Raw genomic sequence first — 57,671 nt, forward strand, 5'->3', positions numbered from 1 at the left:
TGCTGATAATCTTGTTGACTATCAGTCTGACTCCACAAGCACCCACACGAATTGCTTGATTCAATTGTTAAAGAGCGGTTGGTCAGCTTTCGCTGTACCGAGGCGCGCATTCTACAGCAGCCTCTGTATCTGTCAAGCGGTTATTTTAAGATGTTTTCAAAGTTTCCTCTGTAACATCAACCACTTGCGCTTTCGATCTCTCGTTAGCGGGAGGCGAATTCTACAGCGTTACACGCTGCTGTCAACACCTCATTTCCTGCTTCGATGACTTGAAGCTGACACCGCCGAAAACCATCCAACTCATTGAAACTCAAGGAGTTTTCCGTTTCGACTGCGCCGGAAGTGGGGAGAATTATAGACAGTTACAATTTCGAGTCAAGCATTAATCGAAACTATTGATCTGTAAGCGCCTATAGCGTGAAAAACGCCAGAAGTTGCGCACTATATTGCACATTCTCAATCAGTTAAGCATCATGCCTGCCTTAAAGCCCCTCAAACCCAGGCACACTCCGTAATGACAAAGCTCCCCCGCAACCTGATGGCGACGCTTTTCCCTGTTGGCTTGCTGCTTATTGCCATGGCTTCGATCCAATCGGGTGCATCGCTGGCTAAAAGCATGTTCCCCATCATTGGCGCCCAAGGAACAACCAGTCTGCGCCTGGCATTCGCCAGCATTATCATGTTTCTGATACTGCGCCCCTGGAGAGCCAGGCTCAGCGCAAAATCCTTAAAAACCGTGATTGTTTACGGGATAGCGCTGGGGGGGATGAATTTCCTCTTCTATATGTCATTGCGCAGCGTTCCGCTGGGTATTGCTGTGGCCCTTGAGTTCACGGGACCTTTGGCCGTGGCTATTTACACCTCCCGCCGGCCGATCGACTTCATATGGATAGGTCTGGCAATCACCGGACTGCTGCTACTCATACCTTTTGGTGAAAGCACGCAAGGAATCGACCCTCTCGGCGCGGGTTACGCGTTGAGCGCCGGGGTCTGCTGGGCACTGTACATTCTTTATGGGCAACGGGCCGGAGCGGATAATGGCGTGCAGACCGCTGCTTTAGGCGTAATTATTGCAGCACTTTTTTTCGCACCTATAGGTGTGTACCACGCTGGCGCCGCATTATTGACTCCAGGCCTGATTCCCATAGCCATTGGCGTAGCCCTTATGTCCACCGCTCTGCCCTACACACTTGAGATGATCGCCCTGACACGCATGCCAACTCGAACATTTGGCACACTGATGAGCATAGAACCCGCCTTCGGAGCACTGTCGGGCCTGTTGTTTCTGAATGAGATCTTGTCATTTACGCAATGGATGGCCATTTCCTGCATCATCATGGCTTCGATCGGGGCGACTTTAACCATGCGCAACCATTCCACACCTGTTGCTACTGACAAAAAAGACGCCAGTTGACACAGTTATTGTAATTGACTCTCATTTAAGGGATGTTTGTCACTCCAGATTCATCAGGCCGATTCAGGATACGGACATCTACAGGGGCCACGGACAGGCAGCCTCACACATGCGTATCCCGTAAACCCGATGCAAACGCTTAAGGACAGGAATGAAACGTATTTTGGTAGCTTTAGCCGTACTTGCTTTAACCGGCTGCGCTGCAACCTCCGAAACCTCCGTCAAGCATGGCAAGCGAGGCCTGCATATCAATTGTTCGGGATTGTCCTCCTCGTGGAACAAATGCTATGCCGAAGCCGACAAGTCTTGCGGAACCAAGGGATACCGGGTGATTGCCAAATCGGGTGATGCGGCCGAAGAGCCAGGGGACTACCCGTTCGGCCTTAACCCCGCGGGTTATACCAGTCGCAGCATGATTGTCATCTGCAGGTAGTAACACCTGTTGCCATGCTGTCGACCCGACCGGCAGCATGGCATCAAGATCAGCGCTTGATCGCGACGGGTGCCGTACGAACCTGCAACCACTCCAGAGCGGCGCCTGCAAGCAGCGGACTCAAACGCTCGAGAACCTGGGCGTGGTAGCCATCAAGCCACTCGACCTCCTCACGCGTCAGCAATGATGGTTCCAGACAGCGAGTGTCAATCGGACATAGCGTCAGGGTTTCAAACTTCAGAAACACTCCAAACTCCGAATCACCCGCTTCCCGGTTCAACACCAGGTTTTCGATGCGCACCCCCCAACGACCCGGACGGTATGTCCCCGGCTCGATCGAGGTAATCATCCCCGGCTGCATTGCCGTGTGCGGCGCCGGTGCAGCCTGATAGGCGATAACCTGTGGCCCTTCGTGCACGTTCAGGAAGTAACCGACGCCATGCCCAGTGCCGTGCCCATAATCGACGTTTTCAGCCCAGATCGGTGCCCTGGCAATCGAGTCCAGCAAAGGCGAGAGGATGCCCTTTGGAAAGCGAGCACGAGACAAAGCGATCACGCCTTTTAGTACACGGGTGCAGTCACGTTTTTGCTCATCGGTCGGCGTGCCGACGGGAACCATGCGCGTGATATCGGTCGTGCCCCCCAGGTACTGCCCGCCCGAGTCAATCAACAGCAAGCCGTCACCTTCAATGACTGCATGTTCTTGTTCGGTGGCATGGTAATGGGGCATTGCGCCATTGGCATTAAACGCAGCGATGGTGTTGAAACTCAGTGATACAAACCCGGGACGACGGGCACGGGCCGCAGTCAGCTGTTCATCAATCGTCAGTTCGGTAATGCGCTCACGCCCAAAAGCCGTTTCCAGCCAGGCAAAAAACTCACACAGTGCAGCACCATCCTGCTCCATGGCCTGGCGAATATGAACGGCGTCATCAAGACTCTTTTGCGACTTGGACAAAGTCGTAGGGTTCAAACCCTCAACCAGCTTCACTTCAGGCTTCAGGTGGCCGATCAGCCCACAGGTCACGCGGGCAGGGTCTACCAGCAACCGGGTAGTGGCCGGCAAGGACGCCAGCGCCGCATTGATCCCGGTGTAGTCGCACAGCTCTATGCCTTCGCGGGCCAGGGTGCCACGCAGTTCGGCACTGACCTTGTGCAGATCGACAAACAAGGTAGCCCGGGCCTCCTCGATTAATGCAAACGACACGAATACAGGGTTGAAAGAGACATCCGAGCCACGCAAGTTGAACAACCAGGCAATGTCATCCAGGGTTGCAATGAAATGCGCGTCTGCTTTGCGCTGCTTGAGTGTTTCGCGCAACTGCTGGAGCTTGTCGACCCGACTGACCGTCGCTTGTGGTGGCAAGTGCTCATACACCGGCTGCACCGGCAGTGTTGGCCGATCCTGCCAGACAAGGCCAAGCAAATCGATATCCGTGCGCAAGGTTGCACCGCGCTCCTTGAGCCGGCTTTCAAGGGTTCGTGCTGAAGCCAGGGCAAGAACGGCGCCATCAACGCTAACCGTTGCACCTTCTGGCGTTTGTTCAGCCAGCCACTCCAGAGGACCCGGCTGCCCGGGCAACAGTTTGACCAGTTCAATGGTGCTGCCACTGAGCTCTTTACCCGCTTGCTCCCAGTAACGGCTGTCAGCCCACACGCCGGCGAAGGTCGGCGTGACAATCAATGTGCCCACTGAACCGTAAAAGCCTGACAGCCACTGACGGCCCTGCCAGTAGGCAGGCAAGTACTCCGAAAGATGGGGATCGGCCGAAGGCACGAGAAGCGCATGGATCCCGTGCTGGCTCATCACTGCCCGGGTGCGTTTCAAACGCTCCACAACAGACCCCGAATTCAACACCTGAGTACTCATTTATTCTCCTGCCAGTAACTGGTAATTATTATTCGTCGCTGATGATGGATCAGCCATCAAGGTTGGGCAACCGCCCAAAAAGGTGCGGGCGCTGCTACGCAAGCCTTGATTGCCTTTGCAGCTACATCGATGTCCTGCTCGCGGGTGAAGCGGCCAAGGCTCAGGCGGATGGTACGCCCGGCCTGGCGTGCATCATGCCCCAGCGCCAGCAGCACATAGGAAGGCGCATTGCTGGCCGAGTTGCATGCCGACGTTGCCGAGTACGCCAACTCGCTACTCAAGGCAGCGCTGTTAAAGTGTCCCTCGCTGAAGGTCAGGCTCAAGGTATGAGGAATACGTTGGGTCGGACAACCATTGCATTGCAGGCCCGGCACATCGGCCAGTTGTACAAGCAAACGCTGACGCAATTCACGAATATGCTCCAGCTCTTCGGCAAACGACTGGTTGGCCAATGCAAAAGCTGCGCCCATACCGGCAATTTGATGCGTCGCCAGCGTTCCAGAGCGCAAACCGGACTCATGCCCACCACCGTGAATCTGCGCCTGCAAGCGATCCTGTGCCCGCGAGCCCACATACAACGCGCCGATACCTTTGGGGCCATAAATCTTGTGCCCCGAAAACGACATCAGATCGACGGCCCACTCATTCAGGTCGATGGCTACTTTGCCTGCACCTTGCGCAGCATCTACGTGAAACAACGCACCATGCTCGCGCACGCGACGGCCAATCTCCGGGATGTCATTCACCGTCCCCAGTTCATTGTTGACCAGCATCAGCGACACCAGCAGCGTATCTGCCCGCAGGGCGGCGCTGACCTGATCGGCGCTGACAAGCCCGTTGGCATCAGGTGCCAGGTAGGTCACGTCAAAGCCTGCATCCTGTAAAAAACGCGCGGTATCCAGCACCGCTTTGTGCTCGATCTGGCTGGTGATGATATGCCCGCGCAACTGGCCACCGGCCTGTGCCACACCTTTCAGGGCCAGGTTGTTGGACTCGGTAGCGCCCGAGGTCCAGATGATCTGCTCCGGCCTGGCATTGATCAGTTGCGCGACCTGCTCTCGGGCCAGTTCTACCGAATGCCGGGCTTGCTGACCAAAGACGTGGGAGCCGGAAGCTGGATTGCCAAAGTTGCCTTCAAAGCCCAGGCATTCGACCATCACCTGGATGACACGAGCGTCCACGGGAGTGGTGGCCGCGTAATCGAAATAAAGAGGTCGCTTGTTCATTGTTCAAATCCACTGAGCGCTTTCCTGAATCAGGGCGTCCCTGATTGAGGATTAATGAGACCACTTGAAAATGCGGCCGTTAGAAATAACTGATTGAGCCGGGTGAAAACAGGTAAATAAGAGAAAACCCTCCCAGGCTCAATCCTAAATTAAGGAGGCCTGGAAAGCAGTGTCTTATAAAGCGCTAAAAACACGTCGCGATGCAAGTCCGATATGCAATATCGATATATAAATATGGAATTAGGTTAGTTTACGGAATAACAAAATAACTTTATAAAGCTGCCTCCGGCTTTCCTTTTGTGGGCAGAGCCCCTGTTAAAAGGAGCTGTCAATGCAGCTTTTAACATTACCTGCCACCCCGGCACTGGCCACGTCCATACGCGCCACGGCCCAAGTATTTGAAGACCCAGCGTCCAAAGCGCTGTTGACGCACTTGCAACAAATTGCCCCCAGTGATGCCAGTGTGCTGATCATTGGAGAAACCGGCACCGGCAAGGAGCTCGTTGCACGCCATATCCATCAGCTCAGCCACCGGCACCAGCAGCCATTCGTGGCGGTCAACTGCGGGGCGTTTGCCGAGTCACTGGTTGAGGCTGAGTTGTTCGGCCATGAAAAAGGTGCTTTCACGGGCGCCCTGAGTGCAAAATCCGGCTGGTTTGAAGAGGCCGATGGCGGCACGTTGTTTCTGGATGAAATCGGCGACTTGCCGCTGGCCATCCAGGTCAAGCTGTTGCGCGTCCTGCAAGAACAAGAGGTTGTGCGGCTGGGTTCGCGCAAAAGCACCCCGATCAACGTTCGGGTGCTGGCTGCCACCAACGTCAACCTGGAGCAGGCCATCGATGCCGGACATTTCCGCGAGGATCTCTACTACCGCCTGAATGTTGTCAGCCTTGCGTTGCTGCCCTTGCGCGAGCGACCTGGAGATATTCTGCCGCTGGCCCGCCACTTCCTGAAAACCTATCGCCAACGCCTGCCCCACGGGCCAACGGCCCTGAGCGAGTGCGCCGAGCAAGTCCTGGTGCATCACCCCTGGCAGGGCAATATTCGCGAGCTGGAAAACGTCGTGCACCACAGCCTGCTGCTGTGCCGCAACCAGACCATCACGGTGCAGGACCTGCGCCTGTCCCAGTCACGCAGCAGGCGCCAGGACTTGCCGACGCAACAACCGGTTCAACACACTACCCGGGATCTGTTGCAGCGCGCATTTCGCAAGCTTTTCGAAGAAGAACCGGGAGCCCTGCATGAAACCGTCGAAGACGCCCTGCTGCGCAGCGCTTATGAATTTTGCCATCACAACCAGGTGCACACGGCCAAATTGCTGGGCTTGAGTCGCAACGTCACCCGCACCCGGCTGATCAAGCTCGGTGCACTATCAGTCAACGTCCGGCGGATGGATGCCGACGCTCTCGTCTATTAAAAGATCGCCCGCTGACGCAATTGCCTGACCGTAGCGCCAAACGATCCCCATGATCGTTCATGGCGCCGTCGGGCAATCACAAAAGCCCTATCGCCGCTGTTCTCGCTTATCGGTAAGATGACGTCCTTCCCGCGCGCCTGCGCTGTACGTCCCGCCGAATTAAGTCGATCCCATGCCTTTTGAACTCAGCGTAGATTTGACCACCCTCGCCATTCTGGCCGCCGTTGCTTTTGTTGCCGGTTTTATCGATGCCATCGCAGGTGGTGGCGGCTTGCTCACCACCCCTGCCCTGCTCACCGCAGGCTTGCCGCCACATCTTGTGCTGGGGACCAACAAACTCAGTTCGACCTTCGGCGCAGCCACGGCGAGCCTTACATTCTACCGTCGCAAACTGTTCCATCCCCGCGAGTGGAAACTGGCCATTTTCGGCACCTTGGTCGGCAGCCTGATTGGCGCAACTGCCGCCCATTACATGCCCGCAGAATGGCTCAACAAGATGCTGCCGGTGATTGTCTTCGGTTGCGGGATTTACCTGTTGTTTGGCGGCACCCCAAAAACACCCGTCGACAACGACGCGCCGATCAAAAAGAAATGGCAATTGCCGCAGGGTCTGGGCCTGGGGTTCTATGATGGCGTGGCCGGCCCGGGCACCGGTGCGTTCTGGACTGTCAGCAGCATGCTGATGTACCCCATCGATCTGGTGAAGGCCAGCGGTGTGGCCCGCAGCATGAACTTCGTCAGCAACATTGCAGCGCTGTCGGTGTTTATCTTTTCCGGGCATGTGGACTGGATAATCGGCCTGACCATGGGCTTTGCAGTGATGGTCGGCGCTTACTTTGGCGCCCGCAGCGCGATCAGCGGCGGCGCCAAGTTTATTCGTCCGGTATTTATTACCGTGGTCCTGGGCCTGACCGTGCGCCTAGCCTGGCAGCACTGGTTCGGCATGGCCTAAGCGACGCGCCACATACAGGTCGATAAGATAGCGCGCAATCGAGCGCGACGCCGGCAACGGCGGTAATTGATGCACATTGAACCACTGCGCATCTTCTATCTCATCGGCCTGGGGCACAATCTCGCCCCCGGCATATTCCGCGTGAAACCCCAGCATCATCGAGTGCGGGAACGGCCAGCACTGGCTGCCCACATACTGGATGTTCCTGACCTCCAGCTGCACTTCTTCGCGCACTTCACGAATCAGGCAATCCTCGGCCGACTCGCCTGGCTCGGCGAAGCCCGCCAGGGTGCTGTAAACCCCCGGCACAAAGCGCGGCGAACGGGCCAGCAGCACTTCATCACCACGGGTAATCAACACGATCATACTCGGCGATATGCGCGGGTAACTGCGCAAGTCACAGGCAGCGCAGTACATCGCCCGCTCCCTTGACACCTGCGTCATGGCCTGCCCGCAACTGCCGCAAAAACGATGTTCACGAGCCCAGGTGCCGATTTGCGCGGCATAACCCAGCACTTTATAAAGCGTGTGGTCGTCGCCCAGCATAAAGGCGCGCAAGCCCTGCCAATGGCAGCCCTCTACCTGAGCGGCGCCCTTGAGCTCCAGCAAATATACCGGCTCGCCGTCGAGGTGGCCGATGCCATGCTCGGCCAGTACCGGCAAGTTCTGGCGTTTGAGCCATTCGCGAGGGAACAGCGGGCCATTGTCATCATTCAGAAAACCGTCGGGGCCGCGCGCCACGGCCCAGCCGCCAGTCAGGTCTGTATCCAGTACTGCCGTGATCCAACGCGGTGTCATCAAGTGATCCTTGTTCAGGTTACAAAGCCTTCAATCGAGAAATTCGGGTTTCTGCTTGGTCATATGCGCCGTCATTGCCAGGCGCAGATCGCTGGATTGCAGCATCGCAGCATTCCACGTCGCAACATATTCCAGGCCATCCTCCACTCGGTGATCGCGCATATAGCCGATCATCTGCTTGGTGCCAGCAATGGCAATCGGCGATTTACTGGCGATTTCCTGGGCAATCGCCATAACGCCCTCAAGCAACGCCTGTTGATCACTGTAGACCCGGTTTACCAGGCCGATGGCGCGAGCTTCATCTGCCGCGACCATACGCCCGGTGTAGGCCAGCTCGCGGAGCATGCCATCACCGATGATACGCGGCAGGCGTTGCAGTGTCCCGACATCGGCGGCCATGCCCATATCGATTTCCTTGATCGAGAACTGTGCATCTTCAGCGGCGTAGCGCATGTCGCAGGCGGCAATCAGGTCTATCGCCCCGCCAATGCAGTAACCCTGAACCGCTGCCAGAACTGGCTTGCGGCACTGGTCAACGGCAGTAAACGAGGCCTGCATTTGCAGGATTTTTCGTCGCAGCATGCGGGCGTTGCGCCCCACATCCTTGCCCATTTCATTGGCCACCGACGCCAGCAGCATCAGGTCGATGCCGGCCGAAAAATGCTTGCCCGCCCCACTGAGCACCACCACACGCACCGCGTCAGTTTCATCAATCCACTGGAAGATATCGATGATTTCGGACCAGAACGCAGCATTCATCGCATTGACCTTTTCAGGTCGATTGATCTGTACATGGGCGATATTGCCGTTCAACTCAACCTGAAAAGCCTGGTAATCGGACATAACCTGAATCCTTTGCGGGGCGCCGTCGCCGGCCGATAAGCGGCGGACTATAACAAGGCTTGCAGGCTGCAGGCAGGCCGCGATCACGCCAAAATACGGACAAAACGACCTGTCACAGCCCCCTTCAGCGCGTCAGGATAAACCGCTCGATCGCCTGGGCAACGCCATCTTCAGTATTGCTGCCGGTGACATGCATCGCCTGCTCGCGAATAGGCGCATCGGCCTGGCCCATGGCAATCGACAGCCCGGCACGCTGGAACATGGCCGGATCATTGCCGCCATCTCCTATCGCCACCGTGCGCTCAAGAGGCACACCCAGGTGTTCGGCCAGCGTGGCAAGGGCATCGCCTTTATTGGCCCTGAGCGCGGTGATATCAAGATAACGGGCCTGGGAGCGGCTGGCAGAGGCCTCCCCATGCAGTAACTTCTGCAAACGCTGCTCCAGCTCGACCAACAAGGGTGCATTGCCGGTAGTGGCCACTATCTTGTCCACCCGGTGCAGGTAGGGTTCAAAACTCTCGACTACCAGCGGGGCATAACCCAGGCCCTGCTGCTCGTGGGCAACCATCGGCCCCGTCGGGTCGCGCAACAGCCACTCATCGTCGGCAAACACCCAGACCTCAACGTCATGCCCGGCCAAAAACTCGAGTGTCTTGAGTACGGCCTGGTACGGCACATGGTGGGACTGCAGCACGCTGCCATCGGCGTTGACCAGCACCCCGCCATTGAACCCGGCAGTCGGCAGCTCAACCCCCAACTGCCGGATATAATCGCGCATGGCCCGTGGCGGGCGGCCGGTAGCCAGGGTGAAATGAATGCCGGCGGCCTGCAGCGCCTTGACTGCCGCCAGGTTGCGCGGGCTGATGCTGTGATCAGGTAAAAGCAGGGTGCCATCCATGTCACACAACACCAGCTCAATCGGGTTTTGCTTCACGTCTCTCATCCTATGTTGAGCCAGACACGCCCATCGCGACCCAGCAATTCTTTAGCGGCCTCAGGACCGTCTTCACCGGCCTTGTACGGTTGCACGTCCGTTTGTTCCTGCCACGCGTCCAGAAAAGGTTGCACACCCCGCCAGCCGTTTTCAATGTTGTCCGCACGTTGAAACAAGGTCTGGTCGCCAGTAAGGCAGTCGTAGATCAAGGTCTCGTAGCCTGTTGAAGGCTGCATTTGGAAAAAGTCCTTGTACGCAAAACCCAACTCGATATTGGCCATTTTCAGCCCCGGTCCGGGTTGCTTGGCCTGCAGGTCAAACCACATGCCTTCATTGGGCTGGATCTGGATCCGCAAATAGTTGGGCTGCAACCGTTCAACGTCGGTGTCACGGAATTGCGCATAAGGCGCAGGCTTGAAGCAGATGGCGATTTCAGTGTCCCGCGCACTCATGCGCTTGCCGGTGCGCAGATAAAACGGCACGCCCACCCAGCGCCAGTTGTCGATCATCACCTTGAGCGCAACGAAGGTTTCGGTGCTGCTGTCGGCCGCCACGTTGTTTTCCTGGCGATAACCCACCACCGGCTTGCCGCCGGACTCACCCTGAGTGTACTGCCCGCGCACCGAGTTCTTCAGCGCATCCTCTTTGGACCAGGGGCGGATTGCGCCAATCACCTTGGCCTTTTCACCGCGCACCGCATCGGCACCAAAGGCCGCAGGGGGCTCCATCGCGACCATCGCCAGCAGTTGAAACAGATGGTTGGGCAGCATGTCGCGCAAGGCGCCGGTGTGTTCGTAAAAACTGCCACGTGTCTCAACCCCGACGGTTTCTGCCGCCGTGATCTGCACATGGTCAATGTAATGATTGTTCCAGAAAGCTTCGAAAAGCCCGTTGGAGAAACGGCTGACCAAAATGTTCTGGACGGTTTCCTTGCCCAGGTAATGGTCAATCCGGTAGATCTGCTTCTCGCTCATGACGCTCAGCAGGCATTCGTTCAATGCCTGGGCTGTTTGCACGTCAGAGCCAAAAGGTTTTTCAATGACTACCCGGCGAAAAGCCTCCGGGGTTTCCTTGAGCAACCCGCTGGCGCCCAGCCGCTGCACGACTTCGCTGAAAAAGCGCGGTGCAGTAGCCAGATAGAACACCGCATTGGCGGTGCCACTGGCGAAAATCTTCTGTTCCAGCGCCGCGTAGGTACTGTCATCGAGAAAATCGCCCTGCACATAGCTGATGTTCTTCGCCAGCGAGGCCCATAGAGCGGCATTCAAGCCCTCGCCGTCAGGATGATCCACTTTGCTGGACGCTTCATTGCGAATGAAGTCTTCCAGCTTTTTGGCAAATCCCTCATCACTGATCGCATTGTGGTCGACGCCCACAATGCGCAGGCCACCGTCCAGTAAACCATCACGACTCAAGTTGTACAGCGCCGGCATCAGCAAGCGCTTGACCAGATCACCGTGGGCACCAAACAAAAACAGAGTGGTGGGCGGCGCAGGCTTGGCATCAGGTTTACTGGACAGATCGGTCATTTTTTAGGCGTCTCCACGTGGCCGCCGAAACCAAAGCGCATGGCTGACAACAATTTGTCGCCATAGAGGCTTTGCTGGCGTGAACTGTAGCGGGCAAACAGGGCTTGCGACAACACTGGCACCGGGGTCGACTGCTCCATTGCGGCCTCGATGGTCCAGCGGCCTTCGCCACTGTCTGCGACGGCGCCCGAGTAGCCATCCAGCGGCTCATCAGTGGCCAGAGCATCGGCGGTCAAATCCAGCAACCAGGAAGACACCACGCTGCCACGACGCCAGACTTCAGCGATATCACCCAGGTTCAGGTCAAAACGCTGCTCTTCAGGCAGGTTTTCACCACCTTTCATCTTCATCAGGTTGAAACCTTCGGCGTACGCCTGCATCAAGCCGTACTCGATACCGTTGTGCACCATTTTGACGAAATGGCCAGCGCCAGCCGGGCCAGCATGGATGTAACCACGCTCGGCACGGTCATCGTCAGAGGTGCGATCCTTGGTCCGCGCAATATCGCCCATGCCTGGCGCCAGCGCTGCAAACAGCGGGTCCAGATGTTTCACGACAGCGCTGTCTCCGCCGATCATCATGCAATAACCGCGCTCCAGGCCCCACACGCCGCCCGATGTACCCACGTCAACGTACTGGATGCCTTTCTCGGCCAGCGACTGAGAACGACGAATGTCATCCTTGTAGAAGGTGTTGCCGCCATCAATGATGATGTCATCGGCGTCCAGCAACTCGCTCAAAGTCTCGATGGTGTCTTCGGTCGGCGCACCGGAAGGCAGCATGACCCAGACAGCACGGGGTTTGGCCAGGCCTGCGACCAGCGCTGGCAAATCGGCAACGGCGGTGGCGCCTTCCTGTTCCAGAGCGCTGACAAAGTCGGTATTGCGGTCAAAAACCACGGTTGTATGCCCATTGAGCATCAGACGCCGCGCGATATTCCCGCCCATACGGCCCAATCCAATAATTCCCAACTGCATGTACTGTTGCTCCCAACGACAAATAAATAGGTGTACAGCACCTCGGTGCAGCATTGCCCAAGGTGCCCGATCAGGATCAGCCCTGACACATGCTGCATAGTTTCGCACAAGCTGGAGGGCAGATTCCCGATTCAATACACTCAACAGACGGACGAAGCAGTAAAGACTGCAAAAAACGTAAAATTTTCAAGGTGCGACAAGACCGATCCATGTCTACCAGCCCGATCATGGGTGACAAAGTTTTCACATCCCCTTGGCGATACTTAAACACTTTGTGACTGCCCACTCTTGAGGCAGTACTCATGTGCTGTGCCTGGCTACATGGCACTGACCATTCAAGTAGTTATCAGCTGGAGCGCTGTATGGGGATGTTTAAACGCAGTAATACATCTGCGAAGGGATTCGATTGGGCAGGCCTTGGCTGGCTGTTCCTGTTCTTTTGGTATTTTTCCGGCATTACCCAACTGCTTATCCAGCTGACTGGCACTTCCGGGTTCTCAGGCTTTCGCCAAGCCTTTGTGATGAGTGCCATCTGGCTGGCCCCGATGCTGATGTTTCCCAGGCACACCCGGGCAATGGCGGCGGTCATTGGTGTCGTGCTGTGGGCCTGTTCGATGGCCAGCCTGGGCTACTTCTTTATCTATCAACAGGAATTCTCGCAAAGCGTCATCTTCATCATGTTCGAGTCGAACATCTCTGAAGCTGGCGAATACATGACCCAGTACTTTGCCTGGTGGATGGTGCTGGCATTCCTGGCACATACCGCCTTTGCGGTGTTTCTGTGGACCCGCCTGCGCCCGGTGTATTTGCCGCGCATGCAGGCCTGGGCTGCAGCGGTGGCCATATTGGTGGCGGTTATCGGCTACCCGCTGGTCAAACAGACGATCAAGCACGACAACCTGGCCACGGCCATGGAAAGCTTCGAAAGCCGTGTTGAACCTGCAGTACCGTGGCAGATGTTAGTAGCTTATCGCCGCTACCTGGAGCAACTGGACAACATGCAGGGCATGCTCGCCAGCGTCAGCAAGATCCCGCCACTGACCAACCTCAAGGACAACGAGGCCGGCAAGCCGACTACCCTGGTACTGGTCATTGGCGAGTCCACCAACCGCCAGCGCATGAGCCTGTATGGTTATCAGCGCGAAACCACGCCAAACCTCGACAAGTTGCGCGATCAACTGGCCATTTTCGACAACGTGGTGACACCGCGGCCCTACACCATTGAAGCGCTGCAACAAGTGCTGACCTTTGCCGACGAAGAAAACCCCGACCTGTACCTGAGCACCCCGTCACTGGTCAGCGTGATGAAGCAAGCCGGTTACAAAACCTTCTGGGTCACCAACCAGCAAACCATGACCAAGCGCAACACCATGCTCACGACCTTCTCCGAGCAGGCTGACCAGCAGGTTTACCTCAACAACAACCGCAACCAGAACGCCCGCCAGTATGATGGCGACGTGATTGAGCCCTTCAACAAGATCCTGGCCGACAGCGCCCCGCGCAAGCTGATCGTGATTCACCTGCTCGGTACGCATATGAGCTACCAGTACCGTTATCCACCGACCTTTGACAAATTTGTCGACCGTAGTGGCGTACCCGCCGGTTTGAGCGATGCACAAGTACCCACCTACAACAGCTACGACAATGCCGTTCTGTACAACGATTTTGTTGTATCGAGCCTGATCAAGGACTTTGCCAAGACCGACCCCAATGGTTTCCTGCTGTACCTGTCGGACCACGGTGAAGACGTGTTCGACTCGGTCGGCCACGCGACGCTGGGCCGCAACGAGGCCAAGCCGACAGCCCCGATGTACACCATTCCGTTTATGGCCTGGGCCTCGCCCAAGTGGCGTGAAAACCATGCCTGGAATTTTGCTGCCGACCTCGGGCGACCTTACAGCAGCTCGCAGTTTATCCACACCTGGGCAGACCTGGCGGGCCTCAGTGCCGACGAACTGGACGACAAAAAAAGCCTGGTCAGCGACACGTTTGTCGCCCGCCCGCAGCTGATTGGCGACCCCTACTCGCGCCCACAAAAGGCCTTGATCGACTTCAGCCTGATCAAGCCCAAACAGCCCGCCCCTGCCAACGTGGTCCAGCAATAATCAACGTGCGGGGCGCACGGCGCGCCCCGCAGGTTTCCGACACTTCTTTACAAATAATTCTCTTTTCGCCTAACTCCGCGCCTTGTCATTCGTTTGAAGCACTGAACAACTTCATAACAACGACAAGGAGTCGGCAGCGATGTTCGCGCCAATCACCCGTTCCATGACCCTCACCCTCGGCCTCATCAGCAGCGCCGCATGCCCGCAATTACTGGCGGATACCGAGCAGGAAGAGGTCAAGAAAACGACCCGCTCACTGGAGCTGGGCACCACCAGCGTCACAGCCCAGGGCCTGGGTGCCACCACAGAAAATACCGGTTCCTACACCACGGGCTCGACCAGTACCGCGACCAAACTCAACTTGAGCATTCGCGAAACTCCGCAGTCGATCTCGGTCGTCACCCGTCAGGAAATGGACGACTTCGACCTCAACACCCTGACCGAAGCCATGCGCCATACCACAGGCATTGTGGTACAGCACAACGACTCGGACCGGGTCAGCTACTCGTCCCGCGGCTACACCATCAATAACTTCCAGATTGACGGCATGCTCAACACCTTCAGTTTTATGAAGACCGATGCCGACACCATTATCTACGACCGTATTGAAGTAGTGCGCGGCGCCACCGGCCTGACCACCGGCGCGGGCGACCCGTCGGGCACCATCAACATGATCCGCAAACGCCCCACCCACCAGTTGCAGGCCAAGGCCGGTGCTTCGGGCGGCAGCTACGACAACTATTACAGCTATGTCGATGTGGGCGGCCCGCTGGCCTTCGACGGCCGCCTGCGCGGGCGCACGGTGCTGGCCTATCGCGATAGCAAATCGTTTCGCGATATCTACGCCCTCAAGCGCGAAGTGGCTTACGGCATTCTGGAAGCCGACCTGAGCGACAGCACCGTTCTGGCCGTGGGTTACGACTACCAGGACAAGCAGGTAAAGGGTTCTTCCTGGGGCACCACACCTTACTGGACCGGCTCGGGCGACAAAGCCAATTTCGGGCGCTCGACCAACCTGGCGACTTCCTGGAGTTCATGGCCGATGAAGGACAAAACCGCCTTCGCCACCCTCGACCAGCAATTGGTCAATGACTGGCGCCTCAAAGCAGCCTACACCCATCGCACCAGCGACGCCGAAGGTAAGGTTTATTACGCCGGCGGCGGCTTCCCTAACCCCGATGGTACGGGCATGTCGGCCTATGCCAGCCACTTTATCGGCGAAGAGAAGATGAGCGCCGTTGACGTCAATATCTCGGGCACCTACCCCTTGTTCGGGCGTGATCACGAGTTGATGGTGGGTTATGGCCAGGCCAAGAACGACAACACCTCGCCCCTGATGGTTGACCTCAACCCGGACGACTACTACAACATCCCCAATTGGCAAGACATGAGCGCGATTCCCAAATATCAGGATTTCAATACCGGTATTGAAGGGACTCACGACGTCATCAAGCAGAAATCCGGCTACCTGGCCACGCGTTTTAACCTGACCGATCAATGGCATGCCGTACTGGGCACCCGGTATGGCAGCTGGCAAAGCTCCAGCACCAACTTCCCTGCCCCGAAAGTCAGCCAGACCCAAAACGATGTGATTACGCCTTACGCCGGCGTGCTGTATGACTTCACCGACGAGTTGACGGCCTACGCGAGTTATACCGACATCTTCAAGCCAACCACCAGCAAGGACGCCAGCAACTCCTACCTTGAGCCGGTGGTGGGCAGCAACTATGAGCTGGGGCTGAAGGGTAGCTTCTTGCAGGAGCGCCTCAACCTGTCGACGGCGGTGTTCTGGAGCAAGCAGGACAATGTGCCGGAAATCGATGACTCAGTACCACGCGGCCCCAAGGGCGAGGAATATTACAAATCCGGCGGCAAGGGCAACAAGATCAACGGTTTCGAAGTCGAGCTGGCCGGTGAAGTGATGCGCGACTGGAATATGCTTGCAGGCTACACCTACACCCATTCGCGCAACGCCGCAGGCCAGCGCATGAATACTGCAGCGCCCTTGAACATGCTGAAGATTTCGAGCACCTACCGCCTGCCTGGGGACTGGAATGCAATGACCGTGGGGGCGGCCGTCAACTGGCAAAGCGATATCTATCGTGCCGCCAATCGCCCGACCGGCGAGAAAAATGACAAAGGCAACCCGATTACCTTCAAGGAAGACATCACTCAGAAGTCCTACACCCTGGTCGACCTGATGGCCCGTTACAAGTTTGACGAACATGTCTCGGCATCCCTGAACGTCAAAAACCTGTTCGATGAAAAGTACTACGAAAACGTAGGTTTCTATAACGGCGTGTTCTGGGGTGATCCGCGGACGGTGAGTGTTGGCCTGGAGTGGACACTGTAGGCAGAGGAGGCAAACCTTGTAGCTCGTCAACTGCTACAAGGTTTTTCTACAGTTACAAATATTTGTTCCAGAACAGCATGCGCCCGTGCGCCGGGTCGAGCTGGCCATCGCTGAAGCCGAACTTGCGATAGGAGCCTTGTGCCACCGGGTTGCCCTCGAGTACTTCGAGGGTGATCTTGCAGCAGCCGCGTTCGCGGGCGATGTCTTCCACCTTGAGCAACATCTTCTGGCTCAGGCCCAGACCGCGAAACGTATCGACCACTGACACATCATGCACATTGACCAGGGGTTTGCCGGCAAAGGTGGAAAAGCCTTCAAAGCAGTTAACCAGACCCGCCGCCTCACCGTTGACGAACGCCAGTACGCTGAAGGCATGAGGGCGCCTGGCAAGCTCTGCCGGCAAGTGCGCCAATACCGTTTGCGACAACGCTTCACCTCCGCCCATCGGGTCCCGGGCGTAGTGATTCAACACGTCCCTTAACGCCTGGGCATGAACCGGGTTGGTATAGTCTGCTTGCACTACGACGACATCCGACATTACGGGTTTTCCTTGACGAGTCCGGGCATTGGTTTGTTGTAACAACGCCAGACCTTATCGCGGCCCCGGCAATGCAGACAAGTGCCTGTTTCAGGGGTTGGCAGAAACATCCAGCATCGGCATCACACTGGCAAGCTGATTCACAAAACTGTCGGCATCCGTGTAAATCAGTACATGCCGAAACTGCGAGTTGTCCTTGCGATATTCGACCTCATCCGCAATGACCTCACCTGCCATTTTCTGACTGATCAACAACACATCATATTCATTGGTGGGTGCTGCCTTCAGGCTTACCAGCGCCTCGCCATGGTACAAAGGCGCGATCCGGTAATAGCCCAGAATATTAAGAGCCCTTTCTATTTTCAGAGCCTCGTTCGGGTCTGCATCGGCAATCAGTATTCGTAAAGATTTTGTTGGCATTGCAGCCTCGTCATCCATGTGATTGATTAGCTTGAGCATAATGTTCAAGTTCGTCAGCCAGCTGCTCCATACTGCTGTGAAGTGCATCGACCGCGACGGTGAGTTCTTCTGATTTTCCGGACTGGCACACCGCTTCCAGTTGTTCGCAACACTCAATCAGCTTCCTGGCCTGAATAAGTCTGCCCCCTCCTTTGATGCCATGGGCCAGGGCAGCCAGGCCTGCGTAATCATCTTTCAAAAAGAGTTCGATCAGGGCAGTGAGATCGAGACGATTTCTTGTAGAAAGCTCTGCAAGAAGTGTATGAATCATCTGCTCATCACCCTGACTCAACTGTTTAAGATACGTCAGATCAATCCTATCGCCTCGATCAGATTCATCGGCATCGGTATATATCAGGTTCTGCGCCTGGCCAGTTGCCAGGCAGGCGCTCAAGTCTTTCAGGCTGATGGGCTTGAACAGGCATTGATCCATTCCCGCATCGATACAACGCTCAACTTCGCCGGGCTGTGCGTTCGCAGTAAAACCAAAAATCTGGCAAGGGGCCTTTCCCAGCTGCGCCTCTTCGGCTCGTATTGCCTGGGCCAACTGATAGCCATTGATGACCGGCATCGAGCAATCAGTAATTACCAGGTCGAAAGCCCCCTGCCGCCACGCCTTGAGGCCCAGCTCGCCATTCTCGGCGTCTGACACACGGTGCCCCAGATAGCTGAGTTGCTGGGCCAGCAGCATCCGGTTAGCCGGATAATCATCCACGACCAGAATGTTCAGCGACCGGGTAATGGCCGGGGCTTGCTCGAGGGCGTCTGCAGCTTGCTCTTCATGTTCAAGCAGAGGCACTACCATCATGATCTCAACTTGGGTGCCCAGCCCCTCAACACTGCTGAGGTGCAACTGACCTCCCATCATTTCGCAGAGCTCACGGCAAATCACCAGGCCCAGGCCTGAGCCCTGACGCGCAGATTGCGTGTTGTTACTGGACTGAACAAAAGGGTTGAACAGCAGGCTCTGGTCTTCCTCAGAAATACCCACACCGGTGTCCTTCACGCGCAAACAGATCGCTGTATGCTGCGCATCTGCAGCCAGCCCCAATGTCAATATCAGCCGGACCTCCCCCGTGTCCGTGAACTTGATGGCATTACTCAGCAAATTGGAAACGATTTGCTTGAAGCGTATCGGATCAATCAGCACATCCACATCCGCTGCCGGGCTCGATTCACAGACCAGGCTCAATTGCTTCTGCCGCGCCAGCCCATCAAACATTCGTGCCACGGCTTCTACCAGCGACTTGATATTTGAGCGTTTGGGGTGCAATGAAAGATGACCGGACTCAATGCGCGCGATATCCAGAATATCGCCAATCAAATCGAGCAACTCGTGGGCCGAGACTGAGGCCACTTCGATTGCGAAACGATCAATAACGCCTTGGTCGGCCTTTTTCATGGCCAATTCGAGCATGCCAATGACCGCAATGACAGGTTGATTTAGTAGAAAATGCTACCATCCCACATCGACAAGGGTTGAGAGCATCCATGACCAGCGCACACCCACTGCCCAGAGCCTTTGCAGAGGTCTTTCAGGGCAACGACAGGATCAACGTATACAGCTACATCCGCTTTTCATCCAAGGCCCAAAAGCTTGGATTCAGTGAGATGAGGCAGATTGATCAACTGAACCGCTTTTTCGAGCACTACCCACAGGCTCGACAGGTCGAGCGCTATGAAGACCTCGGCGTCTCTGCCTTCAAGGGCAAAAACCTGAAATCCGGGCAATTGGCCCTATTTGTTGAGCGAATCAAAGCAAAGGAGATTCTCCCCAATGCCCTATTGCTGGTGGAATCCTTCGACCGGATCAGCCGTATGGGCGGATACGATGCCCTTGAACTCATAATCTCCATAATCCAAGCGGACTGCGCCATTTATACGCTTTTTGATAATCGTCTCTACTCTCGCCGTAAAACAGACAGCAGCGCTGACATCAGCCTAATCCAGAACATTCTGGAACGGGCTAATGATGAGAGCCGTTCAAAATCAGAACGAGTATCGGACGCGAAAGCAAGAAATTTATTGAAAGGCGAAAATGGCGGGATCATAACCAAACGCTGCCCTTTCTGGATCAGCTTCACAGATGGGAAATTTGTCCTAAATGAACACGCTCAGGCCATCAGCCGAGCCGTTGAACTTTGCTTTGACATGGGATTTCAAGCAATTGCAAAAACGCTGAACGACGAGATCCATCCGAAAAAATACACAGAAAGCATCGTTGGTAAATTTTTACGCCAACCAGCAATCTATGGTTCATTTATCGCTATGGAATGGGACGAATCAGGCAAGCCGGTGCAGTTGAAGAAAGAAATTAAAGGCTATTACCCTGCTGTCATCACAGAAGCCGAATTTCATAGAATCAGTGTAAAGCTCCAAGAAAGACAAGATCCGAAACTGGCTGGCCGTAAAGCGGCAGAGTTTAAAAACATTCTCCGAGGATTGGTTTATTGCGCTTGTGGATCTGGTTTTCGCTACCACGCTCAGAAAAGTGGTTATGTTGATCTCGTCTGTTCTGCATCGCTAACTGGACGCTGCACCTCAGCCAAACCCGGAAAAGGCGTTAGATACCGCTATGCACGACTGGAAGAAATTTTTCTGGCTTATCAGGCAAAAATCCCCTTCCACAGAATTATTGCGAAAACAGAAGATATTCAAGCACTGGAAAAAGCCCATGGTGAAATTTCAGGATTGTTGATCCAAAAAGAAAAAGCATTGGCTAACAATTTTTCAATCTTGGAAAAAGCGTCAGAAAGTGCGCAAAAATACGTCCTAACCAGAATCGAAGAAGTGAGCCAAGAACTCGACCAGCTCAAAGCCAAAGAACAGGAAATCAGCCACAGAATTAGCACCCTGCACCTTGCAAGTAAATCCACCATTAACGTGATGGAAATTTACAAACTACTCCTAACGGAGCACGGTCGAATGAGGGTTAACAACTTCTTGCAAGGTCAGGGCGTAAGGCTCAATGTCACGCCAATAAAGAAGAAACACTATATCATTGATCTTTACCTTGGTGATATTCACATTGATCGCATTCAAGTGACCCCAGATGGTTATTTTGCTGATAAAACTGTTAACCTCTGACACCGCTATCCAGCCCTAAAAACGCACCCAAGCAAGCTTGGGCACCTTTTAGGGCTTTGCCCAAGAGCATTCAAGCAGGCTGGACAAATCCAGCCCAAAGCAGGCCCTAACAAGTCAGGGCCAAGCCGGACAAATCCGGCTAAGAGCAAAAGCATTGATCCAAATGCTAATATTGAAGTATGGCTTCTTTTAACCCGTTGGGCTTATTACCAGACTTAACTTCGTTAAGACGCTTCGCTTCCGGTAATAAGCACGGGTTCCTCGCCGGAATGGCAGAAGCAAAAGCAAAGCGGCACCAATAAAATATTCAACATGAGGACAAAATGAATGATAAAAAAATAACTTCGATGATTTTCAAGACTTTGAACTATACAAACGAGATCAAGAAAAAATCAACAAATGGACATGGCGGTCGCCGTCAATTGTTCAAGAGCCTGCGCCACTCTCTGCGCATTCCCGCAAGCCAGCCCAAGAAGCTGGAATGGTTCGATGAACAATCCCACCTTAACCTAATTTGGCTTCCAGAAACGGGCACGATAAAACTCAACGATTATCCAAAAGAACAGAGAGAAGCACTTCTTGTCAAAATAACGACCGAGGCGGAATCCCCGAGCATCGCAGAAGATAACAGGTCAGAACTTATTGCGTTGCGTGCCAAGTTAAAAAATACCGTGGAAAATGCCAGTAAAAAAGAAACTGATGATGGAAGCATTCTCGCCTTTCAGAACATCCTGAACGTGTCAGGCATTGCTGATACTGAACAACTTCTATCCGACCTTAACCAGTTCGACATTAAGCGCAAAGGCCAGAAACTCGACACAGCAAGGCAGTTTCTCGAATGCCATAACGAGATAGAACGTGGGGCCAAACCGCTGATCAAAAAAAATCAGGCGGTGATACAGGAAGCCTTTTTCAAATTCCCATCCAAGAATGAGGTTGAAGGTATACTGCCAGAAAAACGCATCGACCTAATAAGGAGTTTTTACAATAACATTTTCCCAGAATACCCTATTCATTTTGTTGTATTGCATGGTGATGAAGATGCCGACCTGACGGAGCATAGCGACCATCCGCATATTTTTATATCCACTAAAAACAGTAAGACTGGGCGCTATGATTTGCGAGACACACAGATAAAGAGGGTTAATGCTTATTTGAAAAAGTATCGTCCAGGAACAAATCCTATTGGCGAAAAACCCGACTTTCTGGAGTCACAGTTACTGTTTGGGTATCTGCAAGATATGTTTTACGCCTACACCAATAACACATTATTGAAAGAAACGCCTTATCGAGCCAAGAAGCACGAAAAGACAGAGGGACATATGAAAACCCTTCGATATATCAACGCAGAGGCTAAAAAACCGAAATCAGAACGAGAGTTCAGCCTTTACCACCTCGCCAAAGAAAAAAGAGATATTGCAATTAAAAATGCCGAATTAGCAAAGCAAGAGGCGGAAAAAGCCAAAGAATACACTCAAAAAGCAAAACGATATGTTTCCTCACAATTGACCAAAGCAGAGGATGCCATAGAGCGTCAAAGACTCGCAGAGCAATCCACAGCAGAAGAGAGAGAGCTTGCGGAAGCATACAGAAGAAAGTCAGAAAACTACCAAGGCGTAATATCAACTCTTCGAGTCGAACATGTAAAGGTAGAGGCCGACACCGCAAGGCTAAAAGCAGAGTTAAAATTATTCCGTAGCAATATGTCAGAGCTGATTGACGGAATAACCAATTGGCTCGAAGAAACTTTCGCCGCACGACGCAAGGATATTCAAGATAAATATTTGGAGAGAGCGAGAAAAGCATATGAGAGGGTTCGTGAGAATGACAAGTCCGAGGATAGTCGTTTTACCAAGAAGGCAGAGGCGCAGGTAGATACTCAACTGGCAGAATTAGAACTATATGACAATGAGCTTCTTGGCATGCCAGCGGCGAAGGAGGTAAGGAAAAGGATCATAAAGCCAATTTAATTTGTGCGTCCGTCGAAGACTTTTTAGACGCACAATGGAGATAGCTGAATCAGTTAACAAACCCCCATTGCTAAATGGGGATGGGCAAACCGTCGGAGACTATGATTTTTCGCTTTTTTAGAAAACCGTGAATAAATGATCAAGTCGATTAAAAACAAACCCCTTAAAACTTGCGCTTTAAGGGGTAAATGTTAGGTTATATAAAGGAGTAGAGATTATGCGCCGCCAAGCCATTTAATTTCTACATTATCAGTTTGCTAATTCAGTTTAACATTTAAGAATTAAGTTGCAAGGATAAAACATAATCTTCTCCTAAAAATAATAAAAATTTTAGAGGAGAATATGCGTGATACACAAACAGCCCTTGAGCTTTACAAGTCAAAACTTCCACCCAAGCCATACCATACGAATAATTATACCTTCGGCAAACAGGTAGGCTCTTTAAAATCAGCCCTTAAATCTACCTATCTACAACCAAACTCACTAACACATAAGTATTTCATTATTCTGGATTTAGACAGTGATACCAGTGTGCTGGACTGGACAGATAAAGGCTTACCACCGCCACATCTAATTGTTAGAAACTTGGATAATGGTCGTTCACATATGACTTACATTTTAAATACATCCGTCAAAATAGACGTAAGCGGGCGTTTAAAGCCTCTCAAATACTGTTCTGACGTGGAGCACGGCCTTGCTGTCAGAGTTGGCGCAGATATGAATTATAACGGCTTGTTGACCAAGAATCCGTTTAACTCATCTGCCTTTAAGGTTCTATCGTTTGCTGATCAACCTTATGACCTGGACTACCTTAACGAATTTGTAGATAAAGAACTCGTCAAGAAACAACGTGAAGCCAAAAAGAAGAAAAACATAGAGGATGGTTTTGCATCTGGTAGAAACTGCACTCTGTTCGACAATCTGCGAGTTTGGGCATATAACAATTGGCAGCATCATCACCCCGCAGAACTGCTATCGGTGATCCATGAGCAAGCGGAACAGTTTAACAACTTTGAGTGCCAGTTAGGGCGCAGGGAGGTCGATACCATTGCTGATAGCGTCTATCGTTTTGTAAGCCGTAATTTCTCCATAGAGAGGCTTAATGAGTTAAAAAGCGAGAGAGCGAAGCAATCAAGGCAGAAAAGCTCGGCAAATCTCATTTATGTGGATGGCAAGCCTTGGGAGGAAGAGGGAATACCAAAGCGAACCTACTATTATAGAAAGAAGAACAATGTCGATACTGATCGAAGAATAATTACCGAATTAAAGCCTTGGGAGAGACTTGGAGTTAGTCGAGCAACCTATTATAGAAGGGTCAAAGACGGTTTGATTGAGATTGCGTGAGACAAAAGTTGCACTTTTACTATATCAGGGATAATAGCCCCGTAGGGGAGTATCTTGGCGGAGGCTTTTCCCCAACTCACAGACAAATTTCGGAAAATATTATAGAAAGAAAAGCCAAGGACTAATTTAAGTGGCGAAATATCAATTTGGCACTAAAGTTAGACTTTTACTATATCAAGGATAATAGCCCCGTAGGGGGGGGGGGGCGCAACTTGGCAGGGGCTTTTCACAACAAACACATAAAATTTCTGAAAAATAGAAGACGCCAATCAAGACTCTATTAATTCAAGGGTCTCTTGGCTTGCTTCAATTACAATCTTATTTCCCTCTAAATGACCAACTCTCTCGCCAAACTCAAAAAGCAAATCATCGACCAGAATGCAAGTATCAGGACACCCTTTTAGACCACAGTCAAAACGGTAGAGCCTGCCAGCGACCAGAGCGCCCACGTCTTCGCCGTTGCGCAGGACAATGCAGGGAGTTTCAGGGTTGTAGACGAATTCCTTGTCCATGTGATTAGCTCCGTGTTTACGTTCTCACCTTACGTTAGCACCTAATTTCAAAATTTTCAGAGGATGTTCAAAAAACATCGAAAGCGTCACGACAGTATCAATATTGATACGAAATGATTCCCATCATCACAAACCCATGCTCCAATTAGGTGCATCGCAGAAGCGCAGTGTTTGCCCGCCTTACCATTTCCAACCATTCACTATGGTTGACTTGCCCTTCAAACTCGAGCTTCTCCGCCATGAACATTGCTTGGTCATATTTTTCTTCGGTCAACGGAAAATCATTTAAATGCTCTGCTACCCAAGCAGTAAAGGCGGGTGATAGTTCAGATTTTTCCATAATTAAATTCCCCATGACACTTATTCTTAGCACTTGGATTGTGTTTTTTCAAGCCTCTAAAAAATATTTTATGTCATAATCACTCACCTTTTTATACAAAATCATCCACTCATTGCATTCATGGGGGTGCGGATCTCATGACTCATGGTTGCGAGAAAGGTGGTCTTTGCGCGGTTTGCCGCATCGGCACTTTGCTTGGCAGCATTCAACTCATTCACCAGCTGCTGGCGCCTGCCTATGACTCTCTGCAAATAGGTAATCCATACAATGGCAACCAATAGCAACGCCGCGGCAATGGCAAACCCTCTTACAATCGCAGGACGGTTGCGCAGCCAGTAGCTCTCAACCTCTGGTGTGTCAGTGAACCAACGACCGGTCAGCTCACTCAAGTCTCCTGGAGTGATATTGAGCAAGGCCTTGTCCAGAATGGCGCTTAACTGCTGATCATTGCCGGCAGTGGCAAAACCGATCTGCTCGGGTTGAGTACCTACGGTGCTGGTGATTTTCAGCTGATTGTCAAAGCGTCGCGAAACCAGATAACGCGCATTGACCAACACGCTGATCGCGGCATCACCGCTTCCCTCTGCCACCATGGCCAGGGCCGCAGGCGGGTTGTCTGCTTCCTGAATCTGAACCTGCGGATAGTTCTGCGCAATAAAGTCGCGCAGTACATTGCCGCGAACCATCACGACACGCCCGCCAGCCATTTCATCCAGGGTTTGAGGTCCCTCTGAGCCGATACGGGAAATAAGCACAAAAGGGGTTGTGAGGTAGGGCCGGGTAAAGCTCAGTTGATTTTCTCGGGCGGTACTGCTCGTGATAGCCCCCAACACATCTGCCTTGCCCGACTTGACCAGTTCAATCCCCTGCGCCAGCGTATACACACGCACTGCCTCGAAATTAAGCCCTGTGCGTGTACTGATGCTGGATAAAAGATCGGCAATCAAGCCTTTGAACCTGCCTTGCTCATCAAAAAAGGACAGTGGCTGGAACGCATCATAAATTGCCACTTTTAACCGCGGATGCTCAGCTATCCAGCGCTGCTCGCTGGCTGCAGGGGTAAACTGCCATGGGGCATACGTTTTTGGCCCGTCGAAGCTCCAGCGGCGCAGAATTGTCATGCGGTCACTGGCTGGGATCGCCGCCAGCGCTGTATTGACGATACGCAGTAACCCCGGATTTTTACGATTCACCGCAAAGGCGAAGGGGTTGTCTTCCAGTCGCGAGAAATCGGCCAATTGCACATTGTTCAGGTAGTTCTTGTGAATCAGGTAACTGGCACTAATAAAATCCCCAAGATATACATCCGCTTGGCCAAACGCCACGGCGCCAATGGCCGTCAGGGTTGACGGATACAACTGCAAGCTAGCTTTGGGGTAGAAGTCCTGGACCTTCTGCGGCGGCAGGTAGTGATCGAGCATGGCCACACGCAGCCCCGCCAGATCAACTGGCGGACGCTCCTGGTTACTGCTGCGGGTCACCAGAGAAGGCGAATCGTCTGCGTACGCACGGCTTAACACCAGCTCAGGATATTGCGCTTCGAAACCATTGGAACTGCTCAACAAATCCAGCTCACCACCCTTGAGCGCTTCTATCGCCTGCGGCCTTGAAGGGTAACGCTTGACCACAATGTCAGTGCGTAGCAACTGCGACAGCAGTTGCGCGTAGTCGGCCGTCAACCCTTCAAAGTCCTGACCGTTTACCGTCATTTCAAAAGGACCGTAGTCAGGTGCGGAGATACCCAGACGCAAAGGTCCGTGTTGCTTGAGCCACTGCCTGTCTGATGGTTCAAGTGCCACGCTGTACGCCTCGACATTGGAGCGCCCCATCAATTGCAAGGTCTGTACTTTTGGGTCAGCGGCTGCAACGGGCTGTCCAAGAACCAGGAGCAGCCCTGCAAGCCCCAGACATTGAAGGATGTTCAATTAAATCAAATCATTGCGCTTGGCAAATTCAGCCAAGTAGACGACCGATTTTATATTCAACTTTTCGATCAGGCGCGCCTTGTAAGTACTGATGGTTTTGCTGCTAAGAATCATATCTTCAGCAATCTTCTTATTACTCAGGCCCCGGGCAAGCTGTTGCAGTATGTACAATTCTCGCGCCGACAAATTCTGTATCAATTCTATGTCGCTCATACTTGTATCACTGTTTCGCACTGAGCTGGCCGCCAAAAATGGAAAAAAGGTATAGCCGTCCATGATTACTTTTACCGCTCTCATCAACTCAGTGAGATCCTGGCCTTTGGTAATAAAACCTGCCGCCCCTGCTTTCATGCTCCGCTGCGAATAAAACAGGGGGGATTGGGACGTGACCACCAAAATGCGACTTTTAACCTCCGAAGCCCTGATTCTGTTGATCACCTCCAGACCATCCAGGCCTGGCATGGTGATATCAAGGATGATCAAGTCAACATTATGCTTGCGAGCCAATTGAACAGCATCGGCGCCATTGTCTGCTTCAGCCACGACTTCATGACCATCACTCTCCAGCAACAACTTCATCGCCGATCGAATAAGTGGATGATCATCAGCAATCAACACTCTCATACATTTAACCCTCTAGTAGTAAGCCGGGCATCAGCGTATGTCAGGCGTGAATGTATCGTTTTGAATAGGTTCAATTGGTTATTCTCAAAAAAACAACCGAATGAGTGATACTGAAATTATAGGATAAATCCTGCAATCAGCGTCCACCATTGCGACAATATTCGCGCATAACACACATAGCCCGTTCGCAATCGCGCCGCGCATAATCACTAATCGAATACGATTTACGAGAAGGGAAATAGCTACACGTCATGTGCGAATTTTCTTAATCTTCCAAATGGTTGTGGGTAAATCACTGCAGTCTGTTGATCCATCACACCGGCCCTTTAAGACCAGGGCCCACGCAAAGACAAAAGACTGCAGTTTTTCGGCCAACTGCCCCGGCCAGGCCTTATTGCCAGCCAAACCTGCGAATATAAAAGCTTTTCACGGCCTGGGTCAGCGCCATGTAAGCCAGTAAAATCACGGGCAAGAACACAAAGTACAGCGGCGGCAGCGCCTGCAATTTGAAGTAGCCCGCCAGTGGCCCCATCGGCAGGAAGATGCCCACTGCCATGATCACCCCTGTCATCACCATCAGCGGCATCGCTGCGCGGCTCTGCAGAAACGGGATTTTAGGCGTGCGAATCATGTGCACGATCAGGGTTTGAGTCAGCAACCCGACCACGAACCAGCCCGACTGGAAAAGGGTCTGGTGTTCAGGTGTGTTGGCCTTGAACACGTACCACATCAAGCCAAACGTCAGGATGTCGAAAATCGAACTGATCGGCCCAAAAAACAGCATGAAACGGCCTACATCCGCAGGCTGCCAGCGCTGTGGCTTTTTCAGCATTTCCTCATCGACGTTATCGAACGGGATGGCAATTTGTGACACGTCATACAGCAAGTTCTGAACCAGCAAATGCATTGGCAACATCGGCAAAAAAGGAATGAATGCACTGGCCACCAGCACCGAGAACACATTGCCGAAGTTCGAACTGGCTGTCATTTTGATGTACTTGAGCATATTGGCGAAGGTTCTACGCCCTTCCAGCACGCCCTCCTCCAGCACCATCAGGCTTTTCTCCAGCAGGATGATGTCAGCTGCTTCCTTGGCAATATCCACGGCACTGTCCACCGATATGCCGATATCCGCCGTGCGCAGTGCCGGAGCGTCGTTGATGCCATCACCCATAAAACCCACAACATGGCCATTAGCCTTGAGTAAACGCACGATGCGTTCCTTGTGCGTGGGTGTCAGTTTGGCAAATACGTTGGTGGTCTCCACAGCCACGGCCAGTTGGGCATCCGTCATCCGTTCAATATCATTGCCCATCAGCAAGCCTTGCTGCTCCAGGCCCACCTCACGACAGATCTTGGCCGTAACCAGCTCGTTGTCACCTGTCAGAACCTTTACCGCTACCCCGTGCTCGGCCAGGGCTTTAAGCGCCGGTGCGGTGCTCTCCTTGGGCGGGTCGAGGAACGCCACATAGCCAATCAACGTCAACTCCTGCTCATCACTCAGGCTGTAAGCGTCACGCCCATCAGCCATGGACCGCGCAGCCACGGCCACAACGCGCAAGCCCTCTTCGTTGAATGCCGCAGTCACTTGGCGAATGCGCACCAAGAGTTCATCGCCAAGAGTTTCTTCCTTCTCCCCATGACGAACTGTCTTACATACGGAGAGTACTTCCTCGACAGCTCCCTTACAGATCAGCAAGTGCGGCCGGTCCTGCTCGACCACTACCACCGACATGCGCCGACGGGTAAAGTCGAACGGAATTTCATCGACCTTGCTGAAGGCCGTCCCCACGTTCAATTCGCGGTGGACCTCGACGTGCTCCAGTACTGCCACGTCCAGCAGATTTTTCAACCCGGTCTGGTAATAGCTGTTCAGGTAGGCCATTTCCAGTACGTCGTCAGACTCCTGCCCCCAGACATCCACATGCCGGGCCAGAAAAATCTTGTCCTGTGTCAGGGTCCCCGTTTTATCGGTGCACAGTACATCCATCGCACCAAAGTTCTGGATGGCATCCAGGCGTTTGACGATGACTTTTTTACGCGACAGGAAGACGGCTCCCTTGGCCAACGTCGAGGTCACAATCATTGGCAGCATTTCCGGAGTCAGCCCCACAGCAACGGAAAGTGCGAACAGCAAGGCTTCAGTCCAGTCGCCCTTGGTGAAGCCGTTGATAAACAGCACCAGCGGCGCCATCACAAACATGAACCGGATCAGCAACCAGCTGACTTTGTTGACCCCGGCCTGGAATGAGGTCGCACCGCGCTCAGTGGTCCCGACGCGCTGCGCCAGAGCACCGAAATAGGTGTTATTACCGGTCGTCAGCACGACCGCAGTGGCGGCCCCGGACACCACGTTGGTGCCCATGAACAAAATAGTGTCCAGTTCCAGCGGGTTGCTGGTCTGGCTGTCGAGCTGACGCGCAAACTTTTCCACGGGCATGGATTCGCCCGTCATCGCGGCCTGGCTGACGAACAAATCCTTGGCGCTGAGCACCCGGCAATCTGCCGGGATCATGTCGCCAGCAGACAATACGATCAGATCGCCCGGCACCAACTGCTTGATCGGCAGCTCGATACGCTGCGCCCCCCTGATCTGGCGTGAGGCGCCGGAAAACTTGCCGAACACGGGCGAAGCGTCTGCACTGAAATCGCGACGCATCACCGTCGCGGTGTTGCTCACCATGTCTTTGAGCGCATCGGCGGCTTTGTTGGACTTGGCCTCTTGCCAAAAACGCAGCACGGTCGACAGCACCACCATGGTGCCGATCACCACCGCCGCCTGAATGTCATCAGTGGCCAGGGAAACTGCGGCCAGCAAGGTCAGCAGCAAGTTGAACGGGTTTTTGTAGCAATGCCACGCGTGTACCCAGGGGCTTAGCGGCTGCTCGTGTTCGATCTCATTGAGGCCGTGGCGATCGCGCAGCACATCGACCTCGGCGTCGCTCAAACCGTCGGTGTGGGTGCCCAGGTTGTCGATCAGTACCGCGCTGTCACTGTTGGCCGCGACCACCAGCATCTGTGCCAGCGTGGGTGGTACTTCGCGGTTGACCGTGGTGTTGGTCAGGCTGTCGAGCAGGACCAGACGCCGGAAATGCCGGCCAATATGGCGAGTCCGCAAAAAGCCGGCGAAAAATTCTTTCAGGGAGAGTTTCATGGTGCTGCTCCTGCGCCGCCTGCGCTCACGCCATGCAGAGTACCTGCGCAGCCGGCATTGATCTGAGGCCTTCGTTCATGGGGTCAAACTCGTGAGCGAGCCAAAAGGCACGCGCATGCAACGTGCTGCGACCTGCCACTGGAGGGGCGTAATCACATACGTTTCTGTGTCGATAAGTGGACTTGGGCAATCAGGCCAGAACAGCCCAACCAAGACGCCAACTGCTTATGCGCGACGTTTTCGAGATTAAACCTTGGTGGGGTTTGTGGTGTGCATATAAGAAAGTTCTTCAGGCGCAGTTCAGTTTCATCTCTGAAATGTCATGCAATCTGATTTTTTAGCGCCACTCAGGCGTTGTCCCACTGCCTGATACGGATTCGGCAATGCTTCATGGCGTTAACGATATGCTTCTCGACCACACTGCGCGATACCCCGAGGCGTTCGGCGATTTCAGGGTGCGACAGTCCTTCGATCTTGCGCAGCAGAAAACACTCGCGACACGCCGCAGGCAGCTCAGCCAGGGCTTTCTGGATCATGGCCAGGCGCTGGTCGTGGTCCATTAATAGTTGAGGCGAGGGGCTGTAAAAACGCTCTTCGCTATCCAGCACTTCCAGCGGTTCGGCCTGGCGCAGGCTGCTGCGGCGATGGCCGTCGATCACCAGATTAAGTGCAGTGCGATACAAAAAAGCACGTGGCTGCGCGATCGGCTCGTCGCCTGAACGCTCCAGCACTCGCACATAAGCGTCATGCACCACGTCTTCGGCCGCCTGGGCATTACCCAGCCTGGCACTCAAAAAGCCCACCAGTTCGCGATAGTAGTTTTCCAACAGGACTCCTGGCCGCAACAGCAGCGGCAACACTCCATGAGCGCAGAAACAGATCTAATGGGATAACGGCGTGATGATGGCACTTTTGTAGATGTAATTTATAGTAATTCTCATATAGATTTAAACCCCACCTCCTCAAACAACTGCGAAACATTCAGCAGCATCCCAATCGGCAAACCGCTAATGGGGTGGCAGTCGGGGGGGGGTCAGCTTAAGATTCATGATCTGTGGTCAAGAGTGCTTTGCTTGGCCAGCGGTTTTTCCGCCGGTGAAGGGCGAGGATACTCAACCTCATTCTTACGTCCACCAAGGAGATATCCATGACAGTTCCAGCATTTGGCCTCGGTACATTTCGCCTTAAAGGCCAGGTAGTCATAGACTCGGTCAGCAATGCCCTGGACCTGGGCTACCGCGCCATCGACACCGCACAGATTTACGAAAATGAAGCTGAAGTCGGCCAGGCCATTGCCGAAAGCGGCGTGGCGCGTGACGAACTGTTTATCACCAGCAAAATTTGGGTCAGTAATTTCGCCAGGGAGCAACTGATCCCCAGCCTTGAAGAGAGCCTGAAAAAACTGCGCACCGACCATCTGGACCTGACCCTGATTCACTGGCCGAGCCCTGACAATGCAGTGCCGGTAGCCGAGTTTATGGGCGCATTGCTTGAAGCCAAAGAAAAGGGCCTGACCCGGCAGATTGGCGTCTCGAACTTCACCATCGCCCTGATGAAAGAAGCCATTGCCGCGGTGGGCGCGGAAAATATCGCGACCAACCAGATCGAATTGCACCCCTACCTGCAAAACCGCAAAGTGGTGGAATTCGCACAAAGCCAGGGCATCCATATAACCTCGTACATGACCCTGGCTTACGGCGAAGTGCTTAAAGATCCAGTGATCATGGCCATTGCCGACCGCAATAACGCCACTGCGGCACAAGTGACCCTGGCCTGGGCCATGCAATTGGGCTATTCGGTGATTCCGTCTTCGACCAGGCGCAGCAACCTTGAGAGCAACCTCAAGGCCTGCTCACTGAAACTGAGCGATGACGACATGGCCCGGATTGCAGCCCTGGACCGCGGCCATCGCCTGACCAACCCGCAGAGCGTTGCGCCAGCGTGGGATTGACCTTGAATCCTTCAAGCCCCTTGTAGTCGCTGACGAGGAACGAAGGCTGCGAGCGGCTGGACACGTTCAGAAGGGGCACCCTCCCATTGCTTTCAAGCCCCCCTCGCAGCCTCGCTCCGCGAGTCAGCGACTACACGGCCCACGCAATCACGGGTTATTGGAGGCCAAACCGCTGCAACTGCATTTCCTGCAGCCGGCTCAAGGTGCGGCGAAAGGCAAACTCCAGGTACCCCTGGGTATACAAATGATCCATCGGCACCTGCGCTTCAATACACACCGGTACCTTGCGGTCATAGCACTCGTCGATCAGGGCAATAAAACGCCGCACACTGTCATCGTATTTTGACAGTTGCGGCAGCTCACGATCCCCCGCCTCGACCTTCACCGCCCCGTCTTCCGTACCACGGGCTATTTTGCCTTCGCGCTGCTCGGCACTCAGGCAGGGCACTTCGCTGAGCAACATGACCTTGTAACGATCACAAATCTGCATGAACTCAGTGGCCGCCAGCGGCTGCTCGCACAGCTCATGAAAATTGCACCACAGCACCCCATCACTGGCCTGCACCACGTTCAGCGAGCGATGGCCCACATCAATGGGTTGGTCAGACACCGCCTGGCCCTCGGTCAAGGATCTGAACACCGGCTCTATGGCACTCGGCCGGCCCGGCCCGGTCACCCAGTAACGCTGATGTGCAATGCCGGGATGCAGGCGGTGGTCTTCAATACCGTTTACCGCCACCACCTCCATATGCTTGAGAATCGCCGTAATACCGGGAGCAAAACGATCACGGTTAAAACCGTGACCATAAAGGTCGTTCGGTGGCTGGTTTGAGGTACAAACCAGCACCACGCCTTCATCGAACATCACCTGAAACAGACGCCCAAGAATAATCGCATCGGCAATGTCATTGACGAACAGTTCGTCAAAGCACAGCACCTTCACTTCCGCGCCCAGGCCTTTAGCCAGTGTCTTGAGCGGGTCCGCCGTACCGGTCAGCTGAAACAGGCGCTGATGTACCCATTGCATAAAGTGATGAAAATGCTGACGCCGTGCGGGCACCCGCAGGCTTTGATAGAACTGATCCATCAACCAGGTTTTGCCCCGCCCCACCGGCCCCCACAAATACACGCCATTGACCGGCTGCGCACCCGAGTGCAGGGCCTCATGGCAGCGCTGCAAGGCCTGGACTGCAACCCATTGGGCGGGGTCGTGGACAAAGCCCTGGTGTTCGACAGCTTGTTGATAGGCATTAAGGGGGGACACGACATTCATATCGATAAATGGCTCCTGAACCAGAGAGGCCAGTATGCCAGCCAGGAGACGACCCAGGCACTTGAAAAATAACGCAGGGCCCTCACATTGTTACCCATGTGGTAACAGAGCATTTTGCCATCAGCTATTTTTACTTTTGCAAATCAGCGTAACCTCACTCACATGACTCAACTATCAGTTGCACTTGAAACTCCGGTACTTCGTACGCACCCGGCGACCTTGCCGGGTGTCGTAACTTCTTCCCGCCTTATCGGCAAATGAAGTCAGTCAGCTTTAAATCTTGATTACTTTAGAGGCCAATCACATGAAAAATCTTATTGCACTGTTTCTCGCCGGTTTTGCCACATTGGCTGTTGCAGGTGAAACTTCCACTGTTCAGCCTGCGACTGTAGAACACTACCACTACGGTACCCAACTGGATATTGCGCGGGTGGTCAGCCTGTCCAACATACCCAAGGTGTGTGAAGTGGTACCGGCCACCATGGTCTATGAAGACTCCCAAGGCCAGCGCCACACCCTTGAATACCAGGTGATGGGCGACGGCTGCAGCACCCACTAAAGTTCAATGGTTGCACGCACGGATGCGACCCCAGCCCCCTCTTTGAGGGGGCTTTTTCGTGGTGCTGCGGAAAAAGCGTCGATTGTTACTGATCCGGAAAGACTCCATGACGATCTTTTGACTTTAATCAATACGCAGCGCGCGTATTCTATGTACATCCCTCAACGCAACACTGAAACAGGGCACGGTACTTCGTGTTACGCCACTTACTCCACGGCGTAACAACTTCGACCGCCACCATGGCAACTGAAGTCAGTGATTCGTGATTGTTTTAAGGTCTTATAAATGAAACGTTTGATCGCTCTTGCACTTATTGGCTTTTCTACCCTGGCGGCTGCTGACGAACTTCAAGTTACGCAACTACAACCGGTGGTCGAGCATTACACTTATGCCACCGACCTGGATATTGCCAAAGTTATCAGCGTGTCACCGGCTGCCGACGTCTGTGAAGTAGTGCCCGCACAAATGACCTACGAAGACCACCAGGGTCAGCGTCATATTCTTGAGTATCGCGTGATGGGCAATGGTTGCAGTAACGGCTGATATTATCGCCAGGCGCAACTATCCCCATACAGCCCCCGTTTAACGGGGGCTTTTTTATGGATGGCATTGCGCGGTACTCTCGACGCAAACCAATGGCAAGGAGCCACCCACGATGCAGCCCCTACCTACCCTCCAGACCTCGCGACTGGTACTGCAACCCCTGCAACTAAGCGACGCGCCCGCCATCCAGAGGCGCTTTGCCCACTGGCAAGTCGTGCGCTACCTGAATGCAGTCGTGCCATGGCCCTACCCGGACGATGGCGCACTGAGCTATGTGCGTGACGTGGCGCTGCCAGCCATGGCCCGCAGCGAAGAGTGGCACTGGACGATTCGCCTGTTAGCAGAGCCAGATGAACTGATTGGCAGCATCAGCCTGATGGATGCCGTGGACAACAACCGGGGGTTCTGGCTGGCGCCGCAATGGCAGGGTCAGGGGTTGATGAGCGAAGCCTGCGAGGTGGTCGATGCCTACTGGTTCAAGACCTTGCACCGCGCGTGCATGCACGTGCCCAAAGCGGCGCCCAATACGGCTTCACGACTTATTTCCGAGCGAGGCGGAATGCGCTTGATAGGCAGGGAAGAGAAAGACTTTGTCAGCGGCAGGCTGCCATGCGAGCTGTGGGGAATAACTCGCGAACAATGGTTGGCCCGGCAGAAAACCTGAGGCGTAAAAACACCCGACCCTGTCAAAACAAACGATCAGGGCCGGGTAGAAACGCTCAGTGCACGATTCGTTTCAGGTACCGGGAATCAGTCTTTCTTCTCGGAAATTACCTTACCGGTCGAATCGAAAATAATTTCGTATTCCAGGCCATCGACCTTCTTGATGCCTTCGGCCTTCCAGATACCGGCAGCCGGGTCCTGGGCTTCAATTTTCTTGATCACGGTGTAGCCGTTCTTGTTCTTGAGAACTTCGACCAACTCCTTGGAGAATGCCCAGTTCGGATCAACAGGCTGAGCCATCGCTGCACCGGCACCCAACAAAGCAGCAGTAGTGATCACAGCAGCAAAGGTTTTCTTCAACATTGTCTTAACTCCATTAATTGATGTTGCGTCTGGTACTCAATGTGACTGGAACAACCGTAGCAGAGAAAAACCCGGCCATAGGGCTAAATGACATGCTTTTGACATGGCTCATGTTCTCGTTAGCTCTGGCACGGGGTTAGAATGCGCAAAACCGGGAAATATCAATGAGTGAAACACGCCACACAGACGCTGAAAACGAGGCCATCACCGAAGCTGCGGCTCAGTGGTGCCTGCGTTTGCACGAGCCCGACTGCACCTGCCAGGAACGTGAAGCTTTCGCTGTGTGGCTAAATGCCAACCCCCTCCACGCGCTGGAATATGAAGCGATGCTGGATGTCTGGGACATCAGTGCGCACCTGACACGCCCGGCCCCCGCTCCAGCCCGGGTGGTTGCATTGCCTCCCGCACCGCGTCGCAGCACCTGGCAGCGCTTTGCCGTGGCCGCCGCCATTACCCTGCTCGCCCTTCCCGTGGCGGCCTACAGCGGCTGGCAACTGGGCTGGGTGCCCAATGCCCATGAGCGCTACAGCGCCGATGCCAGTGCCAGGACGGTGACACTGCCCGATGGCAGCCAGGTCGAACTCAACCTGGGCAGCCAACTGACCTTCAGTAACTACAAGGATCAGCGCCAGGTGACCCTGAGCAAGGGCGAGGCCTTTTTCAAGGTCAGTCACGACGCATCCCACCCGTTTCTGGTGCAGGCGGCAGAAGGCCAGGTGCGTGTCACAGGCACCCAGTTCAATGTGTGGATGTACGAAGACCAGGTGCGGATCACCCTGCTCGAAGGTTCGGTGCTGGTCACCAGCAACAAGCGCCTGAGTGGCGATGGCCTGCGGTTGGAGCCGGGCATGCAGGCGCGTTACAAGGCAGGCGACCATGCCGCGCAAATTGGCCCGGTCGCGGCCGTCACCTCCGAGCTGGCCTGGCGCAACGGCCAGCTGGTGCTGGACAACCTGTCACTGGCTGACGCCTTGCCCCTGATCAACCGCTACCTCGACACTCCCCTCGCCCTGGCCGACAGCGCCACCGGCAAACTGCGCATTGGGGGTGTATTCAATACCCGGGAAATCGATCATCTGGTGACCTCCCTGCCCAAAGTGTTGCCGGTATACCTGAGCCGCAACACCGAGGGTCGGCCGGTGCTGACTGCCCGCCAGGCCCTGTAGAGGGCCAGAGCATGCCCTTCACGATTAAAAAAATTTAATAATCGCTCCAAACCCCCGCCTACACTGGTCGCAAACGCGATTGAGACGAATTCACGACAAAATTTCTACATTTGAATGTTCATGATTTCTGTCGCTCATTCGTCTAGTTAAGTAAGAGCATTTTTTTCTTTTCCTGATCAGGCTCTGAAAAGGAGTTTTTTGCATGCATAACCAGCAAATACCAACGGATGGTAGAAACCCGCATCGCGAAGTCGATTTTCAGCCCGATACCGGGCTGCTGGAAGCGCTCGCGCCCTTGCAAGGCAACGAACGGATCCGCCACCTGCTCAAGTGTTTCGGGCTGCGTACCAGCCTGGTGCGGCTCAAGGTCATTGACGCGCTGTTAACGGCTGCAGGCAATGATCGCAGGCTGGGGGTGCGCGGCATGCACAGCCACTTGCAGGCGCTGGATATCCCGCTGTCATTCTTGAGTGTGCGCGAGGTACTCAAGCGCCTGTGCAGCGAAGGGGTGGTGGTACTCAACAGCGACAAGAGCTACAGCCTGCATCCACAGGCTGAAGCCGTTTTGACCGGCAAGATCGAAGCTTAGATCTTGGTCTTGCGGCGCATGACGCCGTTGATGACAACCACGACCACGGCCACACCGATGGCGATGTACTGGAACATCTTCTCGGTGATCATGCCGGCGTTTTGCAAGTAAGAAAGGCCGAACATGATGCCCAGAACCACCAGTGATATCAAAATCGAGTATTTCAAGCGCTGCGAAGGGGTCATGACCTGTTCCTGACAGTAAGTCCGTATACGAAAGCCGCCAACCGGGTCGGTTTTCATGGAGAAATTGAAAAAATCGGGCCCCATCTTACAGCCAAGCCAGCTTTTTGGCTGCCACCAACGAACATCCCGGGCCTGCCCTGCAGGCCCGGGCTAACGTTTGAAGGCACTCCCCGGCCGGGCACACAGGTCCACCAGCCAATCCACAAAGACACGTACCCGCGGCGACAATTGCCGATGGTGTGGATATAAGGCTGTTAACGCCAGCCGCGGTGGCAAACAGTCTCTGAGCACTTCTTGCAGGCGCCCTTCGCGCACCAGCTGCGCAACATGGTAATGGGGGGTTTGCACCAGCCCGTACCCCGCCACACACGCCGCCAGATACCCCTCGGCACTGTTGACCGCAAGCCGCTTGGGCAAGTCGACGAGGCGCACTTCATCATCGACCTGGAATTCCAGCCCGTAACGCTTGCCCGAGGCGCTGGAGAAATATTCCACCACCTGATGCCCGCTCAGGTCTTCGAGCGATTGCGGTACACCGCGAGCTTGCAAATAGGCGGGGCTGGCGCATGTCACCTGATCCATCTGCACCAGGGGCCGCGCCACCAGGGAGTCGTCCATGGTCAGTCCACCGCGGATCACACAATCCACACCTTCCCGAATCAGGTCCACCGGGCGGTCGTTGAGGCCGATTTCCAGTTCGATCTGCGGGTAACGGTCCGTGAACTCCGGCAAGGCCGGCAACACCACCAGACGCCCCACCGAAGCGGGCATCTCGACCCGCAGCGTGCCTTTGGGCTGGCTGCCGCGAAACAGCCCTTCGGCATCTTCAAGATCATCCAGCAGGTTGACGCAGCGCTGGTAGTACGCTGCGCCATCCAGGGTCGGACTGACCTGGCGAGTGGTGCGATGCAGCAGTTGCACGCCCAAATGCGCTTCCAGTTGCTTGATCAACACCGTCACCGATGCACGAGGTAATTGCAGACTGTCGGCAGCCTTGGTAAAGCCGCCCAGTTCAACGATGCGAGTGAAGACCCGCATCGCGTTGAAACGGTCCATAACCCCTCCATTGTTTAGAAATTACGAACAGTGATGGTGTATTTACCCTGTTTATCTTGCCACTGTCGAGGTGAAGAATAGCCCTACCCCACTCATTCAGGAGCACCTCGCATGCACACTCGCCAACTGGGTAAAGACGGACCTCAGGTCAGCGCTATTGGCCTGGGCTGCATGGGCATGACCGACTTCTACACCACCGGCAGCGACACCCGCGAAGCCGTGGCCACCCTGCACCACGCTCTGGAACTGGGCATCAACCTGCTCGATACCGCCGACATTTATGGGCCACACACCAACGAAGAACTGATTGGCCAGGCCATTCGCGGGAAACGCGAGCAAGTGTTTCTGGCCAGTAAATTCGGCATCGTCCGCGACCCGGCCAATCCGGCCTTTCGCGACATAAATGGTCGCCCCGAGTACATCCGCCAGGCCGTCGAAGGCAGCCTCAAGCGCCTTGGGGTTGAGACGCTCGATCTGTACTACCAGCACCGCATGGACCCGAACGTACCGGTTGAAGAAACCGTCGGCGCGCTGTCAGGTCTGGTCAAGGCAGGCAAGGTGCGTTATCTGGGCCTGAGCGAGGCATCGGTGGCGACCCTTGAACGAGCGCACAAAGTGCATCCGATCAGCGCATTGCAAAGTGAGTACTCGCTGTGGAGCCGCGACCAGGAAGGCAACGGTTGCCTTGAAGCCTGTCAGCGCCTGGGCATTGCCTTTGTGCCCTACAGCCCGCTGGGTCGGGGATTTTTGACCGGTGCGCTAAGAACCGTGGACGATTTTGCCGCAGACGATTTCCGCCGTTTCAATCCCCGTTTCCAAGGTGAGAACTTCGGCAAAAACCTGCTGTTGGTCGAACAAGTGCAAACCCTGGCTGCCGAAAAAGGCGTGACGGCCGGGCAACTGGCGTTGGCCTGGTTACTGGCACAGGGCGATTACCTGATCCCGATTCCGGGCACCAAGCAACGCAAGTATCTGCAGGAGAATGTGGGAGCGCTGGAGGTCAAGCTGAGCGCCAGCGAGCTGGCGGCACTGGAAAGCATATTCCCGGCCAGCGCCGTGGCCGGGTTGCGCTATGCCGAAGCAACGATGAAGCAGCTCACGCTCTGAGACTGCACTACCTTTACCCTATCCTGTGGGAGCGAGCCTGCTCGCGATACAGGCAAACCGCGTCGCCTGTTTCGCGAGCAGGCTCGCTCCCACACCATCAGGTCATATCACAGCACGTCAGAAATCCCGTTTGTAGAAGATATCCAGCGAGCTGGCAAAACCGCTGGCTACTTCGACATACACACGCTTGCTCAGTTTGTAACGCAGGGCAATGGTACTGGCAGGTTCAAACACACCCACACCATAGCGTACGCTCAGCCGCTCGTTGATCTTGCCACTGGCCACCACTGCCGTGCTGTTGCCGGTACCTTCGGTATCAAGCTCAAAATCCTTGATCCCCAGGTGGTTGGCCAGGCTGGTGGTAATCCCCGAACTGCCCATCAGGCCCAGGCCCAGCGCCGCCTGCGCCAGCAGGTTTTCATCTTCCCCGGTACCCGTTAGCGGACGCCCAAGGATCAGGTAAGACAACGCCTGTTCCTGGCTCATGGCCGGTTCCGAGAAGATTTGCGTAGTGGGCTGTTCCGCACTGCCTGTCAGGCGAATCCCGGCAATCACGTCGTCGGTCTGGCGGACCGCTTCGATATCCAGATAAGGCTGGTCAATCGGCCCGGCGAACAGCAAACGCGCACGGCGTATGGTCAGCTTCTGGCCATAGGCACGGTAGCGACCGTTATTGAGGCGCAGCTCGCCACGGGTGTCCATGTCGTTGCCAATATGCACCTGCCCCGCCAGATCGGCGTTCAGGCCAAAGCCGGAGAATGTCAGCAACTCCTGCCCCACCACCACGGTGATATCCATGTCGACCTGCATCGGCGCGGCTTCACCCGTCGTCTGCTGGCCCACAATCACCGTGTCATCTGACACCTTGACCGTCGAGGGTGGCAATTCCCGTACCACGATTTCACCCTTGGGCACGTTCACCGTACCGGCGATCAACAGGGTGTTGTCGGGGTTGAGGGAGATTTTCAGGTCCGGGGCGACTTCCAGCTTGGCATAAGGCTCGACCGTCACCGGCAGGTTGTTGCCCTTGACCAGCACATTGACCGCCACTGCCTGACCCCAGGCCACATTGCCGCTGACGCTGCCCTGGCCCTTGTCGCCGCTGGTCCAGCCGCCATTGATCTGCGCCGTTTCGCCGTTGATGGCCAGCGAAAGCTGCACATTCTCGAAGTTGGTCGGCAGCTCCGGCCCCGAGATTTCACCGCCGGTCAGGGCCACATTGCCGTTGACATGGGGCGACAGCAAAGCACCCGATATCGTGCCAGAGCCGTTGAGCTGGCCGGTGAGTTTTTCCACCATCGGCGCAAACGGACGAATCATCGACACATCCAGCCCGGTGAGACGGAATTCACCGGTAACAGGTTTGCTTTTGGGCAGCGGATTGATCCGCGCTGCCAGCATCAACTGCCCCAGCTTGCCACCATCGAAATCAAGCCGCGATTCAACCCGGTTAGGGGTCAGGTTGCTGGTCAGCTTGAACGCCTGGTATGGGAAGTCCAGCCACTGGCCCTTGTCTTTGAAGCGCAACGTGCCACCACTGGCATCCACCACCACCTGGCCTTTAGGCCCGCTGGCAGGCAAGTCCAGCATCAAGTCGGCATTGAGCTGGCCCTGCCACTGGAAGTCCTTGGGCAACCACTCAGCCAGGCTGTCGAGGGGGAACTGCTTGAGGTGCAGACGCAGTTTCGGGTCCGGCACCAGGCGCTGCTCTTCGCTGCACAAGCTCGCCGGGCCGGAGAGCCAGCACTGCGCGCCCAGATTGAGCCGGCCATCGGCCAGGCGCTCCAGCCGTGCCGGGTTTTGCAGCACCCAGGCCTGGCCGCCGGCCTTGACGTCGCCACTGGCCAGTCGCCCGCGCCAGTTGCCTTTGTCCAGGCCGCCATCCACGGCCAGGCCCAGTTGCACCGACGGTCCTTGCAAATCCAGCTTGAGCTGCTGACGCTTGATATCGCCACTGCCGTTGGCGGTGAGCACGCCCAGTTGGGTGTCACCGGCGCGGATGCCGCTGCCCTTGAGGTCGATGCGGCCACGCTGGTTGCGATCGAGGCTGGCATCCAGGGTCAGGTTTTGCAGATGATTGTCGGCAAACGCAAGTTGCTGCCCATTGAGCGCCACTTTGCCTTGCGGTGCCTTGAGGGTTCCGCCTACATCGACACGGCCCTTGAGCTGACCGCGCAGTTCGGGCCACAGCTGGCCCAGACGCGGCATATTGAGATCAAGCTGGGCCTTGATTTGCTGCTGCAAACTGGCGCTACCATTGATGCGATTATCGCCCAGGCGAATATCCAGCGCACTGACGGTCCAGGCCTCACCGGCGCCCTGGGCCTTGGCTTGCAGCACCGCAGGCAGGCCGCGCAAACGGCCCTTGAGGTCGAGATTGGCATCCAGCTCCAGACGCTCGTTTTTAAATGAACCCTTGCTGCGCAACGGGCCTGCCAGCGTGCCAGGCAACTCGGCCACCCAATACGCAGGGTTGAGCGCACTCAGGTCCAGCGCCGTGTCCCACACCACGCCATCGGCAAACTGCACATTGACGTGGCCCTCGGCTTTGCCCTGCCCGGCCACCAGTTTGAGCTGCGGCAGGAAGACCTTGCCCAGATCGCCACTGAACGGGCTGCTGAGGCTGAACTTGCCCGCCGGGCCATCAAGGTCCGCCTTGAAGTTGCCCAGATAATTACCGTCGCGATAGGACACTTCACCCACAAACGTGCGCAAATCCACATCAGGCTTGTCGATCAGCGGATACAGGTTGTGCCAGGGAAACTCCAGCCAGTCGATTTTGGCCTCGGCGCTCAAGCCTTCATGCCAGTCCACTTGCCCCGACAGTTTCAGGCGCTGCTGCGGGTTGGCGGTCAGGTCCAGCGCAGCGATCTGCGCACCCTTGGCATCCACGCGGCCTTTGAGCTGCAGGTTCACTGGCTGTTTTTCGGCAGGCAACAGGGCGCTGCCATTCAATTCATAGCCGTCCTTGAGGTCGCCCTTGGCCGTCAGCAACAACTGATTGAGCACCAGGGTGTCCGGCAGATCGGGGCTGGCCTTGAACGGTTCGGCGGTGATTTTCAATTGCGCCGGCAAGTTGTCGGCCAAAGGCTGCAGCTCGCCCGTCAGGTGCGCATTGATATAACCGGTGGTGTCGGCCTTGAGGTTCAAGCTAGTACGCAGATTGCCATCAACCTTGAGCGCGATCGCCAGGGGTTTGCCATCCGGAGCTGGCAGGCTGACGTTACCTTGCAAGGTCAACGGCCAGTCGCCATTGGGTTGCAGCAGGCCGGACAGTTCAACGTTGAGGTCTTCGCGCTCGACCTGCACCGAGTCGAGCTGCAAGCCCTTGGCCGTCCACTGCGCCGACATCTGCATGCCCTTGAGCTGCTCGATGCCGTTGAACAGTACATTGCCGACCTTGACCACACCCACTTCAATCGCCAGCGGCAATTTCAGCTCCGGCAGGCTGATCGGCCCGCTGCTGCTGTCTTCACTGGGCGGAAATTGCAGGCTGATGGCGTCAGCCTGCAATTGATCGATACATAGCGTCATGCGGGTCAGACAGCCCGGCGACCAGGCAAAGATCGGCCGGCTTACCTCCACCCGGCTGGTGCCTTGCTCCCACAAGAGATGATCGGCACCCCACTGGCCGCCCAGGCGCCCGGCAAAATTCTCCACCTGCAAACCCGGTACCTGCCCCAGCACCCAGCGGCTGCCTGCTTGCGTACCCAGAATCACGCCCACACTGACAACGGCCAGCAGCACCAACGCCACCAGCACCAGCCCGGCTATTTTCAAACCACGAATCACAGTTCTGGCCCCATCGAAAAGTGCAAACGGACACCGCCATCGTCATCCAGCGCATGGGCCAGATCCAGACGTATGGGGCCTACCGGCGAGATCCAGCGAATACCAACGCCGACCCCGGTTTTCAGGCTCGGAAAGTCCAGTGTGTTGAACGCATTGCCCTGGTCGACAAAGGTCGCCCAGCGCCACTTTTCGGCGAACTGATATTGATATTCCAGGCTACCCGCGAGCATGTAGCGCCCGCCAATACGATCACCTTCGGAGTTTTTCGGCGACAGACTCTGGTAATCATAACCACGCACGCTCTGGTCGCCACCGGCGAAGAAGCGCAGTGACGGTGGAATCGATTTGTAGCCGTTGGTGGCACTGCCACCAAACTGGATCCGGCCCAAAAAGCGGTGTTTTTCCCACAGGGTGGTCAACGCCTTGAACTGCACATCGCCATGCAGCAGGTTGGTATCGGACATCAACCCTTGCTTGGCCACCTGCATATCCGTGGTCACACTGTAGCCGTGACTGGGGTCGATGCGGTTGTCGCTGCGCAATACCGAATAGCTGACGCCCGGCATCAGCAAGGTACTCAGGCCCGAGTCATCGCCCAGGCGGTACTCTTCATGCTGCCATTTGAGCGAGATGACGCGCGTCCAGCCGTTATCCAGTTTGCTGTGCCACTCCGGGCCGACCGTGAGCAGCTTGCTCAAGGTGTCGGTGTTGGCGATTTCTTCGTTTTGATAACCCGCAGCAAGACGCAGTTTATCGGTCAGCGGTGGATCCAGCGGGATGTCATACCAGGCACCGACGTTTTGCTTGGGCTGGGATATTTCGGATTCAAAGCCGTAGCTGTCACCGCGCGGGTTGCCCCAGTGGCGCATCCAGCTGGCCTTGCCACGGGCTCCGGTATCGGTCGAGTAACCCAGGCCCAGGGTCATGGTGCGCGGCTTGCGGGTTTCCAGGTCGACGTCGACCGGGATCACCTGCCCCACCGCAGTACTGGGTGCGGCATCGACGCGCACCACTTCAAAGTAGCCACTGCTTTGCAGGTTCTGGTTAAGTTCGGCAACCAGTTCCGAGTCGTACGGGGTATCCGGGGTAAACGGCACCATGCGTTGCAGCAAGGTCTGGTCAAAGGGTGCATCGCCGGCAAAACTGACTTTACCGAGAAAAAAACGCGGGCCGCTTTCGTAGACCAGATTGATATCGGCAAAACCGCCCTTGGGGTCGACCAGCAGTTCGTGCTGAGTGAATTTACCATTGAAAAAACCGTAACGCAGGGCACGGTTCTGGATCAGGCGCTTGGCGTCTTCGTAGTTGCCCTGATTGAGCACCGCGCCGGGTTTGAGATCATCGCTGGCCGGTATCTGAAAGGCCTTCAGCGAAGCGGCCGGGCCTTCGACGCGCACGTTGACGTTGCGCAGATGCACCGGCTCGCCGGGATCGATGCTCAACACCAGACGCGGCGGATCGCCGGGCTTGACCTCGGCGTCGATGGAGGGCTGGTAGTAACCCAAGGCCTGGGAGGCTTTCAGGGCCTGCTCCTGCGCGCCACGTTGAAAACGCAAAAGCGCTTTCTCGTCACGATCGCCGAGGCTGCCAATATAGCCTTCCACGTTGGCCTTGAGGGCGTCGTTTGCCGGTTTGACCTTGACCACCAACTCGCTTTGGGCACACGCCGCAAAACTGCTGAGCAGCAGGACAACACCACTGGTAAATCTTCCTGGGAACGTCATAGGCGCGGATGCTATCACGGGCTGGGGTGCTCATAGAGCGCGTCAACGGGCAAAAAGTTCGTGTTCAAACCGTTGCGGTATGTGACACCTGCGGATTGGCATGGAAGAACACATGTTCTATCACCGGCCCCACCGCAACTTCCCCGATCTCCACATAGCCCTGGCGCTTGTAGAATTCAAGGTAATGCGGGTTTCCGGTGTCGAGCACCACACCTTCGGAGTGCTCGTCCTCGGCGCACCAGTTATGCACTGCTTCAAGCAACTGCTCACCGTAATGCAAACCCTGGAATTCGGGATGAATACCCAGCAACGGCAGCATATGCACGGCATCTCCCGGCACGCAGGCCTGCACTGCCTGGTGATAGTCCAGATACCGCCGCGTGCAGTTCAGCCCGGCACTGAGCACCATGCGCAACTGCCAGGCCCAGCTTTCGGTAATCCCCAGGCGCCGCTGCGGCGGGGCAATCAGGGCAATGCCCACCAGGCGGTCATTGACCAGCAACCCCAGCGCCGGCAAGTCCTGAAAAAAATGTTGCCTGACCAGCTCCCGCACTGTCGCGCGAACCCGTTGTTCGTAACCGCTGCGCTCGGCGTTGAACAGAAAGCGGAATGTCGGCTCATGGCGATAGGCCTGATACAGCAAGGAGCGCGCTTCTCTTGAATAGCCACTGTCAAGCAACTGGATCTGACTGGTGGCGTTCGGCGTTTGCGTCATGCGATCAACTCCCCGGCGCGGCCTGGATAGCGGCGCTTCTAATGCGTACGAACCCCCGAGGGCCACAACAGTTCCATCATGGCCAAGTGCATCCTACGTTAGCAGTGCATTTGCCCCACTGCACGCTGGCAGCCAGAGCGTCAGTCCGCTAGCATCGCAGTTTTGTTCAGGACTGCCCGCCCATGAAAATCGTTTCATTCAACATCAACGGCCTGCGCGCTCGGCCACATCAGCTGGCAGCGCTGATCGAGAAACACCAGCCTGACGTGATCGGCCTGCAGGAAACCAAGGTCCATGACGATCAGTTCCCCATCGCCGACATCGAAGCGCTGGGGTATCACGTGCACTTCCATGGTCAAAAAGGCCATTACGGGGTCGCCCTGCTCTCGCGCCAGGCACCTCTGGAGCTGCACAAGGGTTTTGCCGGTGATGAAGATGACGCCCAGCGGCGTTTTATCTGGGGCACTTTCGCTGACGAAAACGGCCAGCCGGTGACCATCATGAATGGTTACTTCCCACAGGGCGAAAACCGCGATCACCCCACCAAATTCCCGGCCAAGCAGCGTTTCTACAGCGACCTGCAGCAGCTGCTTGAAAGCCAGTTCAGCAATGAACAACCACTGGTGGTAATGGGCGATATCAATATCTCGCCGCAGGACTGCGATATCGGTATCGGCCCGGACAACGCCAAGCGCTGGCTGAAGACCGGCAAGTGCAGCTTTTTGCCGGAAGAACGCGAGTGGCTGGAACGTCTCAAGGGCTGGGGCCTGGTGGACAGCTTTCGCTACCTGCACCCGGACGTGGCCGACCGTTTCAGCTGGTTCGATTACCGCAGCCGTGGTTTTGAGGATGAGCCCAAGCGTGGCCTGCGCATTGACGTGATCCTTGCTTCCCAGGGGCTGGTGCCACGAATCAAGGCAGCGGGTGTGGACTACGACCTGCGTGGCATGGAAAAACCATCGGATCATGCGCCGATCTGGCTGGAATTGAGCTAAGAACAATCCCTTAGCAGCAGCCTCGTTCCTTCGGCAGCTGCTACAGAGGGGCCTGTCATCGGCTTGAAACCTTTCTGACTTAAATTGCAGGCCTTTCTATGGCTCCAGGAAGGTGCCTGCCGATGCTGCGTCTTATGTCCTTGACCCTGTTATGCGCGCTGACCGGCCTGGTCTGCGCTGCCGACCTGCGCATCCAGGGCTCCAACACCATCGGCGCCAACCTTGGCCCTGCACTGGTCAGCGCCATGCTCGCCGAGCAAGGCCTGCATGACATCCACAGTGTCCCGGTCATCCCGCCCAACGAGCACACTGTTGTCGGCACCACGGCGCAGGGCCGGCAGATCCGGGTGGATGTCGCCGCCCATGGCTCGGGTACCGGCTTTACTGCCCTGGCCGCCGGGCATGCGGATCTGGTGGCGTCCTCGCGCCCCATCAAGGACCGCGAACTGGTAGACCTTGAGCGCCTGGGAGACCTGAAAAGCCCGAGCGCCGAACAAGTGATTGCCATCGATGGCCTGGCGATCATTCTCCACCCGCGCAACCCGCTCAATCAGCTTGATACCGAGCAACTGGCACAGGTTTTCAGTGGCCAGATCAGCCGCTGGGAACAGCTGGGCGGGGTCGGTGGTGCCATTCATTTATATGCCCGCGATGGCCAGTCCGGCACCTGGGAGACCTTTAAAGAGCTGGTCTTGAACCGCAACGGGCAGTCCTTGAGCAGTACGGCACAGCGTTTCGAATCCAGCGAAGAGCTATCCGATGCCGTCAGCCGTGACCCACAAGCCATCGGCTTTATCGGCCTGCCGTATATCCGTGAGGCCAAGGCCCTGGCTATCGTTGATGGCGCATCGCAGCCCATGCTGCCGCTCACCAGCCTGATTGCCAGCGAAGACTACCCCTTGTCGCGGCGTCTGTTCTTTTACCTGCCTCCCTCGACGATAAATCCCTGGGCAAAAGCACTGGTTGCCTTCACCCAAAGCCCGCAAGGTCAGGCCATTGTCGGGCAAAACGGCTTTGTCGCCCAAAGCGTACAAGCTGGCAGCGTGCTACCGGGCGCGCACATGCCCCAGGCGTATCAGGCGCTGACGCGGGAGGCACAGCGCCTGTCAGTCAACTTCCGTTTTGAAGAAGGCAGCGCCTCACTGGATAACAAGGCGCGTCAGGACTTGCTGCGTGTGGCCGACTACCTTAGCGCCCATGGCAAACTCGACAAACAGATCACACTGGTGGGTTTTGGCGATGCCAAGGATGACCCGCAGCGTGCACAATTGCTGTCAACGTTGCGGGCGATGGCCGTACGCCGCGAGCTGGTGAAAAGCGGCGTGGTGCCCAGGGAGATTCGGGGCTATGGCGCACAAATGCCGGTGGCAGCCAATATCGAAGATGAAGGGCGCCAGAAGAATCGTCGGGTTGAGGTGTGGGTTTATTGAGTGTGCAAGGTCAAATGCCCCCTCTCCCTAGAGTGCATATTTATCCAGCTCAAACTTGCCCACTGCCGCCCGGTGTACTTCGTCCGGGCCATCCGCCAGGCGCAGCGTGCGCTGCATGGCGTACATATAAGCCAGCGGAAAATCCGCCGAAACCCCTGCCCCGCCATGCATCTGAATGGCCCGGTCAATCACCTTCAAGGCAACGTTGGGCGCGACAACCTTGATCTGGGCGATTTCACTTCTGGCCACCTTGTTGCCTACCGTGTCCATCATATACGCAGCCTTGAGGGTCAACAGGCGCGCCATGTCGATCTCCATGCGCGAGTCGGCGATCTTGTCGATATTGGCCCCCAGACGTGCCAGCGGCTTGCCGAACGCGGTACGTGCCAGCGAACGCTTGCACATTAAAGCCAGTGCCCGCTCGGCCATGCCAATCGAGCGCATGCAGTGGTGAATCCGGCCCGGCCCAAGACGCCCCTGGGCAATTTCAAAGCCCCGGCCTTCACCCAACAAAACGTTTTCATACGGCACTCGTACGTTGTCGAACAGCACTTCGGCATGACCATGAGGAGCATCGTCGTAGCCGAATACCGGCAGTGGCCGTACGATTTTCACCCCTGGGGTGTCTACCGGCACCAGGATCATTGAGTGCTGCTGATGCCGCGGATTTTCAGGGTTGCTCAAGCCCATGAAAATCATGATCTTGCAGCGAGGGTCACAAGCTCCCGACGTCCACCATTTGCGGCCATTGATCAGCCACTCGTCACCGTCACGCACGGCGCATGCCGTCATATTAGTAGCATCCGACGAGGCGACGTCCGGTTCGGTCATGGCAAACGCCGAGCGAATGTCACCCCGCAACAGCGGCTCCAACCACTGCTTTTTTTGTGCCTCGCTGGCGTAGCGCACCAGTACTTCCATATTGCCGGTATCCGGTGCCGAGCAGTTGAAGGGCTCGGAACCCAGCATCGAGCGCCCCATGATTTCTGCCAGCGGCGCGTATTCAAGGTTGGTCAGCCCGGCGCCCAGTTCGGACTCTGGCAAAAACAGATTCCACAGCCCTTCAGCCCTGGCCTTGAGTTTCAACTCTTCCATGATCGCTGTGGGCTGCCAGCGATCACCTTCAGCCACCTGCTGATCAAAAATCGCCTCCGCCGGGTAAACATGGGCGTCCATAAACGCTGTCACACGCTCACGCAGGGCCTGAACTTTCGGAGAGTAAGCGAAATCCATAAGTGACTACCTTCTACCGGGCTGCTGAAAAGTGATACCCGATGCTAGATTAGCCACCCTTTATTTGCGCCATCTATTAACGACGTGTATTACCATTCATAAGCAATATATGATCGGGGCGCGTTTTCCTTTCCAATAACAAGAGCCAGCGCGTCATGAACCTGAACAAGGTCGATCTCAATCTGTTTATCGTCTTCGACGCCATCTATACCGAAGCCAACCTGACCCGCGCCGGGCAGATTATCGGCATCACCCAGCCAGCCGTGTCCAATGCCCTGGCGCGATTGCGCGAGAGCTTCAATGACCCGCTGTTCGTGCGCACCGCCCAGGGCATGGTGCCCACCCCCATGGCACAGAACATCATCAGCCCGGTGCGCAGTGCCCTGGCGCTGTTGCGTGTTTCGGTGCAGGAAAGCCGCACCTTCAACCCCCTGCAAGCCAACAAGACCTACCGCATCAGCATGACAGACCTGTCAGAAGCGGTGATTTTGCCGCCGCTATTCCAGCGGCTACGGCGTCAGGCGCCTTCGGTGGTGGTCGAGAGTTTTCTCTCTCATCGGCGTGAGACCACCAGTGATCTGGCTGCCGGGCGTCTGGATTTTGCGATAGATGCCCCCCTCAATACCGACCCGCAGGTACGCCATGTCAAATTGATGGAAGACCGTTACGTCTGCGCCATGCGCCAGGGCCACCCATCAGCCGGCAAGGCAACCCTGAGCCTGGATGAATACCTGGCGCTGACCCACATTCATATCTCGACCCGACGCAACGGCCTCGGCGAGGTCGACCTGGCCCTGGGCAAGATGGGCCTGCAGCGCAAGATCACCCTGCGCTCGCAGCATTACCTGATGGCCTCCAATGTGCTGCAGCAAACCGACATGGCAATGACCGTGCCCGAGCGTTTTGCCCGCCGCCATGGCCTGCACTTTGTAGCCTTGCCCCTCAATGAACTGCCCAATGTGGAAACCCATTTGTACTGGCACGAAAGTACCGAGCAAGACCCGGCCAATCGCTGGATGCGCGAGCAACTGATAGAGCTGTGCCAGCAACAACAGAAATTCGAAGCCGCAAGCCTGCTTGACGTATACGTCAACCAACCTTTAGTTTAGCAACACGATTTCTCCAGAGCCCGCCCATGAGCAGCCAGACGTACAGTATTTCCGACCTTGCCCGTGAACTTGACATCACCACCCGTGCCATTCGCTTTTATGAAGAGCAAGGCCTGCTCGCCCCTGAACGACGCGGTCAGGAGCGGGTGTATTCGGCGCGGGACAAAGTCAGCCTGAAACTGATTCTGCGCGGCAAGCGCATCGGCTTTTCGCTGGCCGAATGCCGCGAACTGATCGAGCTTTATGACCCCACCAGCGGCAACCAGAAACAGCTCAACAGCATGCTGGCCAAAATCGCCGAACGCCGCGAGCAGCTTGAGCAGCAGTTGCTGGATATCCAGCAGATGCAGCTGGAACTCGATACCGCTGAAGAGCGGTGTCTCCAGGCGCTGGAACAGACCATAAAAAAACAGACGACTAACAGTCCCTCGCTCTGACTGACCGCCTGCGAACTCCAGCACACCCCCATCTGCCCCCTCTCCCTCCGGGAGAGGGCTGGGGTGAGGGTTGGGCAAGACCCCATTTCAACGGACACGGTGATCCCCATGACACTTCCAACCCATGTGCGGCTGATCGAAGTAGGCCCGCGCGACGGTCTGCAAAACGAGGCCCAACCCATCAGTGTCGCGGACAAGGTGCAACTGGTTGACGCCCTGACCGACGCCGGATTGGGCTATATCGAAGCCGGCAGCTTTGTCTCCCCCAAGTGGGTGCCGCAAATGGCCGGTTCGGCTGAAGTCTTCGCACAAATCCGCCGCAAGCCGGGCGTAGTCTACGGTGCGCTGGCACCGAACCTGCGTGGTTTTGAAGATGCCGTGGCCGCCGGGGTAAAGGAAGTCGCTGTATTTGCCGCCGCATCCGAAGCGTTCTCGCAACGCAATATCAATTGCTCGATCAGCGAAAGCCTGGCGCGCTTTGTGCCCATTATTGAAGCGGCTAGGCAGCACGGCATCAGCGTACGCGGCTATGTGTCCTGTGTGCTGGGCTGCCCTTATGAAGGCCAGGTCAGTGCGCAGCAGGTGGCACAGGTAGCGCAGGAGCTGTACGCCATGGGCTGTTACGAGGTGTCACTGGGCGACACCATCGGCACCGGTACACCGACGTCCACACGCACCCTGTTTGAGACGGTAGCGGCTTGCGTCCCGCGGGAAAAACTCGCCGGGCATTTCCACGATACCTACGGTCAGGCGCTGGTAAATATCTACGCCAGCCTGCAGGAAGGCATCGCGGTATTCGACAGCTCCATCGCCGGCCTCGGCGGTTGCCCCTATGCCAAGGGTGCCAGCGGTAACGTGGCCACGGAAGACGTGCTGTACATGCTCAACGGCATGGGCATCGAAACCGGGGTCGACATGGACAAGCTGTTACTGGCCGGCGCGCACATCTGCAAGGTGCTGGGTCGTGTTACCGGATCACGGGTGGCAAAGGCCCGCCAGGGCTAAAAAGTGTTCCGGGGTGTTACCTCGCCGCCACACAAACGAGTAACACGGAAACAAACCGGCCATGCCCAAGGCCGGTTTTTTATTGCCTTTATTTTCAAGTAGTTGATTTATAAGGGTTTTTAAAAGTTGGCACGGCTCCTGCTATCTCTATGGCATAACAAGAATAAAAACCGCAGCAACATAATAAAAACAATACGAAACGACTCTGACATAACAAAAACAACACGGCAGAGACGCAGCTAACAGATTTTTTTGGAGAAGGTTTACTTTTCCGAGGCGCCTAAAAACCACCTCGCAACCGGGCAGAGAAGAATAAAACTACCTTCAGGTAGCACCCGCACAGGTTGGATCACGGGTTTGATAGCCGGTGATAAAAGTGGATCAGCGCTCAAAAAAATACGTTTGCTCTTGACCCCGGATGGGGGTCGCACAAAAACGCAGCAAAAGGGCGAGTTCCAAAAACAACAATAGACCGCCCTTCAATAATAAAAAAAGAGCACGCAACGACATATTAAAGGGGAGCCTCGGCTCCCCTTTGTGCTGTCTGTGGTTTGATAATTTGCTTAACTGCATACCCCCGTGGGAGCGAGCCTGCTCGCGATTCAGGCGCCGCGGTCTGTCTGGCAAATCGCGGTGATGCCATCGCGAGCAAGCCCGTTCCCACGGGTTTGGTCATTTCTGTTGGCACTCCTGAATACTGATCTCGCGCATTTTGAATTTCTGGATCTTGCCGGTCACGGTCATCGGGAATGCATCGACAAACTTGAAAAAACGCGGTGCTTTAAAGTGCGCAATCCGCGACTTGCACCAGGTTTGCAGCTCAAGTTCATTGGCCGTATGCCCGGGATGAAACTTGATCCAGGCAACGATCTCTTCGCCATATTTGGCGTCAGGGATACCCACAACCTGCACGTCAGCCACTGCCGGGTGGGTAAAAAAGAACTCCTCCAGCTCCCGCGGGTAAATATTTTCTCCACCGCGAATAATCATGTCCTTGTTGCGCCCCACAATGCGTACATAGCCCTGCTCATCCATCTGCGCCAGGTCACCGGTATGCATCCAGCCGTCACCGTCGATGGCATCAGCGGTGGCCTGCGGGTTGTTCCAGTAACCGAGCATCACGCTGTAGCCACGGGTACACAACTCGCCAATCTCACCCCGGGCAACGGTGTTGCCCGCAGCATCGATCAACTTGCTCTCAAGTTGTGGCTGGGTACGCCCCACCGTGGTAACCCGCAATTCCAGTTCATCCGCAGGCCCCGTCTGTATCGATACCGGGCTGGTTTCGGTCATGCCATAGGCGATTTGTACTTCGCCCATATGCATTTCACTAATGACGCGGCGCATGACCTCGATCGGGCATGTGGCCCCGGCCATAATCCCCGTGCGCAGGCTCGACAGATCAAACGAGGCACGCTGCGGGTGGTCGAGCATGGCGATAAACATGGTCGGCACACCGTACAGCCCGGTGGCGCGCTCTTGCGCAACCGCTTGCAGCGTAAGGCCCGGGTCAAAGGCCTCCGCAGGGTAGATCATGGTAGTGCCATGGGTCACGCAACCCAGATTACCCATCACCATGCCAAAGCAGTGATAAAGCGGCACGGGGATTACCAGACGGTCGCTGGCCGTCAGCCCCAGGCTTTCGCCTACCATATAGCCATTATTGAGAATGTTCTGATGGCTGAGGGTCGCACCCTTGGGGAAGCCCGTAGTGCCCGAGGTGTACTGGATATTGACCGGCTGGTCGACGTGCAGGCTGGCTTCGCGGCAGCGTAACTGCTCCGGTTCGACCTCGTCAGCCAACATGGCAAGGTGCGACCACGGCAAAAAACCTGCCGGCGGCTCAGCCGCGAGGCTGATGACCCCACGCAAATCGGCAAAGCGCACACAATCCAGCGCCCCGACCGATTGCTCCGCCAGCTCAGGGATCAACTCCTGGAGCATGGAGTGATAGTTGGACGTCTTGAACGCGCCCGCACACACCAACCATTGACACGCCGATTGCTTGAGTACGTATTCGAGTTCCGAGAGCCGGTATGCCGGGTTGATATTGACCAGAATCACGCCAATCTTGGCGCTGGCAAACTGGCTGATAAACCACTCGGCGCCATTAGGCGCCCACACCCCCAGCCGGTCCCCTGCCTGCAAACCCAAAGCCAGCAGTGCCCTGGCATGCAGGTCGACCTCCTCGGCCAATTGTGCCCATGTATAACGTTGCTGCTGATGGCGTACCACCAACGCCTCCCCCTGCGGGTAACGCGCAGCAGTCTGATCAAAAGCCTGGCCTATCGTCATCGCCAGCAGCGGCTTGTCCAGCGCACCCTGGCTGTAACTGGGGACGGATTGCAACTTCATGGCAACTCCTCTTGTGATTGTTTTGGGAGCATGAGCAAGGCGCGTACTGCACCGGCTCATTTGAAGAACAACAAATACTCTGGCCTAAGTTGACGTTAACGTAAAGGTCGTTGACAGTTAAAGGCGCCAAGTTTACGTTAACGTAAAGGTTATCAATGGCGACGCAGTAACCGCCTCCACAAGAACAATGAATATAGGTGCCCCATGAGCTACCCCACCCTGAACTTCGCCCTGGGCGAAACCATCGATATGCTGCGCGATCAGGTCCAGGCATTCGTCGCTGCCGAACTGGCGCCACGGGCGGCGCAAATCGACAAGGACAACCTGTTCCCGGCCGACATGTGGCGCAAGTTCGGTGACATGGGGTTGCTCGGCATCACCGTCTCAGAAGAGTACGGCGGCACCGGCCTGAGCTATCTGGCCCATGTGGTGGCCATGGAAGAAATCAGCCGCGGCTCGGCATCGGTGGCCCTGTCCTACGGCGCCCACTCCAATCTGTGCGTCAACCAGATCAACCGCAACGGCACCCACGAACAGAAACTCAAATACCTGCCCAAGCTGATCAGCGGCGAACACGTCGGTGCCCTGGCCATGAGCGAACCGAACGCCGGTTCCGATGTGGTTTCGATGAAACTGCGCGCCGACAGACGCGGCGACCACTTTGTCCTCAACGGCAGCAAAACCTGGATCACCAATGGCCCGGACGCCAGCACCTATGTGATCTATGCCAAGACCGACCTGGAGAAAGGCCCGCACGGAATCAGCGCATTTATCGTTGAGCGTGACTGGAAAGGCTTCAGCCGCAGTAGCCATTTCGACAAGCTTGGCATGCGCGGTTCCAACACCAGCGAGCTGTTTTTCGACGACGTCGAAGTGCCTCAAGAGAACCTGCTGGGCACCCTCAACGCCGGCGTAAAGGTCCTGATGAGCGGCCTGGACTACGAGCGTGTGGTGCTCTCGGGCGGCCCCACCGGGATCATGCAGGCGTGCATGGACCTGATCGTGCCGTACATTCACGACCGCAAGCAATTCGGCCAGAGCATCGGCGAATTTCAGTTGATCCAGGGCAAGGTGGCTGACATGTACACCCAGCTCAATGCCAGCCGTGCCTATCTGTATGCCGTGGCTGCCGCGTGCGAACGTGGCGAAACAACGCGCAAGGATGCAGCCGGCGTGATTTTGTACAGCGCCGAACGCGCCACGCAAATGGCCCTCGATGCCATTCAGATTCTCGGCGGCAACGGCTACATCAATGAATTCCCTGCCGGGCGCCTCCTGCGCGACGCCAAACTGTATGAAATCGGCGCTGGTACCAGCGAAATCCGACGCATGCTGATTGGTCGCGAACTCTTCAACGAAACCCGCTAAGGAGCGCAGGCATGTCCATCTTGCAGACGACAATCAACCCGCGTTCGGCCGAGTTCGGGCTTAACCGCGACGCCATGCTCAAACAGGTCGACGCCTTGCATGCCCTGCTAGCGCAGGTGCAACAAGGCGGTGGCGCCAAGGCGCAGGAGCGGCATACCTCACGAGGCAAGTTGCTACCTCGCGAACGGATTGACCGCCTTTTGGACAGCGGTTCGCCCTTCCTTGAATTGAGTCAGTTAGCGGCTTACAACGTGTACGGCGAAGACGTTCCGGCAGCCGGGATCATTGCCGGCATTGGTCGGGTCGAGGGCGTGGAGTGCATGATTGTCGCCAACGACGCGACGGTCAAAGGCGGTTCGTACTACCCACTGACGGTCAAAAAACACCTGCGGGCGCAAACCATCGCCGAGCAGAACCGCTTGCCGTGCATTTATCTGGTGGACTCGGGGGGTGCCAACTTGCCGCGCCAGGACGAGGTGTTCCCGGATCGCGAGCACTTTGGACGGATCTTCTTCAACCAGGCCAACATGAGCGCAGCGGGCATCCCGCAAATTGCCGTGGTCATGGGCTCCTGTACCGCAGGCGGTGCCTATGTACCCGCCATGGCCGACGAAGCCATTATGGTGCGTCAACAGGCAACGATTTTTCTCGCTGGCCCGCCGCTGGTAAAGGCCGCCACGGGCGAAGTGGTCAGCGCCGAAGACCTCGGCGGGGCCGATGTGCACTGCAAGATTTCCGGGGTGGCCGACCACTATGCCGACAGCGACGAACACGCCCTGGCGCTGGCCCGGCGCAGCGTTGCCAACCTCAACTGGCGCAAGCTGGGCCAGTTGCAGCAGCGCACACCACAGGTACCGCTGTACGACCGTGATGAGCTGTACGGCATAGTCCCGGCTGATGCCAAGCAGCCTTTTGATGTACGCGAAGTGATTGCGCGGCTGGTGGATGGCTCGGTATTCGATGAGTTCAAGGCCCTGTTCGGTACCACGCTGGTGTGCGGCTTTGCCCATTTGCAGGGTTACCCGGTGGCGATTCTGGCCAACAACGGGATCCTGTTTGCCGAGGCCGCGCAAAAGGGCGCGCACTTTATCGAGCTGGCCTGTCAGCGCGGCATCCCCCTGGTGTTTTTGCAAAATATCACCGGCTTTATGGTCGGGCAGAAATACGAAGCCGGTGGGATTGCCAAGCACGGTGCCAAATTGGTCACCGCCGTTGCGTGCGCCAGGGTGCCCAAATTCACCGTGATCAT

General features: G+C 55.8%; 48 protein-coding genes (1 of these 48 running past the window's edge). 23 read left to right on the forward strand and 25 right to left on the reverse strand.

Annotated features, from left to right (window positions below; all coding sequences use genetic code 11):
• Positions 1–514 precede the first annotated feature (514 nt).
• Positions 515–1,414: a threonine/homoserine exporter RhtA gene (rhtA, locus tag HBN79_RS14520; protein WP_095022873.1), complete on the forward strand. Its 900-nt coding sequence runs from the start codon at positions 515–517 to the stop codon at positions 1,412–1,414.
• Between the two features lie 151 nt (positions 1,415–1,565).
• Positions 1,566–1,847, forward strand: coding sequence for a hypothetical protein (locus HBN79_RS14525; protein WP_095001639.1), 282 nt, complete (start codon positions 1,566–1,568; stop codon positions 1,845–1,847).
• Between the two features lie 49 nt (positions 1,848–1,896).
• On the opposite strand, the gene HBN79_RS14530 is transcribed toward HBN79_RS14525, so the two are convergent.
• Complete coding sequence (locus tag HBN79_RS14530; RefSeq protein ID WP_169916838.1) at positions 1,897–3,717, reverse strand: aminopeptidase P family protein; 1,821 nt, start codon at positions 3,715–3,717, stop codon at positions 1,897–1,899.
• 56 nt (positions 3,718–3,773) lie between these two features.
• Complete coding sequence (locus tag HBN79_RS14535; protein ID WP_169916839.1) at positions 3,774–4,943, reverse strand: aminotransferase class V-fold PLP-dependent enzyme; 1,170 nt, start codon at positions 4,941–4,943, stop codon at positions 3,774–3,776.
• A 331-nt stretch (positions 4,944–5,274) separates the two neighbouring features.
• Between HBN79_RS14535 and HBN79_RS14540 the strand changes: the two genes are divergently transcribed.
• Together HBN79_RS14540 and HBN79_RS14545 are read left to right on the forward strand one after the other, a co-directional pair.
• Complete coding sequence (locus tag HBN79_RS14540; RefSeq protein ID WP_095019291.1) at positions 5,275–6,360, forward strand: sigma-54 dependent transcriptional regulator; 1,086 nt, start codon at positions 5,275–5,277, stop codon at positions 6,358–6,360.
• A 172-nt stretch (positions 6,361–6,532) separates the two neighbouring features.
• A complete protein-coding gene (locus tag HBN79_RS14545) occupies positions 6,533–7,312 on the forward strand; it encodes a TSUP family transporter (protein ID WP_095001643.1) in 780 nt (259 codons plus the stop codon).
• Here HBN79_RS14545 and nudC read toward each other — a convergent pair.
• From nudC to gnd, 5 genes are all read right to left on the reverse strand, one after another.
• The gene (nudC, locus tag HBN79_RS14550; protein ID WP_095001644.1) at positions 7,280–8,110 is read right to left on the reverse strand and encodes an NAD(+) diphosphatase; all 831 of its coding nucleotides are present in this window, start codon (positions 8,108–8,110) and stop codon (positions 7,280–7,282) included. The two genes, HBN79_RS14545 and nudC, sit on opposite strands and share 33 nt — an antisense overlap.
• 30 nt (positions 8,111–8,140) lie before the next feature.
• Positions 8,141–8,953, reverse strand: a complete 813-nt coding sequence (locus tag HBN79_RS14555) for a crotonase/enoyl-CoA hydratase family protein (protein ID WP_095001645.1) — start codon at positions 8,951–8,953, stop codon at positions 8,141–8,143.
• Positions 8,954–9,077: 124 nt separating this feature from the next.
• Positions 9,078–9,896, reverse strand: a complete 819-nt coding sequence (locus HBN79_RS14560) for an HAD family hydrolase (protein ID WP_169916840.1) — start codon at positions 9,894–9,896, stop codon at positions 9,078–9,080.
• A complete protein-coding gene (gene zwf / locus HBN79_RS14565; protein WP_095001646.1) occupies positions 9,893–11,416 on the reverse strand; it encodes a glucose-6-phosphate dehydrogenase in 1,524 nt (507 codons plus the stop codon). The genes HBN79_RS14560 and zwf overlap by 4 nt, the downstream gene beginning before the upstream one ends.
• Positions 11,413–12,393, reverse strand: a complete 981-nt coding sequence (gnd, locus tag HBN79_RS14570) for a phosphogluconate dehydrogenase (NAD(+)-dependent, decarboxylating) (RefSeq protein WP_095001647.1) — start codon at positions 12,391–12,393, stop codon at positions 11,413–11,415. The genes zwf and gnd overlap by 4 nt, the downstream gene beginning before the upstream one ends.
• 362 nt (positions 12,394–12,755) lie before the next feature.
• Between gnd and HBN79_RS14575 the strand changes: the two genes are divergently transcribed.
• Together HBN79_RS14575 and HBN79_RS14580 are read left to right on the forward strand one after the other, a co-directional pair.
• Positions 12,756–14,498, forward strand: a complete 1,743-nt coding sequence (locus HBN79_RS14575; protein WP_095001648.1) for a phosphoethanolamine transferase CptA — start codon at positions 12,756–12,758, stop codon at positions 14,496–14,498.
• A 139-nt stretch (positions 14,499–14,637) separates the two neighbouring features.
• Complete coding sequence (locus HBN79_RS14580; RefSeq protein ID WP_095019293.1) at positions 14,638–16,851, forward strand: TonB-dependent siderophore receptor; 2,214 nt, start codon at positions 14,638–14,640, stop codon at positions 16,849–16,851.
• A 52-nt stretch (positions 16,852–16,903) separates the two neighbouring features.
• Here HBN79_RS14580 and HBN79_RS14585 read toward each other — a convergent pair whose 3' ends face one another.
• The 3 genes from HBN79_RS14585 to HBN79_RS14595 all read right to left on the reverse strand — a co-directional run bounded on the left by HBN79_RS14585 (position 16,904) and on the right by HBN79_RS14595 (position 19,250).
• Positions 16,904–17,389, reverse strand: a complete 486-nt coding sequence (locus HBN79_RS14585; RefSeq protein ID WP_095019294.1) for a GNAT family N-acetyltransferase — start codon at positions 17,387–17,389, stop codon at positions 16,904–16,906.
• A gap of 90 nt (positions 17,390–17,479) precedes the next feature.
• Positions 17,480–17,848, reverse strand: a complete 369-nt coding sequence (locus HBN79_RS14590) for a hypothetical protein (protein WP_232527641.1) — start codon at positions 17,846–17,848, stop codon at positions 17,480–17,482.
• Complete coding sequence (locus HBN79_RS14595) at positions 17,820–19,250, reverse strand: ATP-binding protein (protein ID WP_262372521.1); 1,431 nt, start codon at positions 19,248–19,250, stop codon at positions 17,820–17,822. Before HBN79_RS14595 ends, HBN79_RS14590 begins: the two co-directional genes overlap by 29 nt.
• 89 nt (positions 19,251–19,339) lie before the next feature.
• Between HBN79_RS14595 and HBN79_RS14600 the strand changes: the two genes are divergently transcribed.
• From HBN79_RS14600 to HBN79_RS14610, 3 genes are all read left to right on the forward strand, one after another.
• Complete coding sequence (locus HBN79_RS14600) at positions 19,340–20,935, forward strand: recombinase family protein (RefSeq protein WP_057384460.1); 1,596 nt, start codon at positions 19,340–19,342, stop codon at positions 20,933–20,935.
• 323 nt (positions 20,936–21,258) lie between these two features.
• Complete coding sequence (locus tag HBN79_RS14605; protein ID WP_169916841.1) at positions 21,259–22,905, forward strand: hypothetical protein; 1,647 nt, start codon at positions 21,259–21,261, stop codon at positions 22,903–22,905.
• A 342-nt stretch (positions 22,906–23,247) separates the two neighbouring features.
• Positions 23,248–24,249 carry a replication initiation protein gene (locus HBN79_RS14610; RefSeq protein ID WP_169916842.1) on the forward strand — a complete coding sequence of 334 codons (1,002 nt, stop codon included), beginning with the start codon at positions 23,248–23,250 and terminating at the stop codon, positions 24,247–24,249.
• 269 nt (positions 24,250–24,518) lie between these two features.
• Here HBN79_RS14610 and HBN79_RS14615 read toward each other — a convergent pair whose 3' ends face one another.
• The 6 genes from HBN79_RS14615 to HBN79_RS14640 all read right to left on the reverse strand — a co-directional run bounded on the left by HBN79_RS14615 (position 24,519) and on the right by HBN79_RS14640 (position 31,631).
• A complete protein-coding gene (locus HBN79_RS14615) occupies positions 24,519–24,761 on the reverse strand; it encodes a hypothetical protein (protein ID WP_078473475.1) in 243 nt (80 codons plus the stop codon).
• Between the two features lie 145 nt (positions 24,762–24,906).
• Positions 24,907–25,101, reverse strand: coding sequence for a hypothetical protein (locus tag HBN79_RS14620; protein WP_153379739.1), 195 nt, complete (start codon positions 25,099–25,101; stop codon positions 24,907–24,909).
• Positions 25,102–25,202: 101 nt separating this feature from the next.
• A complete protein-coding gene (locus HBN79_RS14625) occupies positions 25,203–26,900 on the reverse strand; it encodes a transporter substrate-binding domain-containing protein (protein WP_346010142.1) in 1,698 nt (565 codons plus the stop codon).
• A gap of 126 nt (positions 26,901–27,026) precedes the next feature.
• Entirely contained in the window at positions 27,027–27,650 is a 624-nt protein-coding gene (locus tag HBN79_RS14630; protein ID WP_095001652.1) for a response regulator transcription factor, read from the reverse strand.
• 391 nt (positions 27,651–28,041) lie between these two features.
• Positions 28,042–30,804, reverse strand: coding sequence for a magnesium-translocating P-type ATPase (gene mgtA, locus HBN79_RS14635; protein ID WP_095022879.1), 2,763 nt, complete (start codon positions 30,802–30,804; stop codon positions 28,042–28,044).
• A 347-nt stretch (positions 30,805–31,151) separates the two neighbouring features.
• Positions 31,152–31,631 (reverse strand): sigma-70 family RNA polymerase sigma factor, encoded by a 480-nt coding sequence (locus tag HBN79_RS14640; RefSeq protein ID WP_095019296.1) that lies wholly within the window; start codon positions 31,629–31,631, stop codon positions 31,152–31,154.
• Positions 31,632–31,951: 320 nt separating this feature from the next.
• On the opposite strand from HBN79_RS14640, the gene dkgB reads away from it, so the two are divergent.
• Positions 31,952–32,755 (forward strand): 2,5-didehydrogluconate reductase DkgB, encoded by an 804-nt coding sequence (dkgB, locus tag HBN79_RS14645; RefSeq protein WP_095020885.1) that lies wholly within the window; start codon positions 31,952–31,954, stop codon positions 32,753–32,755.
• A gap of 154 nt (positions 32,756–32,909) precedes the next feature.
• Here dkgB and zapE read toward each other — a convergent pair whose 3' ends face one another.
• The gene (zapE, locus tag HBN79_RS14650) at positions 32,910–34,028 is read right to left on the reverse strand and encodes a cell division protein ZapE (protein ID WP_095020886.1); all 1,119 of its coding nucleotides are present in this window, start codon (positions 34,026–34,028) and stop codon (positions 32,910–32,912) included.
• A gap of 304 nt (positions 34,029–34,332) precedes the next feature.
• Here zapE and HBN79_RS14655 point away from each other — a divergent pair, with 304 nt between their 5' ends.
• The 3 genes from HBN79_RS14655 to HBN79_RS14665 all read left to right on the forward strand — a co-directional run bounded on the left by HBN79_RS14655 (position 34,333) and on the right by HBN79_RS14665 (position 35,794).
• The gene (locus tag HBN79_RS14655; RefSeq protein ID WP_095001658.1) at positions 34,333–34,587 is read left to right on the forward strand and encodes a DUF2790 domain-containing protein; all 255 of its coding nucleotides are present in this window, start codon (positions 34,333–34,335) and stop codon (positions 34,585–34,587) included.
• A 285-nt stretch (positions 34,588–34,872) separates the two neighbouring features.
• Positions 34,873–35,130, forward strand: a complete 258-nt coding sequence (locus HBN79_RS14660) for a DUF2790 domain-containing protein (RefSeq protein WP_095019298.1) — start codon at positions 34,873–34,875, stop codon at positions 35,128–35,130.
• A gap of 112 nt (positions 35,131–35,242) precedes the next feature.
• A complete protein-coding gene (locus HBN79_RS14665; RefSeq protein ID WP_095001660.1) occupies positions 35,243–35,794 on the forward strand; it encodes a GNAT family N-acetyltransferase in 552 nt (183 codons plus the stop codon).
• 86 nt (positions 35,795–35,880) lie between these two features.
• On the opposite strand, the gene HBN79_RS14670 is transcribed toward HBN79_RS14665, so the two are convergent.
• Positions 35,881–36,156 (reverse strand): PepSY domain-containing protein, encoded by a 276-nt coding sequence (locus HBN79_RS14670; RefSeq protein ID WP_095001661.1) that lies wholly within the window; start codon positions 36,154–36,156, stop codon positions 35,881–35,883.
• 164 nt (positions 36,157–36,320) lie between these two features.
• Here HBN79_RS14670 and HBN79_RS14675 point away from each other — a divergent pair, with 164 nt between their 5' ends.
• Positions 36,321–37,322: a FecR family protein gene (locus tag HBN79_RS14675; protein WP_095001662.1), complete on the forward strand. Its 1,002-nt coding sequence runs from the start codon at positions 36,321–36,323 to the stop codon at positions 37,320–37,322.
• Positions 37,323–37,524: 202 nt separating this feature from the next.
• On the forward strand, positions 37,525–37,911 hold the full coding sequence (locus tag HBN79_RS14680) for a fe2+ zn2+ uptake regulation protein (RefSeq protein WP_169916843.1): 387 nt from the start codon (positions 37,525–37,527) through the stop codon (positions 37,909–37,911).
• On the opposite strand, the gene HBN79_RS14685 is transcribed toward HBN79_RS14680, so the two are convergent.
• Complete coding sequence (locus HBN79_RS14685) at positions 37,908–38,096, reverse strand: hypothetical protein (RefSeq protein ID WP_095020889.1); 189 nt, start codon at positions 38,094–38,096, stop codon at positions 37,908–37,910. The genes HBN79_RS14680 and HBN79_RS14685 overlap by 4 nt on opposite strands.
• A 150-nt stretch (positions 38,097–38,246) precedes the next feature.
• Complete coding sequence (locus HBN79_RS14690) at positions 38,247–39,152, reverse strand: LysR family transcriptional regulator (protein WP_095001665.1); 906 nt, start codon at positions 39,150–39,152, stop codon at positions 38,247–38,249.
• A 111-nt stretch (positions 39,153–39,263) separates the two neighbouring features.
• On the opposite strand from HBN79_RS14690, the gene HBN79_RS14695 reads away from it, so the two are divergent.
• The gene (locus HBN79_RS14695; RefSeq protein WP_169916844.1) at positions 39,264–40,259 is read left to right on the forward strand and encodes an aldo/keto reductase; all 996 of its coding nucleotides are present in this window, start codon (positions 39,264–39,266) and stop codon (positions 40,257–40,259) included.
• Positions 40,260–40,376: 117 nt separating this feature from the next.
• Here the strand turns inward: HBN79_RS14695 and HBN79_RS14700 are convergent, their stop codons facing one another.
• The 3 genes from HBN79_RS14700 to HBN79_RS14710 form a co-directional block, all read right to left on the reverse strand.
• Positions 40,377–44,051, reverse strand: coding sequence for a translocation/assembly module TamB domain-containing protein (locus HBN79_RS14700; protein ID WP_169916845.1), 3,675 nt, complete (start codon positions 44,049–44,051; stop codon positions 40,377–40,379).
• A complete protein-coding gene (locus tag HBN79_RS14705) occupies positions 44,048–45,775 on the reverse strand; it encodes an autotransporter assembly complex family protein (protein ID WP_095001668.1) in 1,728 nt (575 codons plus the stop codon). The genes HBN79_RS14700 and HBN79_RS14705 overlap by 4 nt, the downstream gene beginning before the upstream one ends.
• Before the next feature lie 64 nt (positions 45,776–45,839).
• Positions 45,840–46,490, reverse strand: coding sequence for a GNAT family N-acetyltransferase (locus tag HBN79_RS14710; RefSeq protein WP_095001669.1), 651 nt, complete (start codon positions 46,488–46,490; stop codon positions 45,840–45,842).
• A 182-nt stretch (positions 46,491–46,672) separates the two neighbouring features.
• On the opposite strand from HBN79_RS14710, the gene xthA reads away from it, so the two are divergent.
• Both xthA and HBN79_RS14720 read left to right on the forward strand, forming a co-directional pair.
• Positions 46,673–47,485 carry an exodeoxyribonuclease III gene (gene xthA, locus HBN79_RS14715; protein ID WP_095001670.1) on the forward strand — a complete coding sequence of 271 codons (813 nt, stop codon included), beginning with the start codon at positions 46,673–46,675 and terminating at the stop codon, positions 47,483–47,485.
• A gap of 134 nt (positions 47,486–47,619) precedes the next feature.
• Positions 47,620–48,915 (forward strand): phosphate ABC transporter substrate-binding/OmpA family protein, encoded by a 1,296-nt coding sequence (locus tag HBN79_RS14720; RefSeq protein WP_240043176.1) that lies wholly within the window; start codon positions 47,620–47,622, stop codon positions 48,913–48,915.
• Positions 48,916–48,942: 27 nt separating this feature from the next.
• On the opposite strand, the gene HBN79_RS14725 is transcribed toward HBN79_RS14720, so the two are convergent.
• Positions 48,943–50,148, reverse strand: coding sequence for an acyl-CoA dehydrogenase (locus HBN79_RS14725; RefSeq protein ID WP_095019302.1), 1,206 nt, complete (start codon positions 50,146–50,148; stop codon positions 48,943–48,945).
• A gap of 155 nt (positions 50,149–50,303) precedes the next feature.
• Between HBN79_RS14725 and HBN79_RS14730 the strand changes: the two genes are divergently transcribed.
• The 3 genes from HBN79_RS14730 (at position 50,304) to HBN79_RS14740 (ending at position 52,699) form a co-directional block, all read left to right on the forward strand.
• Complete coding sequence (locus HBN79_RS14730; protein WP_095001673.1) at positions 50,304–51,257, forward strand: LysR family transcriptional regulator; 954 nt, start codon at positions 50,304–50,306, stop codon at positions 51,255–51,257.
• A 26-nt stretch (positions 51,258–51,283) separates the two neighbouring features.
• Positions 51,284–51,694 (forward strand): MerR family DNA-binding transcriptional regulator, encoded by a 411-nt coding sequence (locus HBN79_RS14735; protein WP_095001674.1) that lies wholly within the window; start codon positions 51,284–51,286, stop codon positions 51,692–51,694.
• Between the two features lie 108 nt (positions 51,695–51,802).
• A complete protein-coding gene (locus tag HBN79_RS14740; RefSeq protein ID WP_095001675.1) occupies positions 51,803–52,699 on the forward strand; it encodes a hydroxymethylglutaryl-CoA lyase in 897 nt (298 codons plus the stop codon).
• A 672-nt stretch (positions 52,700–53,371) separates the two neighbouring features.
• On the opposite strand, the gene HBN79_RS14745 is transcribed toward HBN79_RS14740, so the two are convergent.
• Positions 53,372–55,054 carry an AMP-binding protein gene (locus tag HBN79_RS14745; protein WP_153327882.1) on the reverse strand — a complete coding sequence of 561 codons (1,683 nt, stop codon included), beginning with the start codon at positions 55,052–55,054 and terminating at the stop codon, positions 53,372–53,374.
• 204 nt (positions 55,055–55,258) lie between these two features.
• Between HBN79_RS14745 and HBN79_RS14750 the strand changes: the two genes are divergently transcribed.
• Both HBN79_RS14750 and HBN79_RS14755 read left to right on the forward strand, forming a co-directional pair.
• Positions 55,259–56,422 carry an isovaleryl-CoA dehydrogenase gene (locus HBN79_RS14750; protein ID WP_095022892.1) on the forward strand — a complete coding sequence of 388 codons (1,164 nt, stop codon included), beginning with the start codon at positions 55,259–55,261 and terminating at the stop codon, positions 56,420–56,422.
• Between the two features lie 11 nt (positions 56,423–56,433).
• Positions 56,434–57,671, forward strand: the 5' portion of a protein-coding gene (locus HBN79_RS14755) for a carboxyl transferase domain-containing protein (RefSeq protein ID WP_095001678.1). It continues 370 nt past the right edge of the window; 1,238 of the gene's 1,608 nt are visible here — the first part of the coding sequence; its start codon is at positions 56,434–56,436; the stop codon falls past the right edge of the window.

It is taken from the genome of Pseudomonas sp. WS 5051 (genome assembly GCF_012985715.1).
Taxonomy (GTDB): Bacteria; Pseudomonadota; Gammaproteobacteria; order Pseudomonadales; family Pseudomonadaceae; genus Aquipseudomonas; species Aquipseudomonas bubulae.

Coding starts and splice junctions, on each gene's coding strand:
- rhtA (WP_095022873.1), top strand. CDS start 515: ATGACAAAGCTCCCCCGCAACCTGATGGCGACGCTTTTCCCTGTTGGC.
- HBN79_RS14525 (WP_095001639.1), top strand. CDS start 1,566: ATGAAACGTATTTTGGTAGCTTTAGCCGTACTTGCTTTAACCGGCTGC.
- HBN79_RS14530 (WP_169916838.1), bottom strand. CDS start 3,717: ATGAGTACTCAGGTGTTGAATTCGGGGTCTGTTGTGGAGCGTTTGAAA.
- HBN79_RS14535 (WP_169916839.1), bottom strand. CDS start 4,943: ATGAACAAGCGACCTCTTTATTTCGATTACGCGGCCACCACTCCCGTG.
- HBN79_RS14540 (WP_095019291.1), top strand. CDS start 5,275: ATGCAGCTTTTAACATTACCTGCCACCCCGGCACTGGCCACGTCCATA.
- HBN79_RS14545 (WP_095001643.1), top strand. CDS start 6,533: ATGCCTTTTGAACTCAGCGTAGATTTGACCACCCTCGCCATTCTGGCC.
- nudC (WP_095001644.1), bottom strand. CDS start 8,110: ATGACACCGCGTTGGATCACGGCAGTACTGGATACAGACCTGACTGGC.
- HBN79_RS14555 (WP_095001645.1), bottom strand. CDS start 8,953: ATGTCCGATTACCAGGCTTTTCAGGTTGAGTTGAACGGCAATATCGCC.
- HBN79_RS14560 (WP_169916840.1), bottom strand. CDS start 9,896: ATGAGAGACGTGAAGCAAAACCCGATTGAGCTGGTGTTGTGTGACATG.
- zwf (WP_095001646.1), bottom strand. CDS start 11,416: ATGACCGATCTGTCCAGTAAACCTGATGCCAAGCCTGCGCCGCCCACC.
- gnd (WP_095001647.1), bottom strand. CDS start 12,393: ATGCAGTTGGGAATTATTGGATTGGGCCGTATGGGCGGGAATATCGCG.
- HBN79_RS14575 (WP_095001648.1), top strand. CDS start 12,756: ATGGGGATGTTTAAACGCAGTAATACATCTGCGAAGGGATTCGATTGG.
- HBN79_RS14580 (WP_095019293.1), top strand. CDS start 14,638: ATGTTCGCGCCAATCACCCGTTCCATGACCCTCACCCTCGGCCTCATC.
- HBN79_RS14585 (WP_095019294.1), bottom strand. CDS start 17,389: ATGTCGGATGTCGTCGTAGTGCAAGCAGACTATACCAACCCGGTTCAT.
- HBN79_RS14590 (WP_232527641.1), bottom strand. CDS start 17,848: ATGCTCAAGCTAATCAATCACATGGATGACGAGGCTGCAATGCCAACA.
- HBN79_RS14595 (WP_262372521.1), bottom strand. CDS start 19,250: ATGAAAAAGGCCGACCAAGGCGTTATTGATCGTTTCGCAATCGAAGTG.
- HBN79_RS14600 (WP_057384460.1), top strand. CDS start 19,340: ATGACCAGCGCACACCCACTGCCCAGAGCCTTTGCAGAGGTCTTTCAG.
- HBN79_RS14605 (WP_169916841.1), top strand. CDS start 21,259: ATGAATGATAAAAAAATAACTTCGATGATTTTCAAGACTTTGAACTAT.
- HBN79_RS14610 (WP_169916842.1), top strand. CDS start 23,248: ATGCGTGATACACAAACAGCCCTTGAGCTTTACAAGTCAAAACTTCCA.
- HBN79_RS14615 (WP_078473475.1), bottom strand. CDS start 24,761: ATGGACAAGGAATTCGTCTACAACCCTGAAACTCCCTGCATTGTCCTG.
- HBN79_RS14620 (WP_153379739.1), bottom strand. CDS start 25,101: ATGGAAAAATCTGAACTATCACCCGCCTTTACTGCTTGGGTAGCAGAG.
- HBN79_RS14630 (WP_095001652.1), bottom strand. CDS start 27,650: ATGAGAGTGTTGATTGCTGATGATCATCCACTTATTCGATCGGCGATG.
- mgtA (WP_095022879.1), bottom strand. CDS start 30,804: ATGAAACTCTCCCTGAAAGAATTTTTCGCCGGCTTTTTGCGGACTCGC.
- dkgB (WP_095020885.1), top strand. CDS start 31,952: ATGACAGTTCCAGCATTTGGCCTCGGTACATTTCGCCTTAAAGGCCAG.
- zapE (WP_095020886.1), bottom strand. CDS start 34,028: ATGAATGTCGTGTCCCCCCTTAATGCCTATCAACAAGCTGTCGAACAC.
- HBN79_RS14655 (WP_095001658.1), top strand. CDS start 34,333: ATGAAAAATCTTATTGCACTGTTTCTCGCCGGTTTTGCCACATTGGCT.
- HBN79_RS14660 (WP_095019298.1), top strand. CDS start 34,873: ATGAAACGTTTGATCGCTCTTGCACTTATTGGCTTTTCTACCCTGGCG.
- HBN79_RS14665 (WP_095001660.1), top strand. CDS start 35,243: ATGCAGCCCCTACCTACCCTCCAGACCTCGCGACTGGTACTGCAACCC.
- HBN79_RS14670 (WP_095001661.1), bottom strand. CDS start 36,156: ATGTTGAAGAAAACCTTTGCTGCTGTGATCACTACTGCTGCTTTGTTG.
- HBN79_RS14675 (WP_095001662.1), top strand. CDS start 36,321: ATGAGTGAAACACGCCACACAGACGCTGAAAACGAGGCCATCACCGAA.
- HBN79_RS14680 (WP_169916843.1), top strand. CDS start 37,525: ATGCATAACCAGCAAATACCAACGGATGGTAGAAACCCGCATCGCGAA.
- HBN79_RS14685 (WP_095020889.1), bottom strand. CDS start 38,096: ATGACCCCTTCGCAGCGCTTGAAATACTCGATTTTGATATCACTGGTG.
- HBN79_RS14690 (WP_095001665.1), bottom strand. CDS start 39,152: ATGGACCGTTTCAACGCGATGCGGGTCTTCACTCGCATCGTTGAACTG.
- HBN79_RS14695 (WP_169916844.1), top strand. CDS start 39,264: ATGCACACTCGCCAACTGGGTAAAGACGGACCTCAGGTCAGCGCTATT.
- HBN79_RS14705 (WP_095001668.1), bottom strand. CDS start 45,775: ATGACGTTCCCAGGAAGATTTACCAGTGGTGTTGTCCTGCTGCTCAGC.
- HBN79_RS14710 (WP_095001669.1), bottom strand. CDS start 46,490: ATGACGCAAACGCCGAACGCCACCAGTCAGATCCAGTTGCTTGACAGT.
- xthA (WP_095001670.1), top strand. CDS start 46,673: ATGAAAATCGTTTCATTCAACATCAACGGCCTGCGCGCTCGGCCACAT.
- HBN79_RS14720 (WP_240043176.1), top strand. CDS start 47,620: ATGTCCTTGACCCTGTTATGCGCGCTGACCGGCCTGGTCTGCGCTGCC.
- HBN79_RS14725 (WP_095019302.1), bottom strand. CDS start 50,148: ATGGATTTCGCTTACTCTCCGAAAGTTCAGGCCCTGCGTGAGCGTGTG.
- HBN79_RS14730 (WP_095001673.1), top strand. CDS start 50,304: ATGAACCTGAACAAGGTCGATCTCAATCTGTTTATCGTCTTCGACGCC.
- HBN79_RS14735 (WP_095001674.1), top strand. CDS start 51,284: ATGAGCAGCCAGACGTACAGTATTTCCGACCTTGCCCGTGAACTTGAC.
- HBN79_RS14740 (WP_095001675.1), top strand. CDS start 51,803: ATGACACTTCCAACCCATGTGCGGCTGATCGAAGTAGGCCCGCGCGAC.
- HBN79_RS14745 (WP_153327882.1), bottom strand. CDS start 55,054: ATGAAGTTGCAATCCGTCCCCAGTTACAGCCAGGGTGCGCTGGACAAG.
- HBN79_RS14750 (WP_095022892.1), top strand. CDS start 55,259: ATGAGCTACCCCACCCTGAACTTCGCCCTGGGCGAAACCATCGATATG.